The organism is Streptomyces alboflavus (assembly GCF_000716675.1).
Classification (GTDB): Bacteria; Actinomycetota; Actinomycetes; order Streptomycetales; family Streptomycetaceae; genus Streptomyces; species Streptomyces alboflavus.
Window position 1 is genome coordinate 57672 of record NZ_JNXT01000013.1, and the last position, 57671, is coordinate 115342.

The window sequence follows — 57671 nt, forward strand, 5'->3', positions numbered from 1 at the left end:
ACCGGTAGTCCCGCTGCCTGGAGGACCCCTCGGTAGTGCGTCACCGACGCGCCTGTCGGACACAGGACCGCGGTGCCCGACAGGTCATCGGCGGCACGCACCGCGTCGATCACCAACGCGTCGAGTTCCGCCGCGTCAGTGGCCTTTCGCACCGTCACCTGCCCGTTCTGACAGGCGAGTTCCACGTCCCGGCTGCCACGCCCGGAAGTTCCGTCGAGGTCCTCGAAGGGCACGTCCGACACGACGCCAAGCGCCGCTTGGAGGATCTGCGGCGCGTTCCGGTAGTTCGTGCGCAGCACCTGGCCCCGGTCGCCGCGGATGTCGATCCCGATGTCGCCGAGCCGGAATCCGCCGGGGTAGATGTTCTGCTGGCCGTCTCCGATGAGCAGCAGTCCGTTGGGGCCGTCCCCCACGAGGGCGTGCAGAATCTCGATGCCGAGCTGCGGCAGGTCCTGTGCCTCATCGACGATCAGCGAGGCGTACGGCCCCGGCTCGGGCTCGTTCCGCAGCGCCCGCATGGCCAGGGCGAGGATGTCATGGAAGTCGTGCACGCCCTCGTCGGCGAGCCGACGCTGGTACTCCTCGTACAGCCGCCACACCAGTTCGCGCTCCTCGGCGCGCACTTGGATCCGGTTGCCCCGGCCGCGCCGCGACACACCCCGGTAGCGGGCGAAGTCCGTGATGCCGCGCCCCTTGATCACGTACTCGACCTCGTCGCTCCAGTACCACCCCGACGGATCGTGCTTCCCGAGCTTGGTGTTTCTCCCCGTGCGCCCCCAGGCGAGGGAGAAAAGTGTCTTCGCGCGGCCCTTGTCGAGCCCGTGCGGTATCTCACGGGCCCTGAGCAGGTCGAGCACGAAGGGGTAGAACCTGCGGAAATCCACCTTGCCCGCCGTGTACGGCGACATCTTCGCGAAGAACGTCTCCTGCACCCGAGGCAGGTTGTTGGCGAACGTCACGTACAGCACCCGTCCGTTGGTGCGACGCGCGAGGTACGCGGCCCGGTGCAGCCCCACGACGGTCTTGCCCGTGCCCGCGGGGCCGCTGATCCGGGCGGGTCCGCCCCAGTTGCGGCGGACCAGAGGCAACTGGCTCCTGTCGAGATAGGTCATCCAGGTCTCCATGGGTGCCGCGAGTGCGGCCTCCAGGGCGGCGTCCCTGACCTCGTCGGCGGCGAACAGCGCGGCGCCGTCCACTCCCTCGGGCGTCGGCTGCTCCGCTGGCCGCGCCAGCAACCGGTCGGGCAGGACACAGAGTTCGTAGTCCTTGAGCTCCTCGGTGAGGTGCTGCGCCAGGTGTTTGCAGAGGGGCGGGGTCAAGCGCGATCCGACACCCACCATCCGAACGATGCCCGCCAGGCCGTCCGCCCCCGCGGCGAGTCGCAGCGGTGTCACCGCGGTCGGTGAGGTACCGAAGGCGGCAATGGCCGTTTCCACGGGCCTGGCCGCAGCGCTCATGCTCTCGGTGTCATCCGGCGCCGGGGTGCCACCGACCGCGATGGTGAAGACACCCGGCGGAGCGACGACGACAGCATCGACAAGACTGTCCCGCCGGGTGGGCCACTCCTTGTCGACCAGCAGCTGATGGCCTCGCATGCTGCCGACGAGGCCCAGCAGATTGGCGAGCACACCACGCCTGCCCGCATCGGCCTCCGGCCACTTCTCCTCGGCGTACGCACAGGCGGCACGCCAGACACGTACCTGCCCGCGATCACGGTCCCGGGACATGAACCCCCCTCGTTCACACGTCCGGTGGACGCCTGAAGGGCGAGGCTAAATGTCATGGCGGACGAGCGGGGGCGCTTCCCGGCTCTCTGTCCGGTCTCCGTCCGGAAGGCAGAGCGTTTCGGCCAGCAAACGTTCCGCGCCGTCAGCAGGCGTGCTCCAGATACCTCCGCACCGTCTCCCCCAGGACCTCCCGGCCGTCCTCGGCCCACAAGCCGTCGTTGAAGAGTTCGACCTCGATCGGGCCGGTGAAGCCGGCGGACTCGGCCAGGGAGCGCCAGAAGCGGAAGTCGACGGTGCCGTCGCCGAGTTGGCCGCGGCCGGTGAGGACGCCGTGGGGCAGGGGGGTGGTCCAGTCGGCGAGTTGGAGGGCGTGCAGACGGCCCGTGGTGGCGGCGCGGGTGAGGGCGGTGGGGGCCTGGTCGTCCCACCAGATGTGGTACGTGTCGGCGCAGACGCCGACCTGGTCGGCGGGGAAGCGTTCGGCCAGGTCGAGGGCCTGGGTGAGGGTGGAGACGACGCAGCGGTCGGCGGCGTACATGGGGTGGAGGGGTTCGACGGCGAGGCGGACGCCGCGGGCGGCGGCGTGCGGGGCGAGTTCGGTGAGGGCGTCGGCGACGCGTTCGCGGGCCGCGGGCAGGTCGCGGTCCCGGTCACCGGCGGGGAGGCCGCCGGAGACGAGGACCAGGGTGTCGGTGCCGAGGGTCGCGGCCTCGTCGACGGCGGCGCGGTTGTCGGCGAGGGCGCGGGCCCGTCCGGCGGGGTCGCGGGCCGTGAGGAAGCCGCCCCGGCACAACGTGGTGACGGTCAGTCCGGCGCCCCGCACCAGCTTCGCGGCCGCCTCCACCCCGTACTCCTGGACCGGCTCCCGCCACAGGCCGACCCCGCGGACGCCCAAGTCGGCGCAGGCGGTGACCAGTTCGGGCAGGGAGAGCTGTTTCACCGTCATCTGGTTGATGCTGAAGTCGGCCGGGGCGCGGGGCGGGGGTGGTGTCATGGGGCGACTCCGTGGATCTCCTGGAGCGTCCGCATGCGGTACGCGGCCAGGTCCGGGTCGGGGAACAGGGAGAGGGCGGCGGCGAGTTCGTACGCCCTGGTGAGGTGCGGCAGGGAGCGGGCCGACTGGAGGCCGCCGATCATCGTGAAGTGGTCCTGGTGGCCGGCGAGCCAGGCCAGGAGGACCACGCCCGTCTTGTAGAAGCGGGTGGGCGGCGCGAAGAGGTGGCGGGCCAACTCGACGGTGGGGTCGAGGAGTTCGTGGAAGGCCTTGGGGTCGTCGGCGTCCAGCGCGCGTACGGCTCGGGCCGCCACCGGCGCGAGCGGGTCGAAGACGCCGAGCAGCGCGTGGCTGAAGCCCTGGTCGTCGCCCGCGATCAGGTCGGGGTAGTGGAAGTCGTCGCCCGTGTAGCAGCGCACCCCCTCGGGGAGGCGGCGGCGCAGGGCGATCTCACGGTCCGCGTCCAGGAGCGAGATCTTCACGCCGTCCACCTTGCCGGGGTGAGCGGCGATCACCTCCAGGAACGTGTCGGTGGCCGCGTCCAGGTCGGCCGAGCCCCAGTAGCCCGCGAGCGCCGGGTCGAACATGGGGCCGAGCCAGTGCAGGATCACCGGGGCGGTGGCCTGCCGGAGCAGGTCGGCGTACGTCGTCAGGTAGTCGTCCGGTCCCCCGGCCGTCGCCGCGAGGGCCCGCGACGCCATCAGGATCGCCCGCGCGCCCACCCCCTCCACCAGCGCCAGCTGCTCCTCGTACGCGTGCCGTACGTCGGTGAGGGTCACCGCGGGCGAGGTCAGCTGGTCCGTGCCGACGCCGCACGCGATGCGGCCGCCGACCGCCCGGGCCTCCGCCGCGGAGCGCCGGATCAGCTCGGCCGCGCCCGCCCAGTCGAGACCCATGCCGCGCTGCGCGGTGTCCATGGCCTCGGCGACGCCCAGGCCGTGCGCCCACAGGTGGCGGCGGAAGGCGAGGGTGGCGTCCCAGTCGACGGCGGCGGGGTCGTCCGGGGAGACGTCGGCGCGCGGGTCGGCGACGACGTGGGCGGCGGCGTAGACGGTGCGGGAGCGCAAGGGGGCGGGGGCGGCCGCGGGGGGCTCGGGCGTCGCGTTCACAGCGTGATCTCCGGTACGTCGATCCGGCGCCCCTCCGCCGACGACCGCAGCCCCAGCTCCGCCAGCTGCACGCCCCGCGCGCCCGCGAACAGGTCCCAGCGGTAGGGCGCGTCCGCGTACACGTGCCGCAGGAACAGCTCCCACTGGGCCTTGAAGCCGTTGTCGAACTCCTCGTTGTCGGGGACCTCCTGCCACTGGTCGCGGAAGGAGTGCACGGCGGGCAGGTCGGGGTTCCACACCGGCTTGGGCGTGGCCGCGCGGTGCTGGAAGCGGCAGCCGCGCAGGCCCGCGACGGCGGAGCCCTCGGTGCCGTCGACCTGGAACTCGACCAGTTCGTCGCGGTGCACCCGCACCGTCCAGGACGAGTTGATCTGCGCGACGGCGCCCCCGTCGAGTTCGAAGACGCCGTACGCGGCGTCGTCCGCCGTCGCGTCGTACGGCTTGCCGCGCTCGTCCCAGCGCTGCGGCACATGGGTGACGGCGAGCGCCTGCACGGAGCGCACCCGGCCGAACAGCTCGTGCAGGACGTACTCCCAGTGCGGGAACATGTCGACGACGATGCCGCCGCCGTCCTCCGCGCGGTAGTTCCACGACGGGCGCTGGGCCTCCTGCCAGTCGCCCTCGAAGACCCAGTAGCCGAACTCGCCGCGCACGGACAGGATCTGCCCGAAGGAGCCGCCGTCCACCAGACGCTTCAGCTTGCGCAGGCCCGGCAGGAAGAGCTTGTCCTGGACGACGCCGTGCTTGACGCCCGCGTCCCGGGCGCGGCGGGCCAGGTCGAGGGCGGCGGCGAAGGACGTGGCGGAGGGCTTCTCGGTGTAGACGTGCTTGCCCGCGGCGAGCGCCTTCCGAATCGCCTCCTCGCGGGCCGAGGTGACCTGCGCGTCGAAGTAGATGTCGACCGCGGGGTCGGCGAGGACGGCGTCCAGGTCGGTGGACCAGTGCGTGAGGCCGTGCCGCTCGGCGAGCTCGCGCAGCGCGTGCTCCCTGCGGCCCACGAGGACCGGCTCCGGCCACAGCCGGGTGCCGTCGCCCAGGTCGAGGCCGCCCTGCTCGCGCAGGGCGAGGATCGAGCGGACCAGGTGCTGGCGGTGACCCATGCGTCCCGTCACGCCGTTCATGGCGATGCGGACCGTCTCGCGTGTCACGTGAGTTCCTCCGTAGGCGCGGGGCGCTGGGCGCGCGGCCGGTGGGCGGGGGCGGTGGGGCCGGTGAGGGCGGCGAGGTTCTTGCGTCCGGTGCGGCGCCCCATGAGTAGCAAGCGCTTTCTATTGGGGAGAAGCTAGCCTGCCGGACAAGGTTCGTACAAGACCGGAGGCCAACAGATGACCGTGACCCTGGCGGACGTGGCGGCTCGCGCCCAGGTGTCCCCCGCCACCGTGTCCCGCGTACTGAACGGCAACTACCCCGTCGCCGCGGCGACGCGGGAGCGCGTACTGCGGGCGGTGGACGACCTGGACTACGTCCTGAACGGCCCCGCGAGCTCGCTGGCCGCCGCGACCTCGGACCTGGTCGGGATCCTCGTCAACGACATCGCCGACCCGTTCTTCGGGATCATGGCGAGCGCGGTCCAGTCGGAGATCACCGGACCGGGCGGCCGTGCCGGGGGCGAGCGGATGGCGGTGGTCTGCAACACCGGCGGCTCGCCCGAGCGCGAGCTGACGTATCTGACCCTGCTCCAGCGCCAGCGGGCCGCGGCCGTCGTGGTGACCGGCGGCGCCATCGAGGACGCCCCGCACGCGGCGGCGATCGGCGGGAAGCTGCGGCGGCTCGGCGAGGCGGGCTCGCAGGTGGTGCTGTGCGGGCGGCCGCCCGCCGACGAGGCCCCGGACGCGGTGGCCCTGACCTTCGACAACCGGGGCGGCGGGCGGCGCCTCACCGACCACCTCATCGGCCTCGGCCACCGCCGCATCGGCTACATCGCGGGCCCCACGGAGCGCACCACCACCCGCCACCGCCTGGAGGGCCACCAGGAGGCGCTGGCCGCCGCGGGCGTCCCCGACGACCCCCGCCTGACCCTGCACGGCCCCTACGACCGCCGCTCCGGCTACGACGCCACCCTCGAACTCCTGCGCCGCGCACCGGAGTTGACGGCGGTCGTCGCCGCCAACGACACGGTGGCCCTGGGCGCCTGCGCCGCCCTGCGCGACCGCGGCCTCTCCATCCCCGACGACGTCTCCGTGGCCGGCTTCGACGACCTCCCCTTCAGCATCGACGCGGTCCCCGCCCTGACGACGGTCCGCCTTCCCCTGTACGAGGCGGGGGCCCGGGCCGGCCGCATCGCCATGGGCCGCGAGGAGGAGCCGCCCGGCGGCATCGCGACGGTCCACGGCGAACTGATGGTCCGCGGCTCCACGGGGACACCCCGCCGGGCCTGAAGCCCCCGCCCCGCCTCAGCTCCCCACGATCGTCCACCGGCCGACCTCCCGGTGGGCCGAGTCGAGCACGGTCTCACCGGCCCCCGGCTCCAGGGCGTAGTACCGCAGGTTGCCCGCCCAGTAGCGCAGAACACGCCCCAGCTCCCGGGTGGTGTCCTCCGCGGACGCGGTGTCGTCGACGTCGACTTCGAGCAGGAACTTCACGACGGCCTCCCACAGGCGCGGTCGGGGCGAGGCCGATGCCGTCGCCCTCTCGTGGGTTCCAGCATTTCATTGAAGTTGCTCTGGGGACTTTTTCTGTGTCATGGCTGGTCAGTGACGTACGCAAGGGGAAAAGTCTCAAACAGCGATGGCGCGGGGACGTGACCGCTCCCCCTCCGCGGGCGGGCTTCACCCGAGATACGGCGCCCGGCGCTCCTCCAGCGCGTGCCGCAGCCTGAGCCGCTGCGTGTGGTGCATGTCCAGGGGCCCAAGGTCCGCGGGGGCGACCCAGCGCACCTCCAGCGACTCGTCGGAGAGGGCCGGGGTCCCGCCGACGAGCCGTGCCCGGAAGCAGACGTTGAACTGCCGCCGCACCTCCCCGTCGCTGTACGCGATGACGTGCTTCGGGTCGGTGTACGTGCCGACGAGTCCGGTGATCTCCACGTCAAGACCGGTCTCCTCCTTGACCTCGCGGACGGCGGCGCCGGGCAGACTGTCGGTCATCTCCATGCCACCTCCTGGCAGGGCCCACAGTCCGCTGTCCGAGCGCCGCTGCAGCAGCACCCGCCCCTGGTCGTCGATCACGACGGCGGATGCCGCCACGACCAGGCTGTTGGGTTCCGGGGCGTCGGGGTCGTCGTAGTACTCGGTCCGTGCCATCGGTGGTCTGACGCTCCTCGAAGAGGTACTGGTATGACTGGTGCATGCAGGAAGAGACCGCGCAGTCCGCGATCGACACGTTCATCTCCGCCTTCAACACGCCGGACGACAACCAGGTGACCACTCTGCTCTCCCAGGCCCTGACCTCGGACGTGGTGTTCTGGGGGCCGCTCGGGCGGCGTGAGGGGATCGAGGAGGTCGAGCGCTTCGTCCTGGACATCCGCCGCCACCCGGCGGGCACCGGCACGATGGTGCGCTGCTCAGCGGTGGACATGCCGGACGAGTGGGCTCGCTACCAGTGGGTCTTCACCACACCGGACGGCGGCCCCCGCCTGGCGGGCACGGACGTCGTCCACCTGCGCCGGAGTCTGATCGACCAAGTCATCGTGTTCGCGGGGGAGATCAAGCCGTCGGGCTCCTGATTCACCTTCTCCGGGGACGGCGAACCGTCAACTGCGCGCGGTGAGCTGCTCGTAGCCCCGGTCGGTCAACTCCCTTACCGCTTCCGGGGCGCAGAGTGCCCCAGGTGTGACCGGGGCGGTCATCCAGTACAGCCCGGGCGGCTCCGTGCGATCGATCCCCGGTACGCCCAGCCAGGCGCCGCCACCGAGGCAACGGACCCAGGGGGAGTCCCAGGATTCCGCGGTGCGGGGCGGAACGAGGGCGTAGTACTGGGCGCTGTACGGGTCGTGGATGACGGGGCCAAGGGGACCAGGGCACCCGCCAGCCGCATGGACGATCTCCGCACGCATACGGATCGCGTCGAACCGGCGCCCCAAGGGGAGCAGCGCGATGCCCTGCGCCCACCATTCGGCACGCACATCCTCGGGGGTCTCGTGCGCCTGGGACAGCCAGTCAGCGGCAAGCAGCACCCTTCTGCGCAAGGCGAGTTGGTGCAACGACGACGTGGGTGCGGGCATGGCTTCTCCAGGGGACGTTCATCCGTGCGGTGGACGTCCACGAAACTCACTCCGCCAAGGGAGGACCAGAGCAGAATTGATGCACGCAAGACGCATCCGTGCGGCACACCCCGGTTTGACCTGCCTGTTCGCAAGAGAACTCGCGCCCGCATCACGGGAATGAGAACCGATGGCCCTGAAGAGACACGGCTTCGCCCGCCGTCGCCGAGCGGCTGGGTTCACCCAGGAGGCCCTTGCCGAAGCCCTGAGCGTGGAGCGGTCCACCGTCGTACGGTGGGAATCCGGCAGGGCGACTCCACAGCCGTACCTCTGGCCCCGCTTGGCGGCACTCCTGAAGGTGAGCACCGACGAGCTGGGCGAACTGCTCGTCCAGCCCGCCGCCGGTCCATCGGCCATGACGGAGCGCACGGCGTACGCCATGCGGCACCCACTCCGAGCGGATCTCATGCTGGTCGCCGAACTCCAGGACGGAATGAAAGGACTCGCGGAGCGCTACGACCGGGTCCCTTCGGTGACCCTCCTCGCCCAGGCCGGACACCAGGTGAATCAACTCGGCTTCCTCGCCGACGGAGCCCCTGCGGGGCGGGTGCAGCGCGAACTGCGGCTGCTGCAGGCTGACGCGTCCACGCTCATGGGTCAGTTGGTCTGGGACGCGTCCCAGCGCCACGACCACAGGTCCGCGCGGGCGCACTACGCGCAGAGTGTGGACGTGGCACGACTCCTGCGACATCGGGCCTCGGAGGGCCACGCCCTCCTGCGGATGTGTCACGTGACACTCTACGGCGCGGGCGATTACCGCGAAGGGCTGAGCCTGGCGCTGCGGGCCGCCGACACGGCGCGGTCCACGAGCCACGTGCTCACCGGACTCTCCCTGTTGCACGCCGCGGAGGCGCACGCCTATCTCGGCGCGGGGCAGGACTGCACCCGGCATCTCATCCGAGCGGAGAGGGAGCTGGAGCTGGTGACCGGTTCCGATTCCGCGTACGACCTGTCCTCGCCGACACATTTCGGACGCCTCGCCGGCTCCTGCTTCCTGTCCCTCGGGGACTATCGGAAGGCACGGGAGTACCTCGCCGAAACAGCGGTGCAGTTGCGAGACCGTCGCAAGTCCCGCGCGATCGTTCTAGGCAACCTCGCCCTGACCTGGATTCGCGAGGGAGAACTCGACGCGGCGCTGGACGCATTCAATGATGCCGTGAACGAACTGCACGGGACTCGCGGGGGTGGCGGAATGAACGTCGCCTTCCGCGCCGCGCGGGAATTGCGCCGCTGGCGGGACGAACCGGCTGTCCAGGAAGCGCAGGACCATTTGCTGGCTCTGATGGAAACGGCGTGAAGGGAAGCGGTGCCATGCCCACGGCTGTGGATCGGGACAAGCAACTGATACGCGAGCGGGTCTGGGACCTGCTCGACTCCGCAGGTGCGGTGCACGACGGTTCGGCACACGGTCGCATTCCGAACTTCAAGGGGGCTTCGGCGGCGGCGGACCGGCTCGGCACGCTGTCCGTCTGGCGTGGAGCCGAGGTCGTGAAGGCTGTGCCGGACAAGGCTCAACTGCCCGTGCGCGCAAGAGCTTTGAGCGAGGGCAAGACGGTCTTCATGGCGGTCCCCCGGCTTGCCGAAATCCGCCCGTTCTACCTCCTGGAACCGGCTGCCCTGACGGTCCCGCCCACCGAAGCGGCAGCGAGCAAGGTCGCCGCCGCCATCGCACCGAGAGTGGGTGTGGAAGAAATGCGCCCGGTGGACGTGGTGGTCGTCGGCAGCGTCGCCGTGGACCTCTCCGGCGTACGCATAGGGAAAGGCGCCGGGTACTCCGACCTGGAATTCGCTTTCCTCATGGAGGCCGGCCTCATCAGCGCACAGACCGTCGTCGTCACCACGGTGCACGCTCTGCAGGTTCTGGACGAGCAACTACCCGCCACCGACCACGACTTCGGGGTGGATCTGATCGTGACGCCCGAGGAAGTCATCACGTGCCCGAATCCCCACCGCCCCGGGGGCCTGGTGTGGGAACACCTGGACAGGGCGAAGATCGCTTCCATTCCGGCGCTGGCGGCTCGCGCGCCTGGCTCCCCTCGCTCGACGAGGCCGTGATACCGGCGGGAATTTCAGGTACCCAAGTGAGCCCTGTTCGCCGAAGCTGAACGAGAGTTCTTTCCCTCCCCAGCAGCGATACGGAGAGCAGAACCATGACCTCACAGCAGCTTCCGGACCACTCGGCCCGCTCGGCCCACTCGTTCCGTCCGTCCCGGCGCGCCCTGCTGGCCGGTGCGGGCGCCTCCGCGCTCGGCATCGCCTCCGGTGCGGCCTTCGCGGGGAACGCCTCCGCGAGAACCGCGTCCGACGGGGCCGCCGCATGGCCCACCACCTTCCCGCTGCCCAACGGCTTCCAGCCCGAGGGCATCGCCATCGGGAGAGCGCCCTACGCCTACCTGGGCTCGCTCGGCACCGGAGCCGTGTACCGGGCCGATCTACGCACCGGGCGAGGGAAGTTGCTGCACCCGGGCGTGCCCGGGGTGCCCGCCGTCGGGATGAAGGTCGGGCGGGACGGGCTGCTGTACGTCGCCGGGGGCGCCAGCGGTAGCGCGCGCGTGCTCGATCTGCGCACCGGTGCGATCGTGGCCACGTATCAACTGGCGGCGGAAACCGGCCACTTCGTCAATGATGTGCACCTTGGCGCGGATCGTGCCTGGTTCACGGATTCAAGTGATCGGGTGCTGTACGGCGTGCCGCTCGGACGCGGGGGCCAGGGGGACGTCCGGCGGGTGCGGCTCGGCGGGGACTGGCAGCAGGAGCCCGGCGTCTTCAACGCCAACGGCATCACGTCCACGCCCGACGGCCGCGCACTGATCGTCGTCAGCAGCCAGCCCGTCGGCCGCCTCTACCGGGTCGACCCGCGCACCGGCCACGCCGACGAGATCCGCCTGAAGGGCGCGGACGGCGTGCCGAACGGTGACGGTCTGGTGCGGGTCGGCCGCACGTTGTTCGTGGTGCAGAACCGGTTCAACGTCGTCACCGGGTTCCGCCTCGGCGCCGACGGTCGCGGTGCTGTCCTGCGCCACCGCCTCACCGACCCCCGCTTCGACATCCCCGCGACCGCCGCCCGCTTCGGCGACCGGCTCTATCTCGTCAACGCCCGCTTCACCACCCCGCCCACCCCCGACACCACGTACGACGTCGTCGCCGTCCCGCTGCCCGGAGTCGCGACCGGGTGACGCCGGACCATGGCTCCTGGCCGGTTCCGGTCGTATGCTCGGAGGCGTACCTCTGACTGAGTCAACTGTCTGCCGGGCGAGGTGGGGCGTGTGAGCGTTCAGGAGATCCGTTCCTTCAACCGCTTCTACACGAATCTCATCGGCGCGCTCGACTACAGCCGCCACCTGTACGCGCCCTACACCCTCACCGAGTCCCGGGTGCTCTACGAACTGGCCCACTCGCCCCGCACCGACGTCGCCGACCTGCGGAGCGAACTCTCCCTCGACGCCGGGTACTTGAGCCGCATCCTGGCCAAGTTCGAGGAGGACGGGCTGGTCGAGCGGGCGCCCTCGGAGCGGGATCCGCGGCGGCGGCGCGTCACCCTCACCCCGCGCGGGCGCACCGCCGCCGAGCTGCTCGACGAGCGGTCACGGGAGGCCGTCGGCTCGCTGCTCGCGACAGTTCCGGCCGCCGAGCGCGAGCGGCTCACCGCCGCCATGGCGACCATCCGCGGCATCCTGTCCGACGGCACCCGCCGCCCGCCCCGCGCCGACGACGTGCTCCTGCGCGAGCCCGGCGCGGGCGAACTCGGCTGGATCGTGCAGCGCAACGGCGCGCTGTACGCGGCCGAGTACGGGTGGAACGCCGACTACGAAGGCCTGGTCGCCCGCATCGTCGCCGACTTCGCCGAGGACCACGACCCGTACCTGGAACGGGTGTGGATCGCCGAGCTGGACGGGCGTCCCGTCGGGTGCGTGATGTGCGTACGCGACGAGGCGCCGGGCACGGCGCGGCTGCGGCTGCTCCTTGTCGAGCCGGAGGCGCGGGGGCTCGGCATCGGGGACCGGCTGGTGGCGGCGGTGGTGGAGTTCGCGCGGGGGGTGGGGTACCGGGAGCTGGTGCTGTGGACCAACGACGTCCTGGCCGCGGCCCGGCCCATCTACCAGCGGCACGGGTTCGTGCTGGTGGCGGAGAAGGCGCATCGGTCGTTCGGGGTGGATCTGGTGGGGCAGGACTGGCGTTTGCAGGATCTGGCCGGGGGCCTTTGATGTGTGGGGTGGCCCCGGCCGGGTGAGGGTGGCCCCTTTCGGGGTGCGGGTGGCGCGGTTGCGTCTGCCCTGTTGGGCTTGGTGTGCGGGTGCGGGTTCGTTGGGGCTTGTCGCGCAGTTCCCCGCGCCCCTTGTAGGGCACTCGGCACCTCGACCCCTCACGACTTGCGTTTCCGTCGTCCTCCTCGGGAAAGAAGTCCGGCCATGAAACTCGCCTTCTCCACGCTCGGCGTACCCGGCATGACCCTCCCGGACGTGCTGCGCCTCGCCGTCACCCACGGCTACCACGGCGTCGAGCTGCGCACGCACCCCGAAGAGCCCGTCCACCCGGGGCTCGGCCTCACCGAACGGGCCGACGTGGCCGCCGCGTTCAAGGACGCGGGCGTCGACGTCCTCGGCCTCGCGGGGTACGCCCGCGTCGCGGCGCCCGGCGACGACGAGCCCGTCCTGGACGAGATCCGGACGCTGCTCGCCCTCGCCCGCGACCTCGGCGCGCCCTATGTCCGTGTTTTCCCGGGCGGATTCCCGGGCGACGGCGCCGAGCCGTCCCAGGAGCAGCTCGACGAGGCCGACGCCATCGCCGCGCGCCGCCTCGGCACCGCCGCCGAGCACGCCGCCGACGTCGGCGTCCGCATCCTCCTGGAGACCCACGACTCGCACCGCACCGGCGCCGCCGCGGCCCGCGTCCTCGGCCCCGTCGGCCACCGCAACGCCGGTGCCCTGTGGGACCTGATGCACACCTGGCTCGGCGGCGAACAGGTCGCCGACACCTACGCCACGCTGTCCCCGTTCCTCGGCTACATCCAGGTCAAGGACATCGCGGGCGCCGACGACACCACCCCGCTCCCCCTCGGCGCCGGCGCCCTGCCCCTCGCCGAGTGCGTGGAACTCCTCACCCGTAAGGGCTGGGACGGCTGGCTGTGCTGGGAGTACGAGAAGCGGTGGTACGAGGAGGCGGCGCCGCTGCCGGAACTCCTCGGGCCGGGGCGGGAGTTGCTGGCGCGGCTCCTGACGGAGTCGGCCTGAGGGAGACGCCCGGGCCCCGTCGGCCGGTCCGCGCGCCGGTCGGCTCAGACCTCTTCCACGTCCCCGTCGGCCCAGGTCTCCTCGCCCTCTCCCTGCGCACCGCCCACGTACCCGTCAAGGAGTCCCGCCCCCGCCAGCATCGCCCGTGACCTGCGCGTCAGCTCTGCCTGGCGGCGGGCGAGGGCCGCGCGCAGCGCCTCGCTGCTGCCCGTCTCGCGCAGGCCGTCCAGGACCGGGCGGATCGCGGGCAGGGCGTAACCGGCCTGACGGAGCATGCTGATCATGCGGGCGTCCCGGACGTCCGCGGCGTCGTAGCGGCGGTACCCCGTGCCCCGCTCCCGCGCGGGCGCGAGCAGGCCCGCCGACTCCCAGACGCGCAGCGCGGACGCCCGCACACCGACGCGGGCGGCGACCTCGCCGACCGTCAGGTCCGCGCGGGACGGCGCGGCGGCCACGGCGGCTCCGGACCCGCCCGACCCCGACCCGGACCCGGCAGCCGCAGATCCAGGGGACCCGGCCCCCGCCGCCCCCTCCCGCGCCACCGCCTCCAACGCCTCCCCCGTCACCCGCAGCGCCTCCCTGCTCGCGTGCAGCTCCGCGTGGGCCGCGTCCAGGAGGGTCAGCGCCAGCGGTACGTCGTCGGCGTGCACCGCCCGCATCACGGCCCGGGCCGTGTCGGGGCCGAAGCCCTTGGCCAGGGCGCGGTAGGCGAGCAGGGCGCGGCCGTGGACGGGGGCGAAGCGGCGGTAGCCGGAGGGGGTGCGGGGGGTGGGGGGCAGGATGCCCGCGTCGGCGTAGTCGCGGACGAGCTGCGTGGAGACGCCCGCCATCCGGGCCAGGTCGACGGGGCGCAGGGCCTTGGGCAGGGGCCGCGCGGGGCGCGGGGTCATGCGCGGGACGAGGGTTCCGGGATCACTTCGTCAGCGTACGACGCCGGGGCGGGCGGTGCGGCGGGCGTGCGGCGCCGGGGCGGGAGCGAGGCGAGCGCCACCCCGCCCACCAGGAGCGCCGCCGCGCACCACTGGAGCGCGCCCACCGACTCGTCCAGGAACAGGGCGGCCGACGACATCCCGAAGACCGGCACGAGGAGCGAGAACGGGGCGACCGTCGACGCCGGGTGGCGGCGCAGCAGGTACCCCCAGACGCCGAAGCCGAACACGGTCGTGACCCACGCGACGTACACGATGATCCCGACGCCCTGCCAGTCGAGCGAGCGCAGCGCGTCGAGGTCACGCGAAGGGCCCTCGAAGAGCAGGGAGAGGCCGACCAGCGGCAGGATCGGGACCGTGCTCACCCACACCATGAAGTTCAGGGCGTCCGGCGGCGCGGCCTTGCGGGTGAGGACGTTCGAGACGCCCCAGCAGGCCGCCGCGGCGACGGTCAGGCCGAAGGCGGTGAGCGGCCCGGACGCACCCTCGTGGACGGCCGCGACGGCGATGCCCGCGAGGGCTACCGCCATGCCCACCACCCGGATCCGGGCCGGGCGTTCGCCGAGCACGGCGAAGGCGATGAGGGCGGTGAAGACGGCCTGGATCTGGAGCACGAGCGAGGACAGTCCGGCCGGCATCCCCGCGTCCATGCCGATGAAGAGCAGCCCGAACTTGGCCACGCCGAGCGTGAGTCCCACGCCCACCAGCCACTTCCAGGCGACCTTGGGGCGGCCGACGAAGAACACGGCGGGCAGTGCCGCGACGAGGAAGCGCAGGGCGGAGAAGAGGAGCGGCGGGAAGTGGTCGAGGCCTACCTCGATGACGACGAAGTTCACGCCCCAGACGGCGGTGACCAGGACGGCGAGAAGGATGTGGGTGGGGCGCATGCGTCGAGGATCACCCGACCCGAGTGTTCAGCACCAGCGCGAGTTTCTTCATGATTGTCTGAAGCGTTGCTTAGGAATGGCGGAGAGAGCCGCAGAGCGCGGAGAGAGCCGCAGAGAGACGAGGTGACCCCCGTGCTGGATCTCGCCCGGCTGCGCGCCCTGCACGCCGTGTCCGTCCACGGCACCGTCGGCGCCGCCGCCGAAGCGCTCGGCTACACGGCCTCCGCCGTGTCCCAGCAGATCGCCAAGCTGGAGCGGGAGACCCGCACGACGCTCCTGGAGCGGCGGGGCCGGGGCGTGGCCCTGACCGAGGAGGCGGTGCGGCTCGTCGAGGCGGCCCAGGAACTCCTCGCGATCGTGGAGCGGGCGGAGACGGATCTGGAGGAGCGCCGTGGCGTCCCGGCCGGGCGCCTGACGGTGGTGGCGTTCGCGTCGGCGGCGCGCGGCCTGCTGCCCGGGGTGCTCGCGGACCTCGCCCACCGCCACCCCGCGCTCGACGCGCGCCTGTCGGAGGTCGAGCCGCATCTGTCGGTGGACCTCGTCGCCAAGGGCGCGGCGGACCTGGCGGTCGCGCACGACTGGGACATCGCGCCGCTGCCCGCGCCGCCGGGCGTCGAACAGGCCGTGATCGGCGACGACTTGTGCGACCTCCTGGTCCCTTCGGGGCACGCGCTCGCCGGGCGGGCGGCGGTGCGGCGCGAGGAGCTGCGGGACGAGCGGTGGATCTCGCAGCCGCCGGGGCGGGTGTGCCACGACTGGCTGCTGCGGACGATGCGGGCGGCGGGCTCGGAGCCGGACATCGTGCACCGCGCCGAGGAGAACCCCACTCTGGTCGCGCTGGTCGCGGCCGGACTCGGCATCGCCGTGATCCCACGCCTCGGCCGCGGCCCGCTCCCCGCGGGCGTCACGGCGGTGCGCCTGGACCCGCTGCCGGTGCGCAGGCTGTACGCGCTGTGGCGGACGGGGGCGGCGCGGCGCCCGGCGATCGCGGAGGCGGTGCGGGTGCTGCGGGAGCGGTGGGTGCCCGCGGCCGGAGGACCACCCGGCGGCACCGGCTGACCCCGTTCTCCCATCCGCACCAACTTCGGGCGTTCGGGGGCAGTTCGGGAACCCTGACGCGCGCCCCGTCGTCCAACTGGCACGCTGTCGGAGAGTCTCCGCGAGGCGGTGTCGGCATCGCTGCTGGCTGCGAACGCTGACCACCCTCTCCGCCGCCCGTGGCCGGCAGCGCGCCGCCACCGGTGCGCCCCCTCCCTTGCACCGGTGGCGGCCCCTCACCCGTTCCGCGACGGCACCGCCCTTGACCCGCCGCACCCCACGGGATATCCGTGGCAGGTGCCTCACGACTCCCAGGTGACCCCCAGCGGCCAGGACACCCCCGACGACCACGACGCCCACGCGCGCGACCTGCTCTCCCGCATGACACTCCAAGAGAAGGTCGGCCAGCTCTTCGTCCTGCATGTGTACGGACACCACGCGAGCGCCCCGGACCGGGCCGACATCGAGCTGAACGAGCGGGAGCTCGGCGTGCGCACCGCCGCCGAAGCCGTCGCCAAGTACCGCCCGGGCGGGCTCATCTACTTCGGCTGGGCCCACAACACCCGCGACCCGCGCCAGCTCGCCACGCTCTCCAACGACGTGCAGCGGGTCGCCCACGACACCTCGCCGGGCGTGCCGCTGCTGCTCTCCGTGGACCAGGAGCACGGCGTCGTCGCCCGCATCGGCGCGCCCGCGACGCTGCTGCCCGGCGCGATGGCGCTCGGCGCGGGCGGTGCCGCCGACGACGTCCGCGAGGCGGCCCGGATCGCGGGCGCCGAGTTGCGCGCGCTCGGCATCCGCCAGAACTACGCGCCGTCCGCCGACGTCAATGTGAACCCGGCCAACCCGGTCATCGGCGTCCGGTCCTTCGGCGCCGGACCGGACGCCGTGGCCACGTCCGTGACCGCGCAGATCGAGGGCTACCGGGACGCGGGCGTCGCCCCGGCCGTGAAGCACTTCCCCGGCCACGGCGACACCGAGACCGACAGCCACTCCGCGCTGCCGCACATCCACCACACCCGTGAGCAGTGGGAGGAGCTCGACGCCCCGCCGTTCCGCGCCGCGCTCGCCACCGGCGTCGACGTCGTGATGACCGCCCACATCGTGGTCCCGGCGCTCGACCCGGCCCTGGACCCGGCGACGCTCTCGTACCCCGTCGTCACCGGCATCCTGCGCGAACAACTCGGCCACCGGGGCGTCGTCGTGACCGACTCGCTCTCCATGCAGGGGGTGCGCACCAAGTACGGCGACGACCGCGTCGCCGTACTCGCCATCAAGGCGGGCGTCGACCAGCTCCTGCACCCGCCGCAGCCCGAACTCGCCTACAACGCCGTGCTCCAGGCCGTCCGCGACGGCGAACTGACCGAGGCCCGCATCGACGAGTCGGTCCTGCGCATCCTCCGCCTGAAGCACAAGCTGGGCCTGTTCGAGCAGGCGTACACGACCCTGGACGCGGTGGACGCCACCGTCGGCAGCGCCGCGCATCTCGCCGCCGCCGACCGCATCGCCGAGCGCACCACGACCCTGCTGCGCAACGAGGACGGCCTGCTCCCGCTGTCCCCCGGGACCCACGGCCGCCTCCTGGTCCTCGGCGCCGACCCGGTCTCCCCCTCGGGCACCACCGGACCGCCCACCACGGTCCTCGCCACCGCCCTCACCGAACTCGGCTTCACGGCAATGGCGTTGAGCACCGGCACCGAACCCTCCCCCGAGGCCGTCGACAAGGCGCTCGCCGAGGCCGCCTCCGGCCACGACGCCGTGATCGTCACGACGTACGACGTCACGGACGGCGACCGCCAGCACGCCCTGGTGACCGCCCTCACCGCCGCCCCCGAAGGGCCGCCCGTCATCACCGTCTCCGTCCGCACCCCGCACGACGTGACCCGGCTGCCCGGCGTACGGGCCGCGCTCGCCGCCTACTCCTGGACGGACGTCGAACTGCGCGCCGCCGCCCGCGTCCTGGCAGGCCGCGTCCGCCCCGTCGGCCGCCTCCCCGTGCCGGTGCCGCGCCCGGACGACCCCGGGCAGGTGCTGTACCCCATCGGCTACGGCCTCTCGTACGAGCCCTACGCCACCCCGGGCCCGCAGGCGTAGCGGGCGTACGCAGCCCGCCCGCGCCGACCGGGCCGACGTGCGCAAAGCCCCCCGCGCACCTGGCGTGCGCCCGCCGCGCGGGGTCACGCTGGGTGCACATGGCGTACGTGACGGGGGGTCCGGCCATGCGGGTGTCAGGAGCGGCGGTGGGGTGCGGCGGCGCGCTGCTCGCCGCCGCGCTCGCCCTGGCCGGCTGTCAGAAGTCCCCCGGCGCCGACGGCTCCGGACCCTCCGGCGACACCTCGCCCGCCGGGTCCGCCGCGTCCGGGCCCGGGGCTGTCTTCCTCGGTGCCGACGAGTGCGGTTCCCGGGGGCGGGAGTCCGTCACCGAGGTGCCCTGCGGCAGTGAGCGGGCCGCCGCGCGCGTCATCGCCCGGCACGGCGGGCGCTTCGCCGACGGGCCCCTCTGTCCCGGACGCACCGACTTCGTCCTCCACATCAGTGCGAACCGGCCCTCCGTCGACGAGGACGGGGACGGGACGGTGCCTCAGGGGTACGCCTGCATGCGCAATCTGGAGCCCCCGCATCCCGGGGATCCCGGGGCCGGGGGTGGGCCTCGTACCGTCGTCGGGGACTGTGTGCACGAGGCCGGGCGGGGGCAGGTGCGGGAGACCGCCTGTGACGGGTCGGGGCGGCGGGCCCCCGAGTACCGCGTGGCCGCGGCCGTCCCCTCCCGCGATCTGTGCCCCGCGGGCACGGAGCTGTATGTGGCGCTGGGTGGGGGGAGGGCGGTGGGGTGTGGGGTGCGGGTGTGACCCTGGCGGGGCTTTCCCCAGTCCCGCCCCTTCCCGAAACCGGGGGCTGCGCCCCCGGACCCCCGCTTTATCGGCGCTCCGCGCCTCGTCCTCAAACGCCGGACGGGCTGAGAATTACCGGCACAATATCTAGCCCCTCCGGCGTTTGAGGAGCGGGGTCTGGGGCGGAGCCCCAGTTCGGGAAGGGGCGGGCCTGGGGCGCACCCGCGAGGCTACGGCCTCAGCATCTGCTCCCGGTCACGGTCTCGACGGTCGAGCTTCGCGTCGTAGGGAGCCAACGGCTTGGCCTCCGCGGCCTGAGCGGCGGGCACCCCGGCCCAGGCGAGAATCCGCTCCGTGGCCTTGGCCTTGTCCGCAGCACCGAGCCCGGCCACGTTGGCACCGTGGTTGGCGCCGGGCGCGGTCATGACGTACGAGTCGTGCTTGGCGCCGCGCGCGGGCTTGAACGGCTCGGCACCCCACGGGTCGTTCTCGCCGTACACGAACAGCATGCGGTGCGAGTGGTGCCGGACCCAGCGGTCGACGTCCTTCATGGCGTTCTTCTGGAACGTCATCGGGATCTCGCGGGGCACGAAGTTCCGCGGCGGCTGGTACCCGTAGCGGCTGAGGCCCTTGAGCCACGGCTGCTTGATGTCGGGCGAACCGAGCTGCGTACCGGCCTGGTAGTAGTACGGCGTGTAGTACTCCAGGCCCTGGTCGGTGTAGGAGGCCCAGCCGCCGACCTCGTCGATCCAGCCGAACAGCGTGGCGTCGCTGGCGGTCTTGGCGACGGGCACGTCGGCGCAGGCGGTGGCGGACTGCTGGTACTGCCAGAAGCCCCAGTTGACGTCGAGCACGACGGCCTCGAAGGCCTTGTCGATGCCGCCGATGGTCTTGAAGGTGTGGTTGTTGGCGGCGGCGAAGTCGGCGTACAGCTTCTTCATGGGCGCGCGCCGCACCAGCGACTCGTGCTGCACGGCCTCGATCTTGGCGCGGCACTCCTTGGTGCCGACGGTGTCGAGGAAGCGGTCGTACGCGGAGTCCTCGCGGTTGTTGACGTCGTTCGGGGCGACGTAGGCGACGACGCCGTCCATGTCACGCGGGTAGAAGCGCTCGAAGTAGGTGGCGGTCATGCCGCCCTTGGAGGCGCCCGTGGACAGCCACTTCTTGCCGTAGATCGGCTTGAGGGCCTTGAAGATGCGGTGCTGGTCGGTGGCGGCCTGCCAGATGTTCAGCTTGGACCAGTCGGCGGGCGCGGGGCGGGACGGCGTGAAGAAGCGGTACTCCATGGAGACCTGGTTGCCGTCGATGACGCGGGTGGGTTCCGCGCGGCCCGGGTTGGTGTTGAGTCCGTAGCCCGAGGTCGAGAAGACGGTCGGGCGGGCGGTGTCCTTGTGCAGCACGGTGATGCGCTGCTGGAACGTGCCCTTGGAGGGGTGCCGGTGGTCGACCGGCTGGGTGTAGTTGAGGACGAAGAAGCGGTAGCCGTCGTACGGCTTCTCCTCGATCAGGCTCATGCCCTTGATGGCCAGGAGCCGGTCCTTGATGTCCTTCTGGGCGGCGGGCGCGCCCTGTTCGGCGTCGGTGGCCGCCGTGGCCGTGACGCCGGTGAAGCCCACGGTGCCTATGAGCACCACGAGCGAGAGCACCCATCTGAGGGTCTTGCGCATGCATCCTCCCCTGTCGGCGCAGCGATTGACCGGAACCTAACCGAGCAACTGCGCGCACACCAGGGCACATTGAGGACAAAGAGGACTCAGGGAAATTCACTGAGAGGACGGGCGCGTCCGGTGAGCGGACATCTCGGACTCAGCAGAGGATCCAGCCGGAGCTGACCTTCGCGCGGCCCACGGAGCCCTTGACCCAGACGCAGCGGTGGCCCGCGTGCACCTTGACCGGGCCCGCGAGGCGGGTGAAGCGGCCGGTGTCGCGGACGGGGCGGCTGCCGCGGGCCTGCACGCTGATCGACATCTTCTGGCGGGCGCCGGGCCTCTTGGCGTACGTCACGGCGCAGACGTAGCCGCGCTTCTTGTAGAGCACGACCTTGCCGGTGCTGAAGGTGAGGGTGCGGGCCTTGTGTCCGGGGCAGGGTCCCGCGGCGGCGGCGGTGCCCGCGCCTGGTCCCACGAGTGCCACCAGGACGGCGGCCACGAGCGTGGCGGCGCCCGCGGCCACGCTCCGCCTCATCCGACCACTCTTCACGTCTGCCCCTCCCGACACCCCCGCATCAGCGTACTGACGTACGGACGCCGAACCCGCACCGGATGGTTGCGGAACCCGACCTATCACTTTTGTCGCCCGCGAACCGCGGGGAACCGGCTGGTCAGGCTCCCACCGGCTCCCCGACGAACGTCCGCCACAGCTCCGCGTACCGCCCGCCCCGCGCGAGCAGCTCGTCGTGGGTGCCGTCCTCGGCGACCCGGCCGTGGTCCATCACGATCACGCGGTCCGCGCGGGCGGCGGTGGTCAGGCGGTGGGCGACGACGAGGGTGGTGCGCTTGCCCGCTATGCGGTCGGTGGCCTGGTTGACCTGGGCCTCCGTGGCGAGGTCGAGGGCGGCGGTGGCCTCGTCGAGGAGCAGGATGTCGGGGTCGACGAGCTCGGCGCGGGCCAGCGCGATCAGCTGGCGCTGTCCTGCCGACAGGTTGCGGCCGCGCTCGGAGACCTCGTGCAGATAGCCGCCGTCGAGCGTGGCGATCATGTCGTGCGCGCCGACGGCCCGCGCCGCCGCCTCGACCTGCGCGTCGGTGGCCTCGGGACGGCCGTAGGCGATGGCGTCGCGGATCGTGCCCGCGAACAGATAGGCCTCCTGCGGGACGACGCCGAGCCGGTGGCGGTACGAGGTGAGGTCCAGGGAGCGCAGGTCGGTGCCGTCGACCGTGACCCGGCCCGACGTCGGGTCGTAGAACCGGGCGACCAGCTTGACCAGCGTGGACTTGCCCGCGCCGGTCTCGCCGACGAAGGCCACGGTCTGCCCGGCCGGAATGCGGAGCCGGACCCCGCTGAGCGCGGCCTCCGGCTCGTCGGCCGAGCCGTAGCCGAAGTCGACGTCCTCGAAGACGATCTCGCCGCGCAGGGAGAGCACGTCGAGGGGTTCGTCGGCGGACTCGGTGGACGTGGGCTCCTGGAGCAGCTCCTGGATGCGGCCGAGGGAGACCGTCGCCTGCTGGTAGCCGTCGAAGACCTGGGACAGCTGCTGCACGGGCGCGAAGAACAGGTCGATGTAGAGGAGGTAGGCGACCAGGGCACCGGTGGTGAGCGTGCCCGCGTCGACCCGGTGCGCGCCCACGATCAGGACCGCCACGACGGCCACGGAAGACAGGAACTGCACGAACGGGAAGTACACCGAGATCAGCCACTGGCCCCGGATGCGGGCCGCGCGGTAGTCGGCGCTGCGCGCGGCGAACGACTCGCTGCCGGTGCCCTCGCGCCGGAAGGCCTGCACGATCCGCAGCCCCGACACCATCTCCTGGAGGTCGGCGTTGACCACCGAGACCCGCTCGCGCGCCAGCTCGTACGCCTTGACGCTGGAGCGTCGGAAGAAGACCGTGCCGACGGCCAGGAGCGGCAGCGTCGCGAAGACGACGAGGGCGAGCTGGACGTCGATGACGAGGAGGGCGACCAGGATGCCGAAGAAGGTGACGACGGAGACGAACGCGGTGACCAGGCCGGTCTGCAGGAACGTGGACAGCGCGTCCACGTCCGTGGTCATCCGGGTCATGATGCGCCCGGTCAGCTCCCGCTCGTAGTAGTCGAGGCCGAGCCGCTGGAGCTGCGCGAAGATCTTCAGGCGCAGTGCGTACAGGACCCGCTCGCCGGTGCGGCCCGTCATCCGGATCTCGCCGGTCTGCGCCGCCCACTGCACGACGACGGCGACGAGCGCGAGCGCGGACGCGGTCCACACGGCGCCGAGGGCGAGCTGGGTGACGCCCTCGTCGATGCCGTGCCGGATCAGGACGGGCAGGAGCAGGCCCACCCCGGCGTCCACGGCGACGAGCAGCAGGCTCAGGGCGAGCGGCGCGCCGAAGCCGCGCAGGAGCCTGCGCAGTCCGTACGACTCCTCGGCGGCGACGGCCCGCGCCTCGTCGACACCGGGGGTGTCGTCGGCGGGCGGCAGGGCGTCGACCTGGGCGAGGAGTTCGGGGGTCGCGGGCGTCCCGGCGAGCGCGCCCGCGTCGGTGTCGCGGGGCTCGCGGTCGCCGGCCCACAGGCGCGGGGTGATGCCGCGCTCGGCGTCGAACTCGGCGTCCAGTTCCTCGCGCACGGAGGTGTCCTCGACGGCCTCGGCGGGCGCGGCCGGGGCGATGTGTCCGGGCGAGACGCCGCCCAGCTCGTCGGGGTCGGTGAGCAGGCGCCGGTACAGCGGGGAGCGGCGCTCAAGCTCCTCGTGGGTGCCGATGTCGGCGAGGCGTCCCGCGTCGAGGACGGCGATGCGGTCGGCGAGGTTCAGGGTGGAGCGGCGGTGCGCGATGAGGAGGGTCGTGCGGTCCCGCATGACCTCCTTCAGGGCCTCGTGGATCTCGTGCTCGACGCGGGCGTCCACCGCCGAGGTGGCGTCGTCGAGGACGAGCAGGCGGGGGTCGGTGAGGATGGCGCGGGCCAGGGCGACGCGCTGGCGCTGGCCGCCGGAGAGGGTCAGGCCGTGCTCGCCGACCTTCGTGGCGTAGCCCTCGGGCAGCTCGGCGATGAAGCGGTCGGCCTGGGCGGCGCGGGCGGCGCGCTCGACCTCCTCGTCGGTGGCGCCGGGGTGGCCGTAGGCGATGTTGGCGCGGACGGTGTCGGAGAAGAGGAAGGAGTCCTCGGGGACCAGGCCGATGGCGGCGCGCAGCGAGTCGTGCGTCAGCTCGCGCACGTCGTGGCCGCCGATGAGGACGGCGCCGCGCGAGACGTCGTAGAAGCGGGGAAGCAGCAGGGACACGGTCGACTTGCCGCTGCCGGAGGAGCCGACGACGGCGAGGGTCTCGCCGGGGCGGATCTCGAAGCTGAGGCCGTCGAGGACCGGGCGGTCGTCCTCGTACGCGAACGACACGTCGTCGAACTCGACGGTCGCCGGGGCGTCCGCGGGCAGGTCCTTCGTGCCGTCCTTCATGGTCGGCTCGGTGTCGATCAGCTCAAGGACGCGCTCGACGCCCGCGCGGGCCTGCTGGGCGACGGTCAGGACCATGGCGAGCATGCGCACGGGGCCGACGAGCTGGGCGAGGTAGGTGGAGAACGCCACGAACGTGCCGAGCGTGATCTCGCCCTTGACGGCGAGCCAGCCGCCGAGCGCCAGCATCGCGACCTGGCCGAGCATGGGCACGGACTGCAGGGCCGGGGTGTAGCGGGAGTTCAGGCGGATGGTGCGCAGGCGGCCCGCGAACAGGCGGCGGCCGACCTCCCTGAGCTTCCCCGTCTCCTGCTCCTCCTGCCCGAAGCCCTTCACCACGCGTACGCCGCCGACCGCACCGTCGACGACGCCCGCGACGGCCGCGGCCTGCGCCTGCGCGTACCAGGTGGCGGGGTGCAGCTTGGCGCGGCTGCGGCGGGCGATCCAGAGCAAGGCGGGGGCGACGGCGAGGGCGACCAGGGTCAGCGGCAGGGACAGCCACGCCATGATCACCAGCGACATCACGAACAGCAGGACGTTGCCGATGGTCATCGGCAGCATGAAGAGCAGGCCCTGGATGAGCTGGAGGTCGCTGGTCGCCCGGCCGACGACCTGCCCCGTGGACAGCTCGTCCTGGCGCCGTCCGTCGAGGCGCGTGACCGTGTCGTACATCTCGGTGCGCAGGTCGTGCTGGACGTCGAGGGCGAGGCGGCCGCCGTAGTAGCGGCGGATGTACGTGAAGACGTAGACCAGGACCGCGGCGCCTATGAGGGCGGCGGCCCAGGGGCCCATGGACCGGCTGTGGTCGCCGATCACGTCGTCGATGACGATCTTCGTGAACAGGGGTACGAGGGCCATGACGGCCATGCCGCCCAGCGAGGAGCCGAGCGCGAGCACGACGTCCAGGGGGTGCCGCCAGGCATAGCCCCACAGTCGTTTCGCCCAGCCCCGTTGCTCCGGCTGCTCCGCCACTGTCCACCTCCCGTCGACCTGACCTGCCGAGAGCGCCAACGCGGGCGTCTGCCGTTTTCATCCCGCCGCAACAAAACAGCTGGGGGCTGCGCCCCCGTTCCCCCTGCTTTTTCGGCGCTCCGCGCCTCGTCCTCAAACTCCCCCAAGCTCTCAAGGAGCAGGGGGTACCCCCACGACGGGCTGAGATTGCCCGCCCGGCGCCAAAGGGGGCCCGGCGTCAGGACTGCGGGACCGGGACCGCCGCTTCCTTCGGGGTCTCGGTCGGGGCGAAGCGCGTGGGCGCCTGGCCGATGGGCGTCAGGTCCTTGTGGATGGCCTTGGAGACCCGCTGGATGGTGTCCACGCCGTAGTTCATGTTGCTGTTGCCGTGCGTGAGGACGGAGATCGTGTAGTCGTGGCCGCGGCCCTTGAAGGCGCCGATGGAGTGCACGCGCCAGCCGTGCGTGGCCCGCGGCAGCCACCCGTTCTTGACGGCGATGGAGGTGCCGGACGGCGCCCCCGCCGGAGTGCCCCAGCGCTGGTCGCGGACGACCTTGCCCATCAGCTTCGAGATGTACGCGCGGGCGTTGTCGCTGAGCACGGCGTTCTTGCCGGTGATCAGGGCGAGCAGCTTCTGCTCGTCGGTGACGTTGACGCGGGTGAGACCCCAGTACCCACCCGAACCCGGCACCGTCTTGGTCATCTTGGCCGCGGCCAGGAACTTCTTGATCTTGCTGACGCCGAGCTGGCGCCACAGCGCGCTGGTGGCGTCGTTGTCCGATCTCGTGATCATGGCGGTGGCGAGGTTGGACTCGCGCGTCGTCAGGTACCGGTTCGTCTTCTTCGCGTCCCACAGGAGGGTCGCGAGGACGGTGACCTTGACGACGCTGGCCGAGTCGAACGCGGTGGAGCCGCGCAGGGTGCAGGTGGTCTTGGTGGACTTGTCGTGGAAGCCCACGGCGATGGTGCCCTTGCGGTTCTTCAGGGCGGCCGTGATGTCCTTCGTCAGCTTCTTGGCCAGCGCGGGCTGGGCCGACGAGGTGCACTTGACCTGGGCCGCCGCGGCGGCGGCCGGGGTGGCGGCGGCCACCCCGGCGACGGGCACGAGGACGGCGGCGGCCGCCCCCGCGCTCAGGATGCGGGCACGCCGCGATATGCGGTGAGTCATGGAGGTTCCCCCCGTAGTCGGACACACGTGCGCCCCCGGCGCACGCGTTCACTTGACTCACCGCACCCGGTGAAAGGTTGCACCGAGAACGAAAAAATTCGGCCGCGGTGCGTCGGCTTCAGCCCAGGCGCGTCGGCCTCAGCCCAGATGCGTCGGCGCGAACATCCGCAGCACCGCCGGCAGCACGACCACGCTCGGCCCCGGCTCGGCCAGCGCCTTCGCCAGGTCGTCCCGCAGCCGCTCCGGCGAGGTCCGCACGCCCGGCACCCCGAAGGACTCGGCGAGCGTCACGAAGTCGGGCCGGGCCAGCTCCGTGCCGGTCGCCTCGCCGAAGGCGTCGGCCATGTACTCGCGCAGGATGCCGTAGCCCCCGTCGTCGACGATCAGCCAGGTCACGTCGAGGCCGTACTGCCTGGCCGTGGCCAGCTCGGCGATCGAGTACATCGCGCCGCCGTCGCCGGAGACCGCGAGGACGGGCCGCGTCGGGTCGGCCGCGGCGGCGCCGAGCGCGGCGGGGAAGCCGTAGCCGAGGCCGCCCGCGCCCTGTGCGGAGTGCATGGTGCCCGGCCGCCGCGCGTCGAAGGCGGACCAGGCCCAGTAGGCCAGGATCGTCATGTCCCAGAAGGACGGCGACGCGTCCGGCAGGGCGGCCCGCACGGCGGCGAGGACGTCCTGCTCCAGGGTCAGCTCCTGGCCGTCGATCCGCTCGCGCACGGCGGCGAGTACCTGGCGCACCCGCTCGGGCGCGGCCGGGTCGGGCCGCTCCCCGACGGTCTCAAGGAGCGCCGAAAGGGCGATGCGGGCGTCCGCGTGGATGCCGAGCGCCGGGTGGTTGGACTCCAGCTTGCCGAGGTCGGCCTCGATCTGGACGACCCGGCCGCGCGGCTTGAACGTGTGGTAGTTGGAGGAGAGTTCACCGAGCCCGGAGCCGACGACGAGCAGGACGTCGGCGTCCTCCAGGAAGTCGGTGGTGTGCCGGTCCTCCAGCCACGACTGGAGCGAGAGCGGGTGCTCCCAGGGGAAGGCGCCCTTGCCGCCGAAGGTGGTGACGACGGGCGCGTTCAGGCGCTCGGCGAGCGCGCGCAGCTTGCCGGAGGCGTCGGCGCGCACGACACCGCCGCCCGCGATGATCGCGGGCCGCTCGGCGCGGCTGAGCAGGTCGGCGGCCACGGCGGTGAGCTCGGGCCGGGGCACGAGCTCGTGCGGGGTCGCGTCGACGGCCGTGACGACAGGCAGCGCGGTCTCGGCGAGCAGCACGTCCTGGGGGATCTCCACCCACACGGGACCGTGCGGGGCGGTGAGGGCCGACTCCCAGGCCGCGGCGATGGCGGACGGGATCTGCGACTGCGTCCGCACGGTGTGCACGGACTTCACCACGTCACGGAACGAGGCCTGCTGGTCCCGCAGTTCGTGCAGATAGCCGTGGCGGCCGCCGCCGAGCCCGGCGACCGGGACCTGGCTGCCGATGGCGAGCACCGGCGACGACCCGGCGGCGGCCTCCTGGAGCGCGGCGAGCGAGGTGAGCGCGCCGGGCCCGGTCGACAGGAGCAGCGGCGCGACCTCACCGGTGATCCGGCCGTACGCGTCGGCGGCGAAGCCGGTGTTGTTCTCCACCCGCAGCCCCACGTAGCGCAGGGACGAGCGGCGCAGCGCGTCGAACATGCCGAGCGCGTGCTGGCCCGGCAGGCCGAAGACGGTGGTGGCGCCGAGGCCCTGAAGGGTCTCGACGACGAGGTCACCGCCGTTGCGGCCGGGGGGAGGACTGAGCGCGGCTCGGGTCTGCGCCTCGGTGGGGCGCAGGACCAGGTCGTGGTCGTGGGTCACCGGGCGGCCTCCGCGGTGCCCTGGGCGGCGAGCTCCTGGATCATGGCGGCGTCGCGGGCACCGGCGATCTGCCGGGACATGATCGTCGTCAGCTCGTACGCGGTGTGGGAGGCGGCCACGGCCGTGATCTCGGCGTGGTCGTAGGCGGGGGCGACCTCCACGACGTCGGCGGAGACGAGGTTGCAGGAGGACAGGCCCCGCAGGATCTCCAGCAGCTCCCGCGACGTCATGCCACCCGCCTCCGGCGTGCCCGTGCCCGGGGCGTGCGCCGGGTCCAGGCAGTCGATGTCGATGGAGATGTACAGCGGCCGGTCGCCGATGCGCTGGCGCAGCTGGTCGGCCACCTCGTCGGCGCCGCGGCGGTAGATGTCCGACGACGTGACGATGCCGAAGCCCATCTTCTCGTCGTCGGTGAGGTCCTTGCGGCCGTACAGCGGGCCGCGGGTACCGACGTGGCTGAGCGCCGAGGTGTCGAGGATGCCCTCCTCCACCGCCCGCCGGAACGGGGTGCCGTGCGTGTACTCCGCGCCGAAGTACGTGTCCCACGTGTCCAGGTGCGCGTCGAAGTGGAGCAGCGCGACCGGGCCGTGCTTCTTCGCCATCGACCGCAGCAGCGGCAGGGCGATCGTGTGGTCGCCGCCGAGCGTCATCATGCGCGCGCCGGTCGCGAGGAGGTCGTCGGCCGCCGCCTCGATCGTCTCCACGGCCTCGTTGATGTTGAACGGGTTCGCCGCGATGTCGCCGGCGTCGGCGACCTGGGCCAGGGCGAAGGGGGACGCGTCCTGGGCCGGGTTGTACGGCCGCAGGAGGCGGGACGCCTCCCGGATCGCGTTTCCGCCGAAGCGGGCGCCCGGGCGGTACGACACGCCCGTGTCGAAGGGGACGCCGACGACGGCGATGTCCGTCGTGCCGACCTCGTCGAGGCGGGGCAGCCTGGCGAACGTCGCGGGGCCCGCGTAGCGCGGGACGCGCGAGGAGTCGACAGGTCCGCGGGGTTCGTTCGTCACGCTGCTGCTCATGGTCGGGTTCCTCCTGGTTTAGCTGGTTGTACGTGGTCTAGTGTCGCGCGGTCGGTGCCTCGCGGGGGCGCCCCAGTCCCGCCCCTTCTCCGATCCTGGGGCTCCGCCCCAGACCCCGCTCCTCAAACGCCGGAGGGGCTACATATGTCGCCGCTGCGGCAAGGTTTTAGCCCGTCCGGCGATTGAGGACGAGGCGCGAAGCGCCGATCAGCGGGGGTCCAGGGGGCGGCAGCCCCCGGCTTCCGGGTAGGGGTGGTTTGGGGACTTCTCATGCCGTCACCGAAGCCTCCGGCGCCGCCGGGTCCGGCGTCCGGCCGGCCAGGCGTTCCCGCCAGGCGGCCAGCACGGCGGCGTCCGTAGGCGGCGTGGCCAGCGACACGGCCACGTACACGACGAGCGACGTCAACAACCCGTAGTAGATGGGCTCGTTGGCGAGGATGCCGTACCACCACATGAGCCCGACCACGGAGATCCCGCCCGCGACGACCGCGGAGAGCGCCCCGGCGGCGGTCCCCCGCCGCCACAGCAACCCGCCCAGGATGGGCACGAGCAGCCCGCCCACCAGCAGGTTGTACGCGACGGTCAACGCCTGGACGACGTCGTTGAGGGCGATGGCGACGCAGATGACGGCGACGCCCATGACGAGGATGAAGAGCCGGTTGCCCTTCACCTCGTCGTGCGGCTCACCGGAGGCGTCACCGTCCGCGCGCACGACGCCCCGCACCCGCGCCCAGATGTCGTTGTTGGCGACGGTCGCGCAGGCGATGAGCGCCCCGGACGAGGTGGACATGACGGCGGCGAGGGCGGCGGCGAGCACCAACCCCCGCACACCCATGGGCAGTTCGTCCTTGACGATGGTGGCGAAGGCGGCGTCCGCGCTGGGCAGCTTGGGGTACATGACCTTCGCGGCGGTCCCGATGACGGCCCCGGCGAGGGCGTAGACGAGGCAGTACGTCCCGGCGACGGTCCCCCCGTACCGCGCGACCTTGTCGCTGCGCGCGGTGAAGACGCGCTGCCAGATGTCCTGCCCGATGAGCATGCCGAAGGTGTAGATCAGGACGTACGTGAAGATCGTCTCGGCGCCGATGCCGAGCGGCGCGAAGTACGCGTCGGGCAGCTTGTCGCGCATCTCCCCGAAGCCACCCGCCTTGACGACGGCGATGGGCAGCAGGAGCAGCAGCACGCCCACCGTCTTGACGACGAACTGCACCATGTCGGTCAGCGTGATGGACCACATGCCGCCGAGGGTGGAGTACGCGACGACGATGGAGCCGCCGATGACGATGGCGAGCGTGCGGTTCATGTCGAAGAGGACGTCGAAGATGGTGGCGTACGCGATGGTCGAGGTGACCGCGAGCATCAGCGTGTACGCCCACATGACGACGCCGGAGAGGATGCCCGCGCGGCCGCCGTAGCGCAGGTCGAGCATCTCGGAGACCGTGTAGACCCGCAGCCGGGCGATGCGGGCCGAGAAGAAGATCGACAGCGCGAGCAGGCCGAGGCCGATGGTGAACACCATCCACGCGCCGGACAGGCCGTGGGTGTAGCCGAGGCCGACGCCGCCGATGGTGGAGGCGCCACCGAGGACGATCGCGGCCATCGTGCCGGAGTACATCCACGGCCCGAGGCGCCGCCCGGCGACAAGGAACTCAGCTTTGGACTTGGCGCGGCGCATGCCCCACCAGCCCATGGCCAGCATCCCGGCGAGGTAGACGACGATCACTGTGTAGTCGACGGCCATGGGGGCCTCCTTGCGCGCTCGGGTCGGTGGCGTGTCGTGCGGGTGGAGTGCTGCGGTTTCGCTGCGGTGACCGGCCGCGGGGACATCCGCCCGTACCCGAGGCCCCGGTCGGCACGACCCTAGGTGGCCGGAAAGCGACGCTGAAGTGTACGTTTCCTACACTCTCCGAGCCGCTTATGGAGGAACCATCCATGGCCGACGCCCCGGACACCCTCGCGGCCGCACCACCCACCCCGCCCGTCCCCCTCACCGCCCTGCTCGCCCACGAGGAGCTGGGCCTGCGCCAGATCGCGGGCCCGGACGCGGCGCGCACCGGCGCCGTCGTGCACTGGGTGCACACCTCGGAGATGGCCGACCCCTACCCCTACCTGCTGGGCGGCGAGCTGCTGCTCACGGCCGGGGTGCACGTCCCCGCGGCGGACGCGGACAGAGTGGCCGACCGTCTCGACGCGTACGCGGCGCGCATCGTCGCGGCGGGCGGCGCCGCGCTCGGCTTCGGGGTGGCCCCGGTGCACGACACGGTGCCGGAGGCCCTGGTCGACGCCTGCGAACGCCACGGCCTGCCGCTCCTGGAGGTACCCCCGCGCACGACCTTCAGCGGCGTCGCCCGCGCGGTCTGGCAGCTCATGGCCGAGGCCCGGCACGCCGAACTCCGCCGCGTCACCCAGGCCCAGCAGGGCCTCGCGGCAGCCGCCTCCCGCCCGGACCCGGTCCCGGCCCTGCTCCGCCAGCTGGCGGCCCGCCTCAGTGGGTACGCGGCGCTGTACGGGGCCGACGGCACGCCCGCACAGAGCGCGGGCACACCGCCGGAGCCGGGGGCGGGGGCGGCGCTGGGGCGGCTGGTGGGGGTGGTGAATCCGGGCGGGGGTACGCCTTCGGACGAGGGCCGGGGCACGGGTGCGGGCGGGAGCGCGGCGCGGGGGCAGGCGGAACGGGCCCCGCGTCCGGCGCCCGCCTCCGCCACCGACACCGTCGCCGGGACCCACCTCGCCGCGTACGCGCTCGCCGGGGCGCACGGTCTCGCCCTCGGGGTGGCCACGCGGCAACGGGAGCCGGGCGACCACACGCTGGCCGGGGTCGCCGCCGTGCTCCTGTCGCTGCTGACCGCACCGCACCAAGGCGCGGCCGAGTCGGCCCGGTCGGCGGCGCTGGTCCGGCTCCTTCTCGGCGCGGCCCCCGAGGACGTGGCGCCGCTGCTCGGCCCCGGACGGTGGACCGTCGTCCACGCCCGCGTACGCGGCGGCGACCACGAGCGGACACCGGCGACCCCGGCGTCCCTGGCGGCGGCCCTCGGCAGCGTCCTGGCGGACGACGGCAGGGGGGTCGACGGCGGAGGGGCGGCCGACCCCCGCGGGGTGGCTCGCGACGAGTCGACGGACGGCGGCGGCCGGGAGGCCGGGAGCAGCAAGGAAACCGGGAGCGGCCGGGAAGCCGGGAGCAGCAAGGAAGCCGGGAGCAGCCGGGAAGCCGGGAGCGGCAAGGAAGCCGAGAGCCGCACCCCCGGCGCAGGCACCCCCCGCCCCGTACGCCTGCTCCTGCCCGCCGACCGGGAACCCGCCCCGCAGGCCGGCTGGACGCTCGGAGTCTCCGCGCCCGCCGGGGCCGAGGCCCTGCCCGCCGCCGACGCGCAGGCCGCGCGGGCCCTGCGCCGGGCGGAGGCGACCCGGGTGCCGTTCGTGCGGCACCGCGAGACGGGTCTGGCCGGGCTTGTCGCGCCCGCCGAGGCCGACGCGCACGCGCGGACCCTGCTCGCCCCGCTCGGCGACGGCGGCCCCCTGCCCGAGACCCTGCGCACCTGGCTGTCCCTGCACGGCAGTTGGGACCGCACCGCCGCGGCCCTGTCCGTGCACCGCAACACCGTCCGCCAGCGCGTCACCCGCTGCGCGACGCTGCTCGACGTGGACCTGGACGACCCAGACGTCCGGATGGAGCTGTGGTTCGCGCTGGGGCGTACGGGTGGAGCGGGCTGAACGGGGTCCTGCCGCGCGGTCCTGCGACGGCACCCCCGCGGAACAGTCCCCTCCGCCTCACCCCGCCCCCAGAACGTGAGTCGCCGCACAGGTCCGGCCTGCGGGACGGCCCGCGCCGGGGTCGTTGACGACGGCACAATGGGTCGCATGCCGATACCCAGCCGCGCCGCGCTCGTCGACCATCTCGTCCGCACCCGCATCGCGGGCGATGTCGCGACGCCCCGCGACAACAACCTCTCCCACTACCGCAAACTCGCGAACGGCGACCGCCACTACTGGCTGGGCCTGGAGCTGGGCGACCGCTGGACCGACGAGCAGGACGTGCTCGCGGTGATGGCCGAGCGCTGCGGCGTGAACGACGACCCCGAGTACCGCCAGGGTCAGGACACCATCGACCCGGAGCTGACCGTCGACGCCCTGGAGCGGATGGCGGGACGGCTGCGCAAGGCCGCGTCCGCCAAGGAGCGCGTGCTGTTCGCGACCGGCCACCCCGGGGGCCTCCTCGACGTGCACCGCGCGACGGCCGCCGCGCTGCGCGCCGCGGGCTGCGAGATCGTCGTCATCCCCGAAGGCCTCACCGCCGACGAGGGCTTCGTCTTCCAGTTCGCGGACGTGGCCGTCCTGGAACGCGGCGCGACGCTGTGGCACACCCACTCGCCGGAGCCGATGAACGCGATCCTGGACGGGCTCCTTCGCGAGGAGCGCCCGCTGCCGGACCTCGTGGTCGCCGACCACGGCTGGGCGGGCCGCGCGGGCCAGCGCGGGATCGACTCCGTCGGGTACGCGGACTGCAACGACCCGGCCCTGTTCATCGGCGAGGCAGAGGGCACCGTCCAGGTCACGGTGCCCCTTGACGACCACGTGACGAGCCCGCGGTTCTACGACCCGCTGACGGCGTACCTGCTGGACGCGGCCGGGCTCGATCAGTAGGGCGTCGGGTCCAGATACACCCGGCGCACTCCGGGGAACCGCTCCCGCACCCGCCGTTCCGCCCGCTCGCACGCCTCCTCGACCTCCGCCGCCGTCGAGGCGTCCCGGAAGTTGACCTTGGCCGCGACCAGTGCCTCGCGTGGCCCCTGCACCAGGGTCGTCAGCTCAAGGACCGCCTCGATGTGGTCGTCGGCCAGCAACTGCTCGCGGATGCGCTGCCGCATGGGCGCGGGCAACGGCCGCCCGATCAACAGCTCCGCGTTGGCGTGCCCGAGCACCCACGCCACGTACACGAGCAGCACGCCGATGCACAGGGACGCGACGCCGTCCCAGACGCCGGAGCCGGTGAGCTGACCGCCGAGGAGTCCGCCCGCGGCGAGCAGGAGGCCCACGAGGGCGGCCGAGTCCTCCATGACCACGGCCTTCACGGCGGTGTCGGGCGTGTGCCGCAGATAGTGCTTGACGTGCACCCCGAACCGGTCGGCCTCGCCGCGCGCCTGCTTGAGGCCGGTGCGCAGGGAGTAGCCCTCCAGGAGGAAGGCGACGCCGAGGACGAGGTACGAGACGAGCGGGTCGCCCGGTTCCTCGCCGTGTGTGAGGGTGTGGACGCCGTCGTACACGGCGAAGACGCCGCCGCCGACGAACGTGGCGACGGAGGCGAGCAGCGCCCAGATGTAGCGGGCACCGCCGTAGCCGAGCGGATGGTCCTCGTCGGCGGGCCGCCGCGCGCTCTTCAGCGAGACGAGCAGCATCAGCTCCGTGACGGTGTCGGCCACGGAGTGCGCCGCCTCCGACAGCATCGCGCTCGACCCGCTGACGACCCCCGCGACGGCTTTGGCGACGGCGATGCCGAGGTTGGCGAGGGCGGCGACCAGCACGGTAAGGACGCTCTCGCCGTCCGTGCCGCCCTTGGGGGCATTTGACACTGTTTCAGCCATGTTGAGGGAGTATGCCGGACGGACCTTACCCCTTGCTTACAGCCAGACTTTTAGTCTGACTGTAAGTCGCTTCCGTCGAGGCGGCCGTTCCACCAAGGCACCGCCACCAAGGCACCTCCACCGAGGCAGGGAGAAAAGGACCATGTCCGACGAACAGCGTCCGCTGAACATCGCGATCCTGGTGTGCCCCGGCTTCATGCCGGTCGACGTCATCGCCTTCCACTGGGCCCTGAGCGCCCAGCCCCGGACAACCGTCCACCTCGTCGGGAAGACCCTGGACGAGATCGCGGGCCACCCCCACTTCCCCACGCGCGCCACCACCACGTTCGAGGACTGCCCGGCCGACCTGGACGTCCTGTACACGGGCGCGGTGCCCGTAGAGGTCCTGGAGGACGCCGAGACGCTGGCCTTCCTCGCCGACCGGGGCAGCCGTGCCACCTGGGTCGCGGGCGTCTGCGCGGGCAGCCTGCTCCTCGGCGCCGCGGGCCTGCTCCGCGGCTACCGCGCCACGAGCAACTTCCACATGTACGACCTGCTGCCGTACTACGGCGCGACCCTGGTGCCGACGAACCACGTCGTGGAGGACGGCAACCGCCTCACGGCAGGACCCGCGACCGGATCCCACGAGATCGCCCTGCGGGTCGTCCAGGACCTCCGCGGCATCGAGGCCGCGCGCCTGACCGAGCTGACCATGGAGTACGCCCCGACGCCCCCGTTCGGCGTCGGCACACCGGAGCTGGCGGGCCCCGAGCTCACCCGGGCCGCGATCGCCGCGACGGCCGCGGACGTCGGCCCCTTCCTCGACGCCTCGAAGCGGGCGGCCGAGCGGCTCGGCGTCCTGGTGCGACCGGCCTGATCACCCGGGGCCCCGGCCTGGGACACTGACTCCGGCACGTCCCGCACGCACGGACACCGGTAGGGAGAGTCACAGGTGAGCAACGCGCCGGAGAGTGCGCCGTCGACCGTCATGCTGGTGATCGCCACCGGACGGCGGCTCCAGGAGCGGCTGGAGGCGCGGCTCGTGGACATGGGTCTGTCGCTGCGGCTCTTCGGGGCCCTCGGACACATCTCCCGCGACGCCGACCTGTCCTACAGCGACCTGGCGCGGCGCGCGGGCGTCACGAGCCAGAGCATGCGCGCCACCGTCCTCATGCTGGAGGAGCTGGGGGCGGTGGAGCGCAACCTGCGGGGGCAGGGGCACCGCGCGCGCCTCGAACTGACCGAGCGGGGCCGAGCGCTGCTCGACCGGGCCCGGGGCGTCGTGGCCGAGCTGGACGAGGAGTTCCTCGCGGACGCCCCGGCAGGCGGCAAGCAGGCGGTGGACGAGGCGTGCCACCGCGCCCTGGAGACGCCGCTCCCCTTCCGGCCCGCGTAGGGCCAGCGCCCGCTCCGGCCCGCGTAGGGTCAGCGCCCGCGCGGGACCCGGACCACGCCCTCCTGGATGACGGTCACGGCCAGCCGTCCGTCGCGCGTCCAGATGCGCGCCTGCCCGAGGCCCCGGCCGCCCGACGCCGAGGGCGACTCCTGGTCGTAGAGGAGCCACTCGTCGGCCCGGAACGGGCGGTGGAACCACATCGCGTGGTCCAGGGAGGCGCCGACGACGTCCCCGACGGCCCAGCCGCCGCGCCCGTGGGCGAGCAGCACGGAGTCGAGGAGCGTCATGTCGGACACGTAGGTGGCCAGGCACAGGTGGAGCAGCGATCCCGCGTGCTCCCCCTCGAGCTTGCCGTTGGTGCGGAACCAGACCTGGGAGCGCGCCTCCCGGGGCCGCCCCACCGTGCCCCACGGCGGCAGGTCCGCGTACCGCAGGTCGACGGCGGCGCGCGCGTCGAGCAGGCGCTGGGCGACGTCCGGCGGCAGGTGCAGCGGCAGCGCATCGGCGGCGGTGGGCAGCGTCTCGGGGTCGGGCGCGGGCGGCATCCCGTCCTGGTGCTCGAGCCCCTCCTCGTACGCCTGGAAGGACGCGGAGAGGTGGAAGATCGGCTGTCCGTGCTGCACGGCGACGACGCGGCGCGTGGTGAAGGAGCGGCCGTCGCGGATGCGGTCGACGGTGTAGACGATGGGCGCGCCGGGGTCGCCGGGGCGCAGGAAGTAGGCGTGCAGGGAGTGCGCGGGCCTGGCGTCGGGGACGGTGCGCCCGGCGGCGACCAGGGCCTGCGCGGCGACCTGGCCGCCGAAGACCCGCGGTACGAGCGACGTCCGGCTGACGCCGCGGAAGATGTCCTCCTCGACCCGTTCCAGGTCGAGGAGGCCGAGCAGGCTTTCGAGTTCCTCGCTCATCGGCGAGTTACAGACCCATCGACTTCGCGATGATCATCTTCATGACCTCGCTGGTGCCGCCGTAGATGCGGTTGACGCGGTTGTCCGCGTACAGGCGGGCGATCGGGTACTCGTTCATGAAGCCGTAGCCGCCGTGCAGCTGGAGGCAGCGGTCGATGACGCGGTGGGCGACCTCGGTGCAGAACAGCTTCGCGGACGCGGCCTCGGCGGGGGTCAGCTCACCCGCGTCCAGGGCCTCCAGGGCGCGGTCGGCGACGGCCTCGGCGGCGTCCACCTCGGCCTGGCAGGCGGCCAGTTCGAACTTGGTGTTCTGGAAGGACGCGACGGACTTGCCGAAGACGGCGCGCTCCTGGACGTACTCCTTGGCGAACCGCACGGCGGCCTTGGCCTGCGCGTACGCGCCGAACGCGATGCCCCAGCGCTCGGAGGCGAGGTTGTGGCCGAGGTAGCCGAAGCCCTTGTTCTCCTCGCCGAGCAGGTCCTCGACCGGGACCTGCACGTCGACGAAGGCCAGCTCGGCGGTGTCGGAGACCTTCAGGCCGAGCTTGTCGAGCTTGCGGCCGACGGAGTAGCCCGCGGACTTGGTGTCGACGGCGAACAGGGAGATGCCGAAGCGGCGGTCGTCCTCGCGCGGGGCGGAGGTGCGGGCGCAGACGATGACGCGGTCGGCGTGCACGCCGCCGGTGATGAAGGTCTTGGCGCCGTTGAGGACGTAGTGCGTGCCGTCCTCGGAGAGCTTGGCGGTGGTCTTCATGCCCGCGACGTCGGAGCCGGTGCCGGGCTCGGTCATAGCGAGCGCCCACATCTCCTCGCCGGAGACGAACTTGGGCAGGAAGCGCTTCTTCTGCTCGTCGGTGGCGAGCATCTCGATGTACGGCAGGCCGAGCAGCACGTGTACGCCGGAGCCGCCGAAGGAGACGCCCGCGCGGGCCGTCTCCTCGTACATGACCGCCTCGAACTTGTGCGAGTCGATACCGGCGCCGCCGAACTCCTCGGGGACGCGGATGCCGAAGACGCCGAGGTCGGCGAGCTTGTAGTAGAAGTCCCTCGGCGCCTGGCCCGCCGCGAACCACTCGTCGTACACGGGCACGACCTCGGCCTCGATGAAGGCCCGGACGGTCTCCCGGAATGCCTCGTGGTCCTCGGTGAAAACGGTTCGGCGCACGATTGAGCTCCCTGGGTCACGGATCCGGCCAAGTGCTTCTTGGCTAAGCGCTTGCTCAGGGGGAGGTTACCCGTGGGTTCGCGTGACCGTCCAGGGCGAGAATCGTGACCGCCGGTTCTGGGGCGCCGCCGGTCGTGGCCTTCGGCCTACTCGTCCTCAAACGCCGGACAGGCTTGAATTGCCCGCCCGGTTCGATGTCACCCCGCCGGTCAGTTCTCGCTTGCCGCCGATGCCAGTGCCCCGTGCGCCAACCTGCTCAGGAGGCCCGCCATCCCCTCCCGGCCCGGCAGCGACCCCGGCCGCCCCAGGTGCGGCGTCGAGTTCAGGAGGCCGAAGACCGCGTGCACGGATGCCCGCGCCTCCGCCTCCGCCAGGCCCGCGTACACGTCCCGCACCGCGGTCACCCACAGTTCCACGTACCGCCGCTGGAGCGAGCGCACCAGCTTGCGGTCGCTGTCCCGCAGGCGGTCCAGCTCGCGGTCGTGGAGAGTGATCAGCGAGCGGTCGTCGAGGGCGAAGTCGATGTGGCCCTCGATGAGCGAGTCGAGCACGGCCACGGGCGACCCCGCGGCCTCCGCGGCCCGGCGCTCGCCGCCGCGCAGCAGCTGCTCGCTGATCCCCACGAGCAGCTCGGCGAGCATCGCGTCCTTGCCCGCGAAGTGGCGGTACAGGCCGGGCCCGCTGATCCCGACCGCGGCCCCTATCTCGTCCACGCCGACGCCGTGGAAGCCGCGCTCGGCGAAGAGCCGGGCGGCTTCCTTGAGGATCTGCTCGCGGCGGGTGGGGGCGTCGGTCCTGGTGGCCATGGAAGCAATTCTAGACAGGGCGGTTAGCGGTCGTTAACCTTGGCGGCATACGTTAACGCTCACTAACAGTGGGAGCACAGCGGATGCAACAGGCACCAGTCCTCGCGAGCGCGGCGGACCCCGCCTCGGAAGCCTGGCGGTCGAACGAGACGGCGCACCGCGCCCTGGCCGAGGAGCTGCGCGGCAAACTCGCGGCGGCCCGGCTCGGCGGCGGCGAGCGCGCCCGGCAGCGGCACGTGGCGCGCGGCAAGCTGCTGCCGCGTGACCGCGTGGACGCCCTCCTCGACCCCGGCTCGCCCTTCCTCGAACTGGCACCGCTCGCGGCCGACGGCATGTACGAGGGCGCGGCCCCGGCGGCCGGCGTCATCGCGGGCGTCGGCCGGGTCAGCGGGCGCGACTGCGTCATCGTCGCCAACGACGCGACCGTCAAGGGCGGGACGTACTACCCGATGACGGTCAAGAAGCACCTGCGGGCGCAGGAGGTGGCGCTGGAGAATCGTCTCCCCTGCCTCTACCTGGTCGACTCGGGCGGCGCCTTCCTGCCGATGCAGGACGAGGTCTTCCCCGACCGCGAGCACTTCGGGCGGATCTTCTACAACCAGGCCCGGATGTCCGGCGCGGGCATCCCGCAGATCGCGGCGGTCCTCGGCTCCTGCACGGCGGGCGGGGCGTACGTCCCCGCGATGAGCGACGAGGCCGTGATCGTCCGCAACCAGGGCACGATCTTCCTCGGCGGCCCGCCCCTGGTGAAGGCCGCGACCGGCGAGGTCGTCACGGCCGAGGAGCTGGGCGGCGGCGAGGTGCACTCCCGGGTGTCGGGCGTCACCGACCACCTCGCGGAGGACGACCCGCACGCCCTGCGCATCGTCCGCACGATCGTCTCCACGCTCCCCGCGCGCGGCACCATCCCCTGGGAGGTCCGCCCGGTCGAGGAGCCGAAGGTCGACCCGCTCGGTCTGTACGGCGCGGTGCCGACGGACTCCCGCACGCCCTACGACGTCCGCGAGGTCATCGCCCGCGTCGTCGACGGCTCGCGCTTCGCCGAGTTCAAGTCCGAGTACGGCCAGACCCTGGTGACGGGCTTCGCGCACATCCACGGCCACCCCGTCGGGATCGTCGCGAACAACGGCATCCTGTTCTCCGAGTCCGCCCAGAAGGGCGCCCACTTCATCGAGCTGTGCGACCAGCGCGGCATCCCGCTGGTCTTCCTGCAGAACATCTCCGGCTTCATGGTCGGCCGCGACTACGAGGCCGGGGGCATCGCCAAGCACGGCGCGAAGATGGTCACGGCCGTGGCCTGCACCCGGGTCCCGAAGCTGACGGTGGTGGTTGGCGGGAGCTACGGAGCGGGCAACTACTCCATGTGCGGCCGGGCCTATTCGCCGCGCTTCCTGTGGATGTGGCCCAACGCCAAGATCTCCGTGATGGGCGGCGAGCAGGCGGCGTCCGTCCTCGCCACCGTCAAGCGCGACCAACTCGAAGCGCGCGGCGAGGAGTGGTCGGCCGAGGACGAGGACGCCTTCAAGGCCCCGGTCCGCGCGCAGTACGAGGAGCAGGGCAACGCCTATTACGCCACGGCACGGCTGTGGGACGACGGTGTCATCGACCCGTTGGAGACCCGCCAGGTGCTCGGCCTGGCTCTGACCGCGTGTGCCGGGGCGCCCTTGGGCGAACGCGGCTTCGGCGTCTTCCGGATGTGAGGGACCAGACCCCATGAGCATGTTCGACACAGTCCTTGTGGCCAACCGGGGCGAGATCGCCGTCCGTGTCATCCGTACGCTGCGGACGCTCGGCGTCCGTTCGGTGGCCGTCTTCTCCGACGCCGACGCCGACGCCCGGCACGTCCGCGAGGCCGACACGGCGGTGCGGCTCGGGCCCGCCCCGGCCGCCGAGAGCTATCTGTCGGCCGAGCGGCTCCTCGCTGCCGCCGCCGCGTCCGGCGCCCAGGCCGTCCACCCCGGCTACGGCTTCCTCGCCGAGAACGCCGCCTTCGCGGCGGCCTGCGCGGACGCCGGGCTCTCCTTCATCGGACCGCCCGCCGCCGCCATCGACCTGATGGGCGACAAGATCCGCGCCAAGGAGACCGTACGGAAGGCCGGGGTCCCCGTCGTCCCCGGCTCCACCGGCAGCGGCCTCACCGACGCCCAACTCGTCGACGCCGCCCGCCAGATCGGCACCCCCGTGCTCCTGAAGCCGTCCGCGGGCGGCGGCGGCAAGGGCATGCGCCTGGTCCGGGACGCCGCCCTGCTCGGCGACGAGATCGCCGCCGCCCGGCGCGAGGCCCGCGCCTCCTTCGGCGACGACACCCTCCTCGTCGAGCGGTGGGTGGACCGGCCCCGGCACATCGAGATCCAGGTCCTCGCCGACGCGCACGGCAACGTCGTGCATCTCGGCGAGCGCGAGTGCTCCCTCCAGCGGCGCCACCAGAAGATCATCGAGGAGGCCCCCTCGGTCCTCCTCGACGAGGCGACGCGCGCCGCGATGGGGGCCGCCGCTGTGGAGGCCGCGCGGTCCTGCGGGTACGTCGGCGCGGGCACCGTCGAGTTCATCGTGCCCGGCGACGACCCCGCCTCGTACTACTTCATGGAGATGAACACTCGCCTCCAGGTCGAGCACCCGGTGACGGAGCTGATCACCGGCCTGGACCTGGTCGAGTGGCAGCTGCGGGTGGCGTCCGGCGAGCCGCTGCCCTTCGCGCAGGAGGATGTGCGCCTCACCGGGCACGCCGTGGAGGCTCGCGTCTGCGCCGAGGACCCCTCGCGGGGATTCCTGCCGTCCGGCGGCACGGTCCTCGCCCTGCACGAGCCGTCCGGCGACGGGGTGCGCACCGACTCCGGGCTCAGCGAGGGCACGGAGGTCGGGAGCCTGTACGACCCGATGCTGTCGAAGGTCATCGCGTACGGGCCCGACCGGGCGACGGCGCTGCGCAAGCTGCGCGGCGCGCTCGCGGAGACGGTCACCCTGGGGGTGCCGACCAACGCGGGGTTCCTGCGGCGCTTGCTGGCCCACCCGGCGGTGGTGGCCGGGGAGTTGGACACCGGGCTTGTGGAGCGGGAGGCCGAGGGTCTGGTCGACGCCGATGTTCCGGTGGAGGTGTACGGGGCGGCGGCGTTGGTGCGAGTACGCCCGGCGGGCGAGGCGGACGGGGCCTGGTTGGACCCGTTCTCCGTGCCCAACGGCTGGCGGCTCGGCGGCGAAGCCGCGTGGACCGTGCACCACTTGCGCGTACCGGGGCACGAACCGGTCGTCGTGCGCACCCGGCCCGGTGCCGAAGGCACCGAGATCCGGCTCCCCTCCGGGGAGACGGCCTGGGGGCCCGGGGGCCTGCCCCCGGTTTCGGGAAGGGGCGGGATTGGGGAGCCCCCGGCAGGGCCGACCACCGTCACCCTCCACCACCAAGGCCGCACCCACACCTTCCACACCGCCGACACCTGGCTCGGCCAGCACGGCCACGCCTGGCACGTCCAGGACTACGACCCCGTAGAGGCCGCCCTCAGCGGCGCCGCCCACGCGGGCGTGGACGCGCTGACGGCCCCGATGCCCGGCACCGTGACGGTCGTGAAGGTGGCCCCCGGCGACGAGGTGACCGCAGGCCAGAGCCTCCTGGTCGTGGAGGCGATGAAGATGGAGCACGTCATCTCCGCGCCGCACGCCGGCACCGTCACCGAGCTGGACGTCACCCCGGGCACCACGGTCGCCATGGACCAGGTCCTGGCCGTGGTGACCCCCGCGGAGGAGGACGCGTCATGACCGCACAAGCCCCCGGCGCCCTGCCGATGGTCGTCCCCACCGAGGACCTGCCGCCCCGCGTCCGCATCCACGAGGTGGGCGCGCGGGACGGCCTGCAGAACGAGAAGGCGACGGTCCCCACGGAGGTGAAGGCGGAGTTCGTCCACCGCCTGGCCGACGCGGGCCTGACCACGATCGAGGCGACCAGCTTCGTCCACCCCAAGTGGGTGCCCCAACTGGCCGACGCGGAGGCGCTGTTCCCGCTGCTCGACGACCTCGCGCGGACCAAGGGCACGCACCTGCCGGTCCTGGTCCCGAACGCCCGCGGCCTCGACCGCGCCCTCGCCCTCGGCGCCCGCCGCGTGGCGGTGTTCGCGAGCGCCACCGAGTCCTTCGCCAAGGCCAACCTGAACCGCACGGTGGACGAGGCGCTCGCCATGTTCGAGCCGGTGGTGGCGCGCGCGAAGGAGGCGGAGAGCGCGCACGACCAGGTGCACGTGCGCGGCTATCTGTCGATGTGTTTCGGCGACCCCTGGGAGGGCGCCGTCCCGATCGCTCAGGTCGTCCGCGTCTGCAAGGCGCTGCTCGACATGGGCTGCGACGAGTTGAGCCTCGGCGACACCATCGGCGTGGCCACCCCCGGCCACGTACAGGAACTGCTCGCCGCCCTCAACGAACAGGGCGTGCCCACGGACCGCGTCGGCGTGCACTTCCACGACACCTACGGCCAGGCGCTCGCCAACACCCTGGCGGCCCTGCAGCACGGAGTGACCACCGTGGACGCGTCCGCGGGCGGCCTCGGCGGCTGCCCGTTCGCCAAGAGCGCCACCGGAAACCTCGCCACCGAAGACCTCGTGTGGATGCTTCACGGCCTCGGCATCGAGACCGGGGTCGACCTCGGCCGTCTCACCGCCACCAGCGTGTGGATGGCCGACCAGCTGGGCCGACCGAGCCCGTCCCGCACCGTGCGTGCCCTCTCCCACCAGGAGCAGTGAGAACGATGGACCACCACCTCTCCCCCGAACACGAGGAACTGCGGCGCACCGTCGAGGCGTTCGCCCACGACGTGATCGCCCCGAAGATCGGCGACCTCTACGAGCGGCACGAGTTCCCGTACGAGATCGTGCGCGAGATGGGCCGCATGGGCCTCTTCGGGCTGCCCTTCCCCGAGGAGTACGGCGGCATGGGCGGCGACTACCTGGCGCTCGGCATCGCCCTGGAGGAGCTGGCGCGCGTCGACTCGTCCGTGGCCATCACGCTGGAGGCGGGCGTCTCGCTGGGCGCGATGCCGCTGCACCTGTTCGGCACCGAGGAGCAGAAGCGGGAGTGGCTGCCGCGGCTGTGCTCCGGCGAGATCCTGGGCGCCTTCGGCCTGACCGAGCCCGACGGCGGCTCCGACGCGGGCGGCACGCGCACGACGGCACGCCTGGACGAGGCGACCGACGAGTGGGTCATCAACGGCACGAAGTGCTTCATCACCAACTCCGGGACCGACATCACGGGCCTGGTGACGGTGACGGCCGTGACGGGGCGCACGGACGCGGGCAAGCCGCTGATCTCCTCGATCATCGTGCCGTCCGGCACGCCGGGCTTCACGGTCGCGGCGCCGTACTCGAAGGTCGGCTGGAACGCCTCGGACACCCGGGAGCTGTCGTTCGCCGACGTGCGGGTGCCGCGGGCGAACCTCCTCGGTGAGATCGGGCGCGGGTACGCGCAGTTCCTGCGGATCCTGGACGAGGGCCGGATCGCGATCGCGGCGCTCGGCACGGGGCTTGCGCAGGGCTGTGTCGACGAGTCGGTGAAGTACGCCAAGGAGCGGCACGCGTTCGGGCGGCCGATCGGCAGCAACCAGGCGATCCAGTTCAAGATCGCCGACATGGAGATGAAGGCGCACACGGCGCGGCTCGCCTGGCGTGACGCGGCCTCGCGGCTGGTCTCCGGCGAACCGTTCAAGAAGGAGGCGGCGCTGGCGAAGCTGTACTCCTCGACGGTCGCCGTCGACAACGCGCGCGAGGCCACGCAGATCCACGGCGGGTACGGCTTCATGAACGAGTACCCGGTGGCGCGGATGTGGCGGGACTCCAAGATCCTGGAGATCGGCGAGGGCACGAGCGAGGTGCAGCGCATGCTGATCGCCCGGGAGCTGGGTCTGACCAGCTGAGGGCCCGGGAGGCCACCGGCTGAGGCGGGGGACCACTGGACCGGAAGGAAGGTTAGGTTAACCTAAGCACCACTTCCGGCCAGTGCCCCGTACGAAAGCAGAGACCTCATGTCGCACAGCCTCCGCACGCCCTCGCGCCGCGGCATCCTCGCCGCGGGCGGCGCCCTCGGGCTCACCGCCGTCCTCGCCGCCTGCGGGGACGAGAAGAAGGACAAGAGCGGTGGCTCGGGCGGCGGCACGAAGGACGGCGGCCCCTGGTCCTTCAAGGACGACCGCGGCAAGACGGCCAAGGCCGACGCGACGCCCGCGAACATCGTGGCGTTCACCGGTGTCGCGGCCGCGCTGTACGACTACGGCGTCGAGGTCAAGGGTGTTTTCGGCCCGACCAAGACCAAGGACGGCAAGCCGGACGTCCAGGCCGGTGACATGGACATCAGCAAGGTGACCATCCTCGGCAACGCCTGGGACCAGTTCAACATCGAGAAGTACGTGGGCCTCCAGCCGGACGTGCTCATCTCCACGATGTTCGACGACAAGGGCACCCTCTGGTACGTCCCCGAGCAGTCCAAGGACAAGATCCTGAAGCTCGCCCCGAGCGTCGGCGTCTCCGTCTACGACCGCCAGATGACCAAGCCCCTGGAGCGCATCCTCGCCCTCGCCGAGTCGCTCGGCGCCGACGTGAAGTCCGACAAGGTCGTCACGGCGAAGAAGCGCTTCGAGGCCGCGGCGGAGCGGCTGCGCAAGGCCGCGAAGTCCCGCCCGGAGATCAAGGTCCTGGTCGGCTCGGCGAGCGCCGACATCTTCTACGTCTCCGGCTCCGACCTCTCCGCCGACCTGGAGTACTTCAAGGCGCTCGGCGTGAACATCGTCGAGCCGCCGGAGAAGGCCAAGAAGGAGAGCGGGGGCTGGTTCCAGAACCTGTCCTGGGAGAACGTCGACACCTACAAGGCCGACGTCATCATGATGGACAACCGCACGTCGGCTCTGCAGCCGGCGGACCTGGCGAAGCAGAAGCCCACCTGGGGCAAGCTGCCTGCCGTCAAGGCCGGGCAGGTCATCCCGCGTGTGACCGAGCCGATCTTCTCGTACGCCAAGTGTGCGCCGATCCTGGAGGATCTGGCCAAGGCCATCGAGAAGGCGAAGAAGGTTTCCTGACCGTCGGGTCGGTGTACGTCGGCCTTGGCTCACCGCTGAGTCGCGGCCTGCGGCCTTGCTCGTCCTCAAACGCCGGACGGGCTTGATATATCCCCCCGCGCACCGCCCGGCTGCTCTCCGCAGCCGGGCGGTGCTGCGTTTGTGACCTGCGGGTTTGTGGATGGCTCGTGAATTTCCGGGTGACTTGTGGGACAGAAGGGGGCCCAGAACCCTGTTGCGATGAACTTAGGTTAGGCTAACCTAAGTTCCATGTCGCGCCCCCGGCCCTCCCTGCTGTGCCCTGTCCCGGGGGCGCGACCAAGTCCCCTCACCTGGAGGACAGTTCATGCGCTCGCACCTGCTCAATGACACCACCACGGAGCGGTACCGCGCCTCCGTGACCGAAGGAGTCGAGCGGGTGGCGGCCAGAATCGCCACCACCTCCCGCCCGTTCACCGGCGTCTCCCCGGACGCTCTCACCCCCCGCGTCGAGGCCGTCGACCTCGACACCCCGCTGCACGACACCGGCGCCGCCCTCGACGAGCTGGACGAGCTGTACCTGCGCGACGCCGTCTACTTCCACCACCCCCGCTACCTGGCCCACCTCAACTGCCCGGTCGTCATCCCGGCCGTGCTCGGCGAGGCCGTCCTGACCGCCGTGAACTCCTCCCTGGACACCTGGGACCAGTCCGCGGGCGGCACCCTCATCGAGCGCCGCCTGATCGACTGGACCGCCGAGCGCATCGGCCTCGGGCCCGCCGCCGACGGCGTGTTCACCTCCGGCGGCACCCAGTCCAACCTCCAGGCGCTGCTGCTCGCCCGCGAGGAGGCCAAGACCGACTCCCCCGACCGGCTGCGCATTCTCGCCTCCGAGGTCGGCCACTTCAGCGTCCAGAAGGCCGCGAAGATGCTCGGCCTCGGCCAGGACGCCGTCATCGTGATCCCCACCGACCGCGACAAGCGCATGCAGACCGTGGCGCTCGCCCGCGAGCTGGCCCGCCTCGACCGCGAGGGCCTGATCCCCATGGCCGTCGTCGCGACCGCGGGCACCACCGACTTCGGCTCCATCGACCCGCTGCCGCAGATCGCCGACCTCTGCGCGCAGTACGAGACGTGGCTGCACGTAGACGCCGCCTACGGCTGCGGTCTGCTCGCCTCGCGCACCCGCCGTGACCTGCTCGACGGCATCGAGCGCGCCGACTCCGTCACGGTCGACTACCACAAGTCGTTCTTCCAGCCGGTCAGTTCGTCCGCGCTCCTGGTCCGGGACGCGGCGACGCTGCGGCACGCCACGTACCACGCCGAGTATCTGAACCCGCGGCGCGCGGCGATGGAGCGCATCCCCAACCAGGTCGACAAGTCCCTCCAGACGACCCGCCGCTTCGACGCGCTGAAACTGTGGATGACGCTGCGCGTGATGGGCGCCGACGCCATCGGCGACCTCTTCGACGAGGTCTGCGACCTGGCGGCCGAGGGCTTCGACCTGCTCGCCGCCGACCCGCGCTTCGACGTCGTCGTCCAGCCGAGCCTCTCCACCCTCGTCTTCCGCTACATCCCGGCGGCGATCTGCGACCCGGCCGCCATCGACCGCGCCAACCTGTACGCCCGCAAGGCCCTGTTCGCCTCCGGCGCCGCCGCCGTCGCGGGCACCAAGGTCGGCGACCGCCAGTACCTGAAGTTCACCCTGCTCAACCCCGAGACCACGGCCGCCGACATCGCCGCCGTCCTCGACCTGATAGCCGGCCACGCCGAGCAGTACCTGGGAGAGAACCTTGACCGCGCCAGCTGACCTCCGCGCAGCGCAGCCGACGTACGACTTCATCGGCATCGGCCTCGGGCCCTTCAACCTCGGCCTGGCCTGTCTCACCGAGCCCCTGGACGACCTCAGCGGCCTGTTCCTGGAGTCCAAGCCGGACTTCGAGTGGCACGCGGGCATGTTCCTGGACGGCGCCCATCTGCAGACGCCGTTCATGTCGGACCTGGTGACGCTCGCCGACCCCACGTCCCCGTACTCCTTCCTGAACTTCCTGAAGGAGTCGGGCCGCCTGTACTCCTTCTACATCCGCGAGAACTTCTATCCGCTGCGCCGCGAGTACAACGACTACTGCCGCTGGGCCGCGGGGAAACTCTCCTCCGTCCGCTTCGGCACCACCGTGACCCGGGTGTCGTACGAAAACGGCGTGTACGACGTGACGACGGACTCCGGCGACACCCTGCGCGCCCGCCACCTCGTCCTCGGCACTGGCACCCCGCCGCACATCCCGGCGGCGTGCGACGGCCTCGGCGGCGACTTCCTGCACAACTCCCGCTACCTGGAGCACAAGGAGGAGCTGCAGAAGAAGAACTCGCTCACCGTCGTGGGCAGCGGTCAGAGCGCCGCCGAGATCTACCACGACCTGCTCGCCGACATGGACATCCACGGCTACCGCCTCAACTGGGTGACCCGCTCGCCGCGCTTCTTCCCGCTGGAGTACACGAAACTGACCCTGGAGATGACCTCTCCGGAGTACATCGACTACTTCCACGCGCTGCCCGAGGACACCCGCTACCGCCTGGAGCGCGAGCAGAAGAACCTGTTCAAGGGCATCGACGGGGAGCTGATCGACGCCATCTTCGACCTGCTGTACCAGAAGAACCTCGACGGGCCCGTGCCCACCAGGCTGCTCACCAACACGAGCCTGCAGAAAGCCCGGTACACGGGCGGTGTCTACACCCTAGGCCTGCGTCAGGAGGAGCAGGGCAAGGACTTCGAGATGACGACCGAGGGCCTGATCCTCGCCACCGGCTACCGGTACGCCGTCCCCGCCTTCCTGGAACCGCTGCGCGAGCACCTGCGCTTCGACGGGCGCGGCCGCTTCGACGTCGCCCGCAACTACTCCGTGGACGCAACAGGACGGGGTGTCTTCCTGCAGAACGCCGCCGTCCACACCCATTCCATGACCAGCCCCGACCTGGGCATGGGCCCGTACCGCAACGCGTACATCATCCGTGAGCTGCTCGGCCGCGAGGTCTACCCGGTCGAGAAGTCCATCGCCTTCCAGGAGTTCGCCGTATGAGCTGGATGACAGGGACAGGCAGGACGAGCGGCACGAGCGGCATGAGACGCAGGCCGAACAAGGACCGGGGCGTCGGCACCCTCGCCCTGCGCCCCCTCGACCCCTTCGAGGACGCCGAGCTGGTGCACTCCTGGGTCACCCACCCCAAGGCGGCCTTCTGGCTGCTCCAGGGCGCGAGGCTCCAGGACATCGAGCGCGAGTACATGGCCATCGCCGCCTCCCGGCACCACGACGCGTTCGTCGGCCTGCACGACGGGGAGCCCGCGTTCCTGATGGAGCGCTACGACCCCCGGTACATCGAGCTGGTCGGCCTGTACGAGCCCGAGCCCGGCGACGTCGGCATGCACTTCCTGGTCGCCCCCACCGACCGGCCCGTGCACGGCTTCACCCGCGCCGTCATCTCCACGGTGATGGAGCACCTGTTCGCCGACCCGCGCACCCACCGCGTCGTCGTCGAACCCGACGTCACCAACACGGCCGTGCACCGCCTCAACGAGGAGGTCGGCTTCGTGCCGGAGCGCGAGATCGACAAGCCGGAGAAGCGGGCGCTGCTCAGCTTCTGCACCCGCGAGAGTTACGACGCCGCCGTGGTGCGCCACGCCGTGGCGGCACGCCCCACCGCAGTCTCTGGAGCACGGACATGACCCTGACGCCCGCCCCACCCCGCACCCGCCTGTCCCCGCAGGCCGAGGCCGTGGACCATCTGGACCCCGAGCGCTGGGCCGAGGCCAACCGGCTCCTCATCCGCAAAGCACTCGCCGAGTTCGCGCACGAGCGGCTGCTCACCCCGGAGGAGCTGGGCCACGGCCGGTACGTCGTGCGCAGCGACGACGGCCTGACCCGCTACCGCTTCGCCGCCCGCGTCTTCGCCCTCGACCACTGGGGCGTCGACGCCGACTCGATCACCCGCCACCGCGACGGCGCCGAACTCCCCCTGAACGCACTGGAGTTCTTCACCGAGCTGCGCGGCGCCCTCGGCCTGAGCGAGCAGGTCCTGCCGGTGTACCTGGAGGAGATCTCCTCCACCCTCTCCGGCACCTGCTTCAAACTCGCCAAGCCCCACGTCTGTGCGGCCGACCTGGCCACCGCCGGTTTCCAGGAGATCGAGACCGGCATGACCGAGGGCCACCCCTGCTTCGTCGCCAACAACGGACGGCTCGGCTTCGGCGTGCACGAGTACCTCTCGTACGCCCCCGAGACCGCGAGCCCCGTCCGGCTGATCTGGCTGGCGGCGCGGCGCGACCGGGCCGCGTTCACCGCGGGCGAGGGCCTGGAGTACGAGTCGTTCCTGCGGGCCGAGCTGGGCCGCGAGACCCTGGACCGGTTCGACGCCGTGCTGCGCGCCCAGGACCTCGACCCGGCCGACTACCTCCTCATCCCGGCCCACCCCTGGCAGTGGTGGAACAAGCTCTCCGTGACCTTCGCCGCCGAGGTCGCCGACCGGCGCCTGGTGTGCCTGGGCGAGGGTGACGACGAGTATCTGGCCCAGCAGTCGATCCGGACGTTCTTCAACGCCTCCGCCCCGGCCAAGCACTATGTGAAGACGGCCCTGTCCGTCATCAACATGGGCTTCATGCGCGGACTCTCGGCCACGTACATGAAGGCGACCCCGGCCATCAACGACTGGCTGTACGGCCTCGTCCGCGCCGACGAGGTCCTGAGGTCCACGGGCCTCGGCATCATCCGCGAGCGCGCCGCCGTCGGCTACCGGCACCTGGAGTACGAGGCCGCCACCGACCGCTACTCGCCGTACCGCAAGATGCTCGCCGCGCTGTGGCGCGAGAGCCCGGTGCCCGGCCTCGGCGAGGGCGAGCAGCTCGCCACCATGGCGTCGCTCCTGCACACCGACCGCGCCGGGGCGTCCTTCGCGGGCGCCCTCATGGACCGCTCGGGCCTGGCCCCCGCCGAGTGGCTGCGCCGCTATCTGCGCGCCTATCTGACGCCGCTGCTGCACTGCTTCTACGCCTACGACCTGGTGTTCATGCCGCACGGCGAGAACGTGATCATGGTGTTGAAGGACGGTGTCGTCGACCGGGTCCTGTTCAAGGACATCGCCGAGGAGATCGCCGTGATGGATCCGACGGCGGTCCTTCCGCCCGAGGTCGAGCGGATCCGCGTCGACGTGCCCGAGGACCGCAAACTCCTGTCGATCCTCACCGACGTCTTCGACTGCTTCTTCCGCTTCCTGTCCGCGAGCCTCGTCACCGAGGGCCGTCTCGACGAGGACGTCTTCTGGCGCACGGTCGCCGAGTGCGTCCGCGACTACCAGCACTCGATGCCCGAACTGGCCGACAAGTTCCGGCAGTACGACATGTTCGCGCCCGAGTTCGCGCTGTCCTGCCTGAACCGGCTCCAGCTGCGCGACAACGAGCAGATGCTGGACCTCGCCGACCCCGCGGGCGCCCTCCAGCTGATCGGGACCCTGAAGAACCCGATCGCCTAGACCGGGCGGGGCTCCGCGGACGGTCCCGCGGAGCCCCGCTCAGCCGTGCCCGGGTCTGCTCCGGGTCTGCTCCGGGTCTACTTCGTGGGCCAGGGCACCTGCGGCGACTTGTAGTAGTTGATGCCGAGCGCGTCCCAGCGCGGGGCCTGCTCGGCGAGCCGGTTCCTGTACGTGTCCCAGTCGTGCGTGGCCGCGGGCGACCAGCCGAGTTCGGCGATGCCGGGCAGGCGCGGGAACGCCATGTAGTCCAGCTGCGCGGGCGTGGACAGGGTCTCCGTCCACAGCGGCGCCTCGACACCGAGGACCGAGTCCGCCGGGGCTCCTTGCAGATACGTGCCCGGGTCCCAGTCGTAGGAGCGCTGCACCTCGACGTACCCGGCCCAGGACAGGCCGAGCGGGGTGTCCTTGTGGTACTTCATGTCGAGGTAGGCACGGTCGGCCGGGGAGACGACCAGTTTGGTGCCGTTCTTGGCCGCGTTCACGACCTGGTCGCGCTCGGCCTGGCCGGTGCGGTCGTAGCCCCAGTACTGGGCGACGGCGCCCTTGACCGGGTTGGCGCCCGCCAGCTGGTGCCAGCCCATCACGCCCTTGCCGTACTTGGTGACGATCGGCTGCACCTTGTCCATGAACGTCACGAAGTCCTCGTGGCTCGTGGAGTGCGCCTCGTCGCCGCCGATGTGCACGGTCCCGCCGGGCGTGAGCGCCGCCAGCTCCCGGACGACGTCGTCCACGAACTCGTACGTCACGTCCTTCTTCACGCACAGCGAGCTGAAGCCGACGGCCGTGCCGGTGTACAGCGGCGGCGCGACGCCGTCGCAGTTCAGTTCGGCGTACGAGGCGAGCGCGGCGTTGGTGTGGCCCGGCATGTCGATCTCCGGGATCACCTGGAGACCCCGGGACGCGGCGTAGGCGACGATGTCCTTGTACTGGTCCTTGGTGTAGTGGCCGCCGGGGCCGCCGCCGACCTGCGTGGAGCCGCCGTAGGTGGCCAGGCGCGGCCAGGAGTCGATGGCGATGCGCCAGCCCTGGTCGTCGCTCAGGTGCAGGTGCAGCTTGTTCATCTTGTAGAGCGCCAGCTGGTCGATGTAGCGCTTGACGTGCTCGACGGGGAAGAAGTGCCGGGACACGTCCAGCATCGAACCGCGGTAGGCGAAGCGCGGCTTGTCCTTGATGGTGCCGCCGGCGATCCGCCACGGCCCCGGCTGCTTGGTCTTCTTCTCGACGGCGGCGGGCAGTTGCTGCCGGACGGTCTGCACGCCGTGGAGGAGTCCGGTGGGCGACCAGGACGTGATGGTGAGGGAGCCGCGCTTGGAGATCACGCGGTAGCCCTCGTCGCCGAGGACCTTGTTCTCCGTGTCGGCGCTCAGGCGCAGCCGGATGCCGTCGGCGCCGGAGCGGTCGGTGACGGGGAGGCGGTAGCCGGTGGAGGGGCGCAGGACGCTCGCGAGGTACTCGCCGACGCGGCGCTCCTCGGGGCGGTCGCCCACGCGGATGCGGGTCTTGGCGGTGATCTCGAAGGCGGGTCCGCCCGGTTCGGCCGTCATGGGCACCGGAACGATCCGGCCGAGCGGGATGGGGTCGGCGCGCGCGGTGCCGGAGTCGGCCGAGCCGGAGGTGGCCGCCGACGACGAGGTGCCGGCGGCGGCGATCAGCAGGAGCGATCCGATGACACAGGCAGTTCTGCGGTGCTGTCTCACAAGCGGGTCCCTTCGCCGGGCAACGCGGATGTGACGCAGTCGAACCGTCACCATGCGTACCGCGCACCCCAGACCGGGTCAAGGTGTAGACCACCCGCCCTGGCCTGCGGTGCGAGAATCGGCTCATGGCGGAAATCATCCAGCGCGACGGGACCTGGACCTTCGACGGAGAGACGCTGCGGCTCGTGCCGGGCCGCGACAAAGCCGTCTCGTTGCTGCGCAAGACCCTAGGCGAACTGACGCTGCCCCTGGCGGCGTTGGCGGGCATCGCCTTCGAACAGGGCAAGAAGAGCGGCCGGTTGCGGCTGCGGCTGCGCGACGGCGCGGACCCGCTGCTCCAGGCGACGGGCGGCAAGCTCGCCGACGCCTCCGATCCGTACCAGCTGACGGTGGAGTCGGACCGGTACGGCGTCGCGGAGTACGTGGTCGACGAGGTGCGCAACGCGCTGCTCCTGGAGCAGGTGCCCGCGAAGGGCTGCGAGAGCTATCTGCTGCCGGGACCCTCGGTGCCGCTGCAGGTCGCCGCGGGCGACGCCACGGTGAGCTTCGACGGGGAGAACGTCCGCCTGGAGTGGAACTGGAAGACGGAGGAGGCCAAGGCGGCCTCCGGCACCCGCTCCATCGCGCTGGCCGACGTGGCCGCCGTGGAGTGGCAGCCCGCCATCGGCCTGGAGAACGGCTATCTGCGGTTCACGGTGAAGAACTCCCCCACGAAGGCCCCGCCGAAGTACGACCCGAACTCGGTGGAGCTGTGGGGCTTCAAGAAGGACCCCCTGATGGCACTGGTCGCGGCGGCCGTGCAGGCCCGCCTGCCGCACCCGGCCGCGCCCGCGAAGGCGCTCGCCCAGGACGCACCGGCCGCCGAGGCGGCGGCCGCGCTGCCCGCCGCCCCGGCCGAGGACGGCCATGACGCGCTCCTGAGGCGCCTGCGGGAGCTGGGCGAGCTGCACCGGAGCGGGATCCTGACGGACGAGGAGTTCGCGGCGGCCAAGCAGGCGGTCCTGAAGCGGATGTGAAGGCCTTCAGGACCCGATCAGGACCCGATAAAAGTACAGACCAAGCCGGTCCTGCCCGATATCGGGCAGGATTCTTGCGAAAGCTCCCTCGGTACCCCAGGATCAACGGGTGCACGAAGAACTTGTCGATCACCTGACCCGGTCCTCCTCGCTCCAGCGCGGTGAGGCCCTGCGGGTGATCCAGGACGTGCTCGCCTACTTCGACGAGACGGCCGAACAGTTCGTCCGCCGCCGCCACCGCGAACTCCAGGGTCAGGGCCTGGTGAACGCGGAGATCTTCGAGCGGATCGCGGCGGACCTGCGGTACCGCGCGGTCGCGCCGCCCGAGCTCACGCTCCGGCAGCTGCGCCGCATGGTCTACGGCTAGCCCCGTCCGTTCCACGTACGAACCGCCCGACCCGAGGGGACCCTTTATGTGCGGAATTGTCGGATACATCGGTAAGCGCGACGTCGCCCCGCTCCTCCTGGAAGGCCTCCAGCGCCTGGAGTACCGCGGCTACGACTCCGCGGGCGTCGTGATCACCAGCCCGAAGGCCACCGGCCTGAAGATGGTCAAGGCCAAGGGCCGCGTCCGCGACCTGGAGGCCCGCGTCCCCAAGCGCTTCACCGGCACCACCGGCATCGCCCACACCCGCTGGGCCACCCACGGCGCTCCCTCCGACGAGAACGCCCACCCCCACCTGGACGGCGAGAACAAGGTCGCCGTCGTCCACAACGGCATCATCGACAACGCCTCCGAGCTGCGCGCCAAGCTGATCGCCGACGGCGTCGAGTTCCGCTCCGAGACCGACACCGAGGTCCTCACCCACCTCATCGCCCGCTCCACGGCCGAGAAGCTGGAGGACCGGGTCCGCGAGGCGCTGCGCCACATCGAGGGCACGTACGGCATCGCCGTCCTGCACGCCGACTTCAACGACCGCATCGTGGTCGCCCGCAACGGCTCGCCCGTCGTCCTCGGCATCGGCGAGAAGGAGATGTTCGTCGCCTCCGACGTCGCCGCCCTGGTCTCGCACACCCGCCAGGTCGTCACCCTCGACGACGGCGAGATGGCCACCATCAAGGCCGACGACTACCGCACGTACACCACCGAGGGCTCGCGCACCTCGGCCGAGCCGACCACCGTGGAGTGGGAGGCCGAGTCGTACGACATGGGCGGCCACGACACGTACATGCACAAGGAGATCTTCGAGCAGGCCGACGCCGTGGACCGCGTCCTGCGCGGCCGCATCGACGACCGCTTCTCCACCGTGCACCTCGGCGGCCTGAACCTGGACGCGCACGACGCCCGCAAGGTGCGCCGCGTGAAGATCCTCGGCTGCGGCACCTCGTACCACGCGGGCATGATCGGCGCCCAGATGATCGAGGAGCTGGCCCGCATCCCCGCCGACGCCGAGCCCGCGTCCGAGTTCCGCTACCGCAACGCGGTCGTCGACCCCGACACCCTGTACGTGGCCGTCTCCCAGTCCGGCGAGACCTATGACGTGCTCGCCGCCGTGCAGGAGCTCAAGCGCAAGGGCGCCCGCGTCTTCGGCGTCGTCAACGTCGTCGGCTCCGCCATCGCCCGCGAGGCCGACGCGGGCGTGTACGTGCACGCGGGCCCGGAGGTCTGCGTCGTCTCCACCAAGTGCTTCACCAACACCACCGTCGCCTTCGGGCTGCTCGCCCTGCACCTGGGCCGCATCCGCGACCTGTCGGTCTCCGACGGCAAGCGGATCATCGCGGGCCTGCGGCAACTGCCCGCGCAGATCGAGCAGATGCTGGAGCGCGAGGACGAGATCAAGAAGCTGGCGCAGGAGTTCGCCGAGGCCAAGTCGATGCTCTTCATCGGGCGCGTACGCGGCTATCCGGTGGCCCGCGAGGCCTCCCTGAAGCTCAAGGAGGTCTCCTACATCCACGCCGAGGCCTACCCCGCCTCCGAGCTGAAGCACGGCCCGCTCGCCCTCATCGAGCCCGCCCTGCCGACGGTCGCGATCGTCCCCGACGACGACCTCCTGGAGAAGAACCGCGCCGCCCTGGAGGAGATCAAGGCCCGCAGCGGCAAGATCCTCGCGGTCGCCCACCAGGAGCAGGAGAAGGCCGACCACACGATCGTCGTCCCGAAGAACGAGGACGAGCTGGACCCGATCCTCATGGGCATCCCGCTCCAGCTCCTCGCGTACCACACGGCCCTGGCCCTGGGCCGGGACATCGACAAGCCGCGCAACCTGGCGAAGTCGGTCACGGTGGAGTAGTCCTGCTGGGGCGAACGGTCCCCTGTGTGTGCCACCAAGCGCACAGGGGACCGTTCTTCGAGGGACCGGGGTCGCCCATTACCCCGGCCCGCGCCTGCTCAGTCGGCGGCCGTCACCCCCCGACCTGCAGGGCATACACCGCGCGCGCCGGCATGGGAACATCCGGACGCCGCCGCACGGGCAGTGGGCCGTGGTTCTGCCCCAACAAGCGGTATGTACCCTTCACAAGGGAGCAACCCACCTCTACGCGCGAGTAGATTTATGCGTCGCCGATGCGCGGCCACCGCCTCGCGCCCCTCATCCCACCTGGGACGAAGGGGAGTTGCGCGGCTAGGGGATCACCACGACGGGGCGTTGCGCACGGCGCGCGAGCCGACCCGCGACCGACCCGAAGATGCGCCCCACGATCCCGTGCGTCGAGCCGACGACGATGGCGTCCGCGGAGTACTCCCGGCCGACCTCTTCGAGTTCGTGGCAGATGTCGCCGCCGCGCTCGACCAGGATCCAGGGCACTTCCGACAGATATTCGGCGCAGGCCAGTTCGAGGCCGAGGACTTCGGTGCGGTGGTCGGGGACATCGACGAAGACCGGGGGTTCACAGCCCGCCCAGACGGTGGTGGGCAGCCGGTTGGCGACGTGGACGATGATCAGGCCGGAGCCGGATCGGTGCGCCATCCCGATCGCGTAGGCGAGGGCCCGCTCGCTGGATGTCGAGCCGTCGAAGCCGACGACGACACCGTGCCGGAAGGCGGGATCGCAGGAGTGGCGTGGTTCTTCCGCCGCTTGGGGGGTCGCGCTCGGATCGGCGACCTGCCGCTTGCGGTTCGCGGGTTCGGAGAATTCGTGACCGGCCATCGGTGTCTCGGCGAAGGAGTCCTCTGTGGGAGGGTCGGCTTTTTTCGGGTGCGCCGTCTGCGTGCGCGGTAGGGAACAGGGTGACAAGAGCAGGTACAGCAGGTTCGGATGCGTGCGGGTCACCGCAGGTCGGGCACCGTGACGACGCACATCACCGGACGTGTGTCCGGGAATCATCTTCCCAACCCCTTACCCCCAAGGGTACGGCCGCACTCCTCTCCTGCCCAGCTCTCGGCGGGCCCCGTCCGGGCCCCTCGGGGACCCGCCCGGTCTTGCCGCCCGGGGGCGCCGCCGCGGGCCCGCACTAGGCCCGCCAAGGCCTCACGGAGGCCGCACGGCGTTCACCGGAGCATGCATGAGCCCGGCTCGGATGGCAATGGCGGCTGCCCCGTACAGGCGGTTTGCGCCCGGTTCGCGCGCGCGGTCCCTTCAGGCCAGTGACCGGCCGGTCGGCCGCGCGTTGAACCCGTGAAACCACTCTTTCGGAGACATCCGCCGTCACCGCCACACCGTGCGAGACCACTGCCGCA

48 protein-coding genes (1 of these 48 only partly in view) are annotated in these 57671 nt (G+C 71.9%); 26 read left to right on the plus strand and 22 right to left on the minus strand.

Annotated features, from left to right (window positions below):
• The 4 genes from OO63_RS12065 to OO63_RS12080 form a co-directional block, all read right to left on the minus strand.
• Positions 1–1727: the 5' portion of a UvrD-helicase domain-containing protein gene (locus OO63_RS12065; protein ID WP_051810780.1), read on the minus strand. It extends 208 nt beyond the left edge of the window; the window shows 1727 of its 1935 coding nt (coding positions 1–1727); its start codon is at positions 1725–1727; the stop codon falls past the left edge of the window.
• A gap of 142 nt (positions 1728–1869) precedes the next feature.
• The gene (locus tag OO63_RS12070; protein WP_030359956.1) at positions 1870–2721 is read right to left on the minus strand and encodes a sugar phosphate isomerase/epimerase family protein; all 852 of its coding nucleotides are present in this window, start codon (positions 2719–2721) and stop codon (positions 1870–1872) included.
• Positions 2718–3830 (minus strand): dihydrodipicolinate synthase family protein, encoded by a 1113-nt coding sequence (locus tag OO63_RS12075; RefSeq protein WP_033264057.1) that lies wholly within the window; start codon positions 3828–3830, stop codon positions 2718–2720. The genes OO63_RS12070 and OO63_RS12075 overlap by 4 nt, the downstream gene beginning before the upstream one ends.
• Positions 3827–4978, minus strand: coding sequence for a Gfo/Idh/MocA family protein (locus tag OO63_RS12080; RefSeq protein ID WP_030359958.1), 1152 nt, complete (start codon positions 4976–4978; stop codon positions 3827–3829). Before OO63_RS12080 ends, OO63_RS12075 begins: the two co-directional genes overlap by 4 nt.
• A gap of 177 nt (positions 4979–5155) precedes the next feature.
• On the opposite strand from OO63_RS12080, the gene OO63_RS12085 reads away from it, so the two are divergent.
• Positions 5156–6208: a LacI family DNA-binding transcriptional regulator gene (locus OO63_RS12085; RefSeq protein WP_030359959.1), complete on the plus strand. Its 1053-nt coding sequence runs from the start codon at positions 5156–5158 to the stop codon at positions 6206–6208.
• A 15-nt stretch (positions 6209–6223) separates the two neighbouring features.
• Here the strand turns inward: OO63_RS12085 and OO63_RS12090 are convergent, their stop codons facing one another.
• Both OO63_RS12090 and OO63_RS12095 read right to left on the minus strand, forming a co-directional pair.
• On the minus strand, positions 6224–6412 hold the full coding sequence (locus OO63_RS12090) for a hypothetical protein (RefSeq protein ID WP_030359960.1): 189 nt from the start codon (positions 6410–6412) through the stop codon (positions 6224–6226).
• 186 nt (positions 6413–6598) lie between these two features.
• A complete protein-coding gene (locus OO63_RS12095) occupies positions 6599–7069 on the minus strand; it encodes an NUDIX hydrolase (RefSeq protein WP_030359961.1) in 471 nt (156 codons plus the stop codon).
• Between the two features lie 44 nt (positions 7070–7113).
• Between OO63_RS12095 and OO63_RS12100 the strand changes: the two genes are divergently transcribed.
• Positions 7114–7491: a nuclear transport factor 2 family protein gene (locus tag OO63_RS12100; protein WP_030359962.1), complete on the plus strand. Its 378-nt coding sequence runs from the start codon at positions 7114–7116 to the stop codon at positions 7489–7491.
• Between the two features lie 27 nt (positions 7492–7518).
• Here OO63_RS12100 and OO63_RS42170 read toward each other — a convergent pair whose 3' ends face one another.
• A complete protein-coding gene (locus OO63_RS42170) occupies positions 7519–7989 on the minus strand; it encodes a hypothetical protein (protein WP_051810781.1) in 471 nt (156 codons plus the stop codon).
• Positions 7990–8158: 169 nt separating this feature from the next.
• Here OO63_RS42170 and OO63_RS12110 point away from each other — a divergent pair, with 169 nt between their 5' ends.
• The 5 genes from OO63_RS12110 to OO63_RS12130 all read left to right on the plus strand — a co-directional run bounded on the left by OO63_RS12110 (position 8159) and on the right by OO63_RS12130 (position 13259).
• The gene (locus OO63_RS12110) at positions 8159–9325 is read left to right on the plus strand and encodes a helix-turn-helix transcriptional regulator (protein WP_030359964.1); all 1167 of its coding nucleotides are present in this window, start codon (positions 8159–8161) and stop codon (positions 9323–9325) included.
• Positions 9326–9339: 14 nt separating this feature from the next.
• A complete protein-coding gene (locus OO63_RS12115; RefSeq protein ID WP_030359965.1) occupies positions 9340–10083 on the plus strand; it encodes a 5-formyltetrahydrofolate cyclo-ligase in 744 nt (247 codons plus the stop codon).
• 95 nt (positions 10084–10178) lie between these two features.
• Positions 10179–11204, plus strand: coding sequence for an SMP-30/gluconolactonase/LRE family protein (locus OO63_RS12120; RefSeq protein ID WP_051810782.1), 1026 nt, complete (start codon positions 10179–10181; stop codon positions 11202–11204).
• Between the two features lie 90 nt (positions 11205–11294).
• On the plus strand, positions 11295–12233 hold the full coding sequence (locus OO63_RS12125) for a bifunctional helix-turn-helix transcriptional regulator/GNAT family N-acetyltransferase (protein WP_030359967.1): 939 nt from the start codon (positions 11295–11297) through the stop codon (positions 12231–12233).
• A 204-nt stretch (positions 12234–12437) separates the two neighbouring features.
• Entirely contained in the window at positions 12438–13259 is an 822-nt protein-coding gene (locus OO63_RS12130) for a sugar phosphate isomerase/epimerase family protein (RefSeq protein ID WP_030359968.1), read from the plus strand.
• Between the two features lie 44 nt (positions 13260–13303).
• Here OO63_RS12130 and OO63_RS41435 read toward each other — a convergent pair whose 3' ends face one another.
• Both OO63_RS41435 and OO63_RS12140 read right to left on the minus strand, forming a co-directional pair.
• Positions 13304–14149, minus strand: a complete 846-nt coding sequence (locus OO63_RS41435; protein WP_051810783.1) for a MerR family transcriptional regulator — start codon at positions 14147–14149, stop codon at positions 13304–13306.
• On the minus strand, positions 14146–15075 hold the full coding sequence (locus OO63_RS12140) for an EamA family transporter (RefSeq protein ID WP_030359970.1): 930 nt from the start codon (positions 15073–15075) through the stop codon (positions 14146–14148). The genes OO63_RS41435 and OO63_RS12140 overlap by 4 nt, the downstream gene beginning before the upstream one ends.
• A 132-nt stretch (positions 15076–15207) precedes the next feature.
• Between OO63_RS12140 and OO63_RS12145 the strand changes: the two genes are divergently transcribed.
• The 3 genes from OO63_RS12145 (at position 15208) to OO63_RS12155 (ending at position 18962) form a co-directional block, all read left to right on the plus strand.
• The gene (locus tag OO63_RS12145) at positions 15208–16134 is read left to right on the plus strand and encodes a LysR family transcriptional regulator (protein WP_030359971.1); all 927 of its coding nucleotides are present in this window, start codon (positions 15208–15210) and stop codon (positions 16132–16134) included.
• A gap of 276 nt (positions 16135–16410) precedes the next feature.
• Positions 16411–18207, plus strand: a complete 1797-nt coding sequence (locus tag OO63_RS12150; protein ID WP_030359972.1) for a glycoside hydrolase family 3 protein — start codon at positions 16411–16413, stop codon at positions 18205–18207.
• A gap of 125 nt (positions 18208–18332) precedes the next feature.
• Complete coding sequence (locus OO63_RS12155; protein WP_030359973.1) at positions 18333–18962, plus strand: hypothetical protein; 630 nt, start codon at positions 18333–18335, stop codon at positions 18960–18962.
• A gap of 212 nt (positions 18963–19174) precedes the next feature.
• Here OO63_RS12155 and OO63_RS12160 read toward each other — a convergent pair whose 3' ends face one another.
• The 7 genes from OO63_RS12160 to OO63_RS12190 form a co-directional block, all read right to left on the minus strand.
• Positions 19175–20611 (minus strand): S28 family serine protease, encoded by a 1437-nt coding sequence (locus tag OO63_RS12160; RefSeq protein ID WP_030359974.1) that lies wholly within the window; start codon positions 20609–20611, stop codon positions 19175–19177.
• Positions 20612–20750: 139 nt separating this feature from the next.
• On the minus strand, positions 20751–21128 hold the full coding sequence (locus OO63_RS12165) for a hypothetical protein (protein WP_234311263.1): 378 nt from the start codon (positions 21126–21128) through the stop codon (positions 20751–20753).
• Positions 21129–21264: 136 nt separating this feature from the next.
• Positions 21265–24999 carry an ABC transporter ATP-binding protein gene (locus OO63_RS12170; RefSeq protein WP_030359976.1) on the minus strand — a complete coding sequence of 1245 codons (3735 nt, stop codon included), beginning with the start codon at positions 24997–24999 and terminating at the stop codon, positions 21265–21267.
• A 217-nt stretch (positions 25000–25216) separates the two neighbouring features.
• Positions 25217–26146: a serine hydrolase gene (locus OO63_RS12175; RefSeq protein WP_030359977.1), complete on the minus strand. Its 930-nt coding sequence runs from the start codon at positions 26144–26146 to the stop codon at positions 25217–25219.
• A gap of 138 nt (positions 26147–26284) precedes the next feature.
• Entirely contained in the window at positions 26285–27970 is a 1686-nt protein-coding gene (locus tag OO63_RS12180) for a thiamine pyrophosphate-binding protein (RefSeq protein ID WP_030359978.1), read from the minus strand.
• Entirely contained in the window at positions 27967–28989 is a 1023-nt protein-coding gene (gene speB / locus OO63_RS12185; protein ID WP_051810784.1) for an agmatinase, read from the minus strand. Before speB ends, OO63_RS12180 begins: the two co-directional genes overlap by 4 nt.
• Positions 28990–29257: 268 nt before the next feature.
• On the minus strand, positions 29258–30730 hold the full coding sequence (locus OO63_RS12190) for a sodium:solute symporter family protein (RefSeq protein WP_030359980.1): 1473 nt from the start codon (positions 30728–30730) through the stop codon (positions 29258–29260).
• A 191-nt stretch (positions 30731–30921) separates the two neighbouring features.
• On the opposite strand from OO63_RS12190, the gene OO63_RS12195 reads away from it, so the two are divergent.
• Both OO63_RS12195 and OO63_RS12200 read left to right on the plus strand, forming a co-directional pair.
• Positions 30922–32700 carry a PucR family transcriptional regulator ligand-binding domain-containing protein gene (locus OO63_RS12195; RefSeq protein ID WP_234311264.1) on the plus strand — a complete coding sequence of 593 codons (1779 nt, stop codon included), beginning with the start codon at positions 30922–30924 and terminating at the stop codon, positions 32698–32700.
• Positions 32701–32847: 147 nt separating this feature from the next.
• Positions 32848–33630, plus strand: a complete 783-nt coding sequence (locus OO63_RS12200; RefSeq protein ID WP_030359982.1) for a phosphatase — start codon at positions 32848–32850, stop codon at positions 33628–33630.
• On the opposite strand, the gene OO63_RS12205 is transcribed toward OO63_RS12200, so the two are convergent.
• Complete coding sequence (locus OO63_RS12205) at positions 33624–34568, minus strand: cation diffusion facilitator family transporter (protein WP_030359983.1); 945 nt, start codon at positions 34566–34568, stop codon at positions 33624–33626. The genes OO63_RS12200 and OO63_RS12205 overlap by 7 nt on opposite strands.
• Positions 34569–34710: 142 nt before the next feature.
• Between OO63_RS12205 and OO63_RS12210 the strand changes: the two genes are divergently transcribed.
• A complete protein-coding gene (locus OO63_RS12210) occupies positions 34711–35424 on the plus strand; it encodes a DJ-1/PfpI family protein (RefSeq protein ID WP_033264058.1) in 714 nt (237 codons plus the stop codon).
• A 75-nt stretch (positions 35425–35499) separates the two neighbouring features.
• Positions 35500–35943: a MarR family winged helix-turn-helix transcriptional regulator gene (locus OO63_RS42175; RefSeq protein WP_051810785.1), complete on the plus strand. Its 444-nt coding sequence runs from the start codon at positions 35500–35502 to the stop codon at positions 35941–35943.
• Positions 35944–35972: 29 nt separating this feature from the next.
• Here OO63_RS42175 and OO63_RS12220 read toward each other — a convergent pair whose 3' ends face one another.
• From OO63_RS12220 to OO63_RS12230, 3 genes are all read right to left on the minus strand, one after another.
• Positions 35973–36848, minus strand: a complete 876-nt coding sequence (locus tag OO63_RS12220; protein ID WP_030359986.1) for an acyl-CoA thioesterase — start codon at positions 36846–36848, stop codon at positions 35973–35975.
• Between the two features lie 7 nt (positions 36849–36855).
• A complete protein-coding gene (locus OO63_RS12225; protein ID WP_030359987.1) occupies positions 36856–38013 on the minus strand; it encodes an acyl-CoA dehydrogenase family protein in 1158 nt (385 codons plus the stop codon).
• Positions 38014–38222: 209 nt separating this feature from the next.
• Positions 38223–38819: an SACE_7040 family transcriptional regulator gene (locus OO63_RS12230; RefSeq protein WP_030359988.1), complete on the minus strand. Its 597-nt coding sequence runs from the start codon at positions 38817–38819 to the stop codon at positions 38223–38225.
• 83 nt (positions 38820–38902) lie between these two features.
• Here OO63_RS12230 and OO63_RS12235 point away from each other — a divergent pair, with 83 nt between their 5' ends.
• From OO63_RS12235 to OO63_RS12275, 9 genes are all read left to right on the plus strand, one after another.
• Complete coding sequence (locus OO63_RS12235) at positions 38903–40519, plus strand: carboxyl transferase domain-containing protein (RefSeq protein WP_030359989.1); 1617 nt, start codon at positions 38903–38905, stop codon at positions 40517–40519.
• A 19-nt stretch (positions 40520–40538) separates the two neighbouring features.
• Positions 40539–42569 carry an acetyl/propionyl/methylcrotonyl-CoA carboxylase subunit alpha gene (locus OO63_RS12240; RefSeq protein WP_030359990.1) on the plus strand — a complete coding sequence of 677 codons (2031 nt, stop codon included), beginning with the start codon at positions 40539–40541 and terminating at the stop codon, positions 42567–42569.
• Complete coding sequence (locus OO63_RS12245; protein WP_030359991.1) at positions 42566–43543, plus strand: hydroxymethylglutaryl-CoA lyase; 978 nt, start codon at positions 42566–42568, stop codon at positions 43541–43543. Before OO63_RS12240 ends, OO63_RS12245 begins: the two co-directional genes overlap by 4 nt.
• Positions 43544–43548: 5 nt before the next feature.
• Entirely contained in the window at positions 43549–44709 is a 1161-nt protein-coding gene (locus OO63_RS12250) for an acyl-CoA dehydrogenase family protein (protein ID WP_030359992.1), read from the plus strand.
• A gap of 108 nt (positions 44710–44817) precedes the next feature.
• Positions 44818–45864 carry an ABC transporter substrate-binding protein gene (locus OO63_RS12255; RefSeq protein WP_030359993.1) on the plus strand — a complete coding sequence of 349 codons (1047 nt, stop codon included), beginning with the start codon at positions 44818–44820 and terminating at the stop codon, positions 45862–45864.
• Positions 45865–46189: 325 nt separating this feature from the next.
• Positions 46190–47632: a pyridoxal phosphate-dependent decarboxylase family protein gene (locus tag OO63_RS12260; RefSeq protein WP_030359994.1), complete on the plus strand. Its 1443-nt coding sequence runs from the start codon at positions 46190–46192 to the stop codon at positions 47630–47632.
• Positions 47616–48899, plus strand: a complete 1284-nt coding sequence (locus OO63_RS12265; protein WP_078619089.1) for a lysine N(6)-hydroxylase/L-ornithine N(5)-oxygenase family protein — start codon at positions 47616–47618, stop codon at positions 48897–48899. The genes OO63_RS12260 and OO63_RS12265 overlap by 17 nt, the downstream gene beginning before the upstream one ends.
• A gap of 41 nt (positions 48900–48940) precedes the next feature.
• Positions 48941–49543, plus strand: coding sequence for a GNAT family N-acetyltransferase (locus OO63_RS12270; RefSeq protein ID WP_030359996.1), 603 nt, complete (start codon positions 48941–48943; stop codon positions 49541–49543).
• The gene (locus tag OO63_RS12275; protein WP_051810786.1) at positions 49540–51342 is read left to right on the plus strand and encodes an IucA/IucC family protein; all 1803 of its coding nucleotides are present in this window, start codon (positions 49540–49542) and stop codon (positions 51340–51342) included. The genes OO63_RS12270 and OO63_RS12275 overlap by 4 nt, the downstream gene beginning before the upstream one ends.
• Positions 51343–51419: 77 nt before the next feature.
• On the opposite strand, the gene OO63_RS12280 is transcribed toward OO63_RS12275, so the two are convergent.
• Positions 51420–53039 carry a beta-N-acetylhexosaminidase gene (locus OO63_RS12280; RefSeq protein WP_030359998.1) on the minus strand — a complete coding sequence of 540 codons (1620 nt, stop codon included), beginning with the start codon at positions 53037–53039 and terminating at the stop codon, positions 51420–51422.
• Positions 53040–53164: 125 nt separating this feature from the next.
• Here OO63_RS12280 and OO63_RS12285 point away from each other — a divergent pair, with 125 nt between their 5' ends.
• The 3 genes from OO63_RS12285 to glmS all read left to right on the plus strand — a co-directional run bounded on the left by OO63_RS12285 (position 53165) and on the right by glmS (position 56286).
• Positions 53165–54055, plus strand: coding sequence for a DUF4429 domain-containing protein (locus tag OO63_RS12285; RefSeq protein ID WP_030359999.1), 891 nt, complete (start codon positions 53165–53167; stop codon positions 54053–54055).
• 109 nt (positions 54056–54164) lie between these two features.
• Positions 54165–54422 carry a hypothetical protein gene (locus tag OO63_RS12290; protein WP_030360000.1) on the plus strand — a complete coding sequence of 86 codons (258 nt, stop codon included), beginning with the start codon at positions 54165–54167 and terminating at the stop codon, positions 54420–54422.
• Positions 54423–54468: 46 nt separating this feature from the next.
• Positions 54469–56286, plus strand: coding sequence for a glutamine--fructose-6-phosphate transaminase (isomerizing) (glmS, locus tag OO63_RS12295; protein ID WP_030360001.1), 1818 nt, complete (start codon positions 54469–54471; stop codon positions 56284–56286).
• A gap of 330 nt (positions 56287–56616) precedes the next feature.
• Here the strand turns inward: glmS and OO63_RS12300 are convergent, their stop codons facing one another.
• The gene (locus OO63_RS12300; protein ID WP_030360002.1) at positions 56617–57141 is read right to left on the minus strand and encodes a universal stress protein; all 525 of its coding nucleotides are present in this window, start codon (positions 57139–57141) and stop codon (positions 56617–56619) included.
• Positions 57142–57671 lie beyond the last annotated feature (530 nt).

Excerpts from the sequence above, each read along its gene's own strand:
- OO63_RS12070 (WP_030359956.1), bottom strand. The coding sequence starts at position 2,721 with ATGACACCACCCCCGCCCCGCGCCCCGGCCGACTTCAGCATCAACCAG.
- OO63_RS12085 (WP_030359959.1), top strand. The coding sequence starts at position 5,156 with ATGACCGTGACCCTGGCGGACGTGGCGGCTCGCGCCCAGGTGTCCCCC.
- OO63_RS12095 (WP_030359961.1), bottom strand. The coding sequence starts at position 7,069 with ATGGCACGGACCGAGTACTACGACGACCCCGACGCCCCGGAACCCAAC.
- OO63_RS12100 (WP_030359962.1), top strand. The coding sequence starts at position 7,114 with ATGCAGGAAGAGACCGCGCAGTCCGCGATCGACACGTTCATCTCCGCC.
- OO63_RS42170 (WP_051810781.1), bottom strand. The coding sequence starts at position 7,989 with ATGCCCGCACCCACGTCGTCGTTGCACCAACTCGCCTTGCGCAGAAGG.
- OO63_RS12110 (WP_030359964.1), top strand. The coding sequence starts at position 8,159 with ATGGCCCTGAAGAGACACGGCTTCGCCCGCCGTCGCCGAGCGGCTGGG.
- OO63_RS12115 (WP_030359965.1), top strand. The coding sequence starts at position 9,340 with ATGCCCACGGCTGTGGATCGGGACAAGCAACTGATACGCGAGCGGGTC.
- OO63_RS12120 (WP_051810782.1), top strand. The coding sequence starts at position 10,179 with ATGACCTCACAGCAGCTTCCGGACCACTCGGCCCGCTCGGCCCACTCG.
- OO63_RS12130 (WP_030359968.1), top strand. The coding sequence starts at position 12,438 with ATGAAACTCGCCTTCTCCACGCTCGGCGTACCCGGCATGACCCTCCCG.
- OO63_RS41435 (WP_051810783.1), bottom strand. The coding sequence starts at position 14,149 with ATGACCCCGCGCCCCGCGCGGCCCCTGCCCAAGGCCCTGCGCCCCGTC.
- OO63_RS12140 (WP_030359970.1), bottom strand. The coding sequence starts at position 15,075 with ATGCGCCCCACCCACATCCTTCTCGCCGTCCTGGTCACCGCCGTCTGG.
- OO63_RS12155 (WP_030359973.1), top strand. The coding sequence starts at position 18,333 with ATGCGGGTGTCAGGAGCGGCGGTGGGGTGCGGCGGCGCGCTGCTCGCC.
- OO63_RS12160 (WP_030359974.1), bottom strand. The coding sequence starts at position 20,611 with ATGCGCAAGACCCTCAGATGGGTGCTCTCGCTCGTGGTGCTCATAGGC.
- OO63_RS12165 (WP_234311263.1), bottom strand. The coding sequence starts at position 21,128 with ATGAGGCGGAGCGTGGCCGCGGGCGCCGCCACGCTCGTGGCCGCCGTC.
- OO63_RS12175 (WP_030359977.1), bottom strand. The coding sequence starts at position 26,146 with ATGACTCACCGCATATCGCGGCGTGCCCGCATCCTGAGCGCGGGGGCG.
- speB (WP_051810784.1), bottom strand. The coding sequence starts at position 28,989 with ATGAGCAGCAGCGTGACGAACGAACCCCGCGGACCTGTCGACTCCTCG.
- OO63_RS12190 (WP_030359980.1), bottom strand. The coding sequence starts at position 30,730 with ATGGCCGTCGACTACACAGTGATCGTCGTCTACCTCGCCGGGATGCTG.
- OO63_RS12195 (WP_234311264.1), top strand. The coding sequence starts at position 30,922 with ATGGCCGACGCCCCGGACACCCTCGCGGCCGCACCACCCACCCCGCCC.
- OO63_RS12200 (WP_030359982.1), top strand. The coding sequence starts at position 32,848 with ATGCCGATACCCAGCCGCGCCGCGCTCGTCGACCATCTCGTCCGCACC.
- OO63_RS12205 (WP_030359983.1), bottom strand. The coding sequence starts at position 34,568 with ATGGCTGAAACAGTGTCAAATGCCCCCAAGGGCGGCACGGACGGCGAG.
- OO63_RS12210 (WP_033264058.1), top strand. The coding sequence starts at position 34,711 with ATGTCCGACGAACAGCGTCCGCTGAACATCGCGATCCTGGTGTGCCCC.
- OO63_RS12220 (WP_030359986.1), bottom strand. The coding sequence starts at position 36,848 with ATGAGCGAGGAACTCGAAAGCCTGCTCGGCCTCCTCGACCTGGAACGG.
- OO63_RS12230 (WP_030359988.1), bottom strand. The coding sequence starts at position 38,819 with ATGGCCACCAGGACCGACGCCCCCACCCGCCGCGAGCAGATCCTCAAG.
- OO63_RS12235 (WP_030359989.1), top strand. The coding sequence starts at position 38,903 with ATGCAACAGGCACCAGTCCTCGCGAGCGCGGCGGACCCCGCCTCGGAA.
- OO63_RS12240 (WP_030359990.1), top strand. The coding sequence starts at position 40,539 with ATGTTCGACACAGTCCTTGTGGCCAACCGGGGCGAGATCGCCGTCCGT.
- OO63_RS12245 (WP_030359991.1), top strand. The coding sequence starts at position 42,566 with ATGACCGCACAAGCCCCCGGCGCCCTGCCGATGGTCGTCCCCACCGAG.
- OO63_RS12250 (WP_030359992.1), top strand. The coding sequence starts at position 43,549 with ATGGACCACCACCTCTCCCCCGAACACGAGGAACTGCGGCGCACCGTC.
- OO63_RS12255 (WP_030359993.1), top strand. The coding sequence starts at position 44,818 with ATGTCGCACAGCCTCCGCACGCCCTCGCGCCGCGGCATCCTCGCCGCG.
- OO63_RS12260 (WP_030359994.1), top strand. The coding sequence starts at position 46,190 with ATGCGCTCGCACCTGCTCAATGACACCACCACGGAGCGGTACCGCGCC.
- OO63_RS12270 (WP_030359996.1), top strand. The coding sequence starts at position 48,941 with ATGAGACGCAGGCCGAACAAGGACCGGGGCGTCGGCACCCTCGCCCTG.
- OO63_RS12275 (WP_051810786.1), top strand. The coding sequence starts at position 49,540 with ATGACCCTGACGCCCGCCCCACCCCGCACCCGCCTGTCCCCGCAGGCC.
- OO63_RS12285 (WP_030359999.1), top strand. The coding sequence starts at position 53,165 with ATGGCGGAAATCATCCAGCGCGACGGGACCTGGACCTTCGACGGAGAG.
- glmS (WP_030360001.1), top strand. The coding sequence starts at position 54,469 with ATGTGCGGAATTGTCGGATACATCGGTAAGCGCGACGTCGCCCCGCTC.
- OO63_RS12300 (WP_030360002.1), bottom strand. The coding sequence starts at position 57,141 with ATGGCCGGTCACGAATTCTCCGAACCCGCGAACCGCAAGCGGCAGGTC.